This is a genomic window from Phytopseudomonas daroniae (genome assembly GCF_004327285.1).
GTDB lineage: Bacteria > Pseudomonadota > Gammaproteobacteria > Pseudomonadales > Pseudomonadaceae > Aquipseudomonas > Aquipseudomonas daroniae.
Map to the genome: position 1 here is coordinate 168,578 of NZ_QJUI01000007.1, position 56,996 is coordinate 225,573.

Annotated in this window: 52 protein-coding genes (2 of these 52 running past the window's edge); 32 read left to right on the plus strand and 20 right to left on the minus strand. The window is 62.2% G+C overall.

What is annotated here, in order from left to right; translation table 11 throughout:
- The 5 genes from DNK06_RS09800 to DNK06_RS09820 form a co-directional block, all read left to right on the plus strand.
- Positions 1–350 carry the 3' portion of a LysR family transcriptional regulator gene (locus tag DNK06_RS09800; protein WP_131179842.1) on the plus strand. Its footprint begins 595 nt before the window's first position, so the window shows 350 of its 945 coding nt (coding positions 596–945); the start codon falls outside the window, past its left edge; it ends in the stop codon at positions 348–350.
- 75 nt (positions 351–425) lie between these two features.
- On the plus strand, positions 426–911 hold the full coding sequence (locus DNK06_RS09805) for a nuclear transport factor 2 family protein (protein ID WP_131179843.1): 486 nt from the start codon (positions 426–428) through the stop codon (positions 909–911).
- A 126-nt stretch (positions 912–1,037) separates the two neighbouring features.
- Positions 1,038–1,748 carry a phosphatidylcholine synthase gene (pcsA, locus tag DNK06_RS09810; protein ID WP_131179844.1) on the plus strand — a complete coding sequence of 237 codons (711 nt, stop codon included), beginning with the start codon at positions 1,038–1,040 and terminating at the stop codon, positions 1,746–1,748.
- An 18-nt stretch (positions 1,749–1,766) separates the two neighbouring features.
- On the plus strand, positions 1,767–2,072 hold the full coding sequence (locus DNK06_RS09815) for a GIY-YIG nuclease family protein (RefSeq protein ID WP_131179845.1): 306 nt from the start codon (positions 1,767–1,769) through the stop codon (positions 2,070–2,072).
- A 65-nt stretch (positions 2,073–2,137) separates the two neighbouring features.
- Positions 2,138–3,073, plus strand: a complete 936-nt coding sequence (locus tag DNK06_RS09820; protein WP_131179846.1) for a glutathione S-transferase family protein — start codon at positions 2,138–2,140, stop codon at positions 3,071–3,073.
- An 8-nt stretch (positions 3,074–3,081) separates the two neighbouring features.
- On the opposite strand, the gene eutC is transcribed toward DNK06_RS09820, so the two are convergent.
- The 4 genes from eutC to exaC all read right to left on the minus strand — a co-directional run bounded on the left by eutC (position 3,082) and on the right by exaC (position 8,544).
- Positions 3,082–3,891: an ethanolamine ammonia-lyase subunit EutC gene (gene eutC, locus DNK06_RS09825; protein WP_131179847.1), complete on the minus strand. Its 810-nt coding sequence runs from the start codon at positions 3,889–3,891 to the stop codon at positions 3,082–3,084.
- A 9-nt stretch (positions 3,892–3,900) separates the two neighbouring features.
- Positions 3,901–5,295, minus strand: coding sequence for an ethanolamine ammonia-lyase subunit EutB (locus DNK06_RS09830; RefSeq protein ID WP_131179848.1), 1,395 nt, complete (start codon positions 5,293–5,295; stop codon positions 3,901–3,903).
- 207 nt (positions 5,296–5,502) lie between these two features.
- The gene (eat, locus tag DNK06_RS09835; protein ID WP_131179849.1) at positions 5,503–6,948 is read right to left on the minus strand and encodes an ethanolamine permease; all 1,446 of its coding nucleotides are present in this window, start codon (positions 6,946–6,948) and stop codon (positions 5,503–5,505) included.
- Positions 6,949–7,023: 75 nt separating this feature from the next.
- Positions 7,024–8,544 (minus strand): acetaldehyde dehydrogenase ExaC, encoded by a 1,521-nt coding sequence (exaC, locus tag DNK06_RS09840; RefSeq protein ID WP_131179850.1) that lies wholly within the window; start codon positions 8,542–8,544, stop codon positions 7,024–7,026.
- 346 nt (positions 8,545–8,890) lie between these two features.
- On the opposite strand from exaC, the gene qhpR reads away from it, so the two are divergent.
- The gene (gene qhpR / locus DNK06_RS09845) at positions 8,891–9,976 is read left to right on the plus strand and encodes an AraC-like transcriptional regulator QhpR (RefSeq protein WP_131179851.1); all 1,086 of its coding nucleotides are present in this window, start codon (positions 8,891–8,893) and stop codon (positions 9,974–9,976) included.
- Between the two features lie 165 nt (positions 9,977–10,141).
- On the opposite strand, the gene DNK06_RS09850 is transcribed toward qhpR, so the two are convergent.
- The 4 genes from DNK06_RS09850 to yjeH form a co-directional block, all read right to left on the minus strand.
- Positions 10,142–10,465, minus strand: a complete 324-nt coding sequence (locus DNK06_RS09850) for a glutaredoxin family protein (protein ID WP_131179852.1) — start codon at positions 10,463–10,465, stop codon at positions 10,142–10,144.
- A gap of 26 nt (positions 10,466–10,491) precedes the next feature.
- Positions 10,492–11,499: a nucleoid-associated protein YejK gene (gene yejK, locus DNK06_RS09855; protein WP_131179853.1), complete on the minus strand. Its 1,008-nt coding sequence runs from the start codon at positions 11,497–11,499 to the stop codon at positions 10,492–10,494.
- Positions 11,500–11,561: 62 nt separating this feature from the next.
- On the minus strand, positions 11,562–12,899 hold the full coding sequence (locus DNK06_RS09860; RefSeq protein WP_131179854.1) for a TAXI family TRAP transporter solute-binding subunit: 1,338 nt from the start codon (positions 12,897–12,899) through the stop codon (positions 11,562–11,564).
- A 53-nt stretch (positions 12,900–12,952) separates the two neighbouring features.
- On the minus strand, positions 12,953–14,233 hold the full coding sequence (yjeH, locus tag DNK06_RS09865) for an L-methionine/branched-chain amino acid transporter (RefSeq protein WP_131179855.1): 1,281 nt from the start codon (positions 14,231–14,233) through the stop codon (positions 12,953–12,955).
- 179 nt (positions 14,234–14,412) lie between these two features.
- On the opposite strand from yjeH, the gene DNK06_RS09870 reads away from it, so the two are divergent.
- From DNK06_RS09870 to DNK06_RS09885, 4 genes are all read left to right on the plus strand, one after another.
- A complete protein-coding gene (locus DNK06_RS09870) occupies positions 14,413–14,832 on the plus strand; it encodes an Lrp/AsnC family transcriptional regulator (protein WP_131179856.1) in 420 nt (139 codons plus the stop codon).
- Positions 14,833–15,118: 286 nt separating this feature from the next.
- On the plus strand, positions 15,119–16,309 hold the full coding sequence (locus DNK06_RS09875) for an S-type pyocin domain-containing protein (protein ID WP_131179857.1): 1,191 nt from the start codon (positions 15,119–15,121) through the stop codon (positions 16,307–16,309).
- Positions 16,306–16,650, plus strand: coding sequence for a hypothetical protein (locus DNK06_RS09880; protein ID WP_131179858.1), 345 nt, complete (start codon positions 16,306–16,308; stop codon positions 16,648–16,650). Before DNK06_RS09875 ends, DNK06_RS09880 begins: the two co-directional genes overlap by 4 nt.
- Before the next feature lie 135 nt (positions 16,651–16,785).
- Entirely contained in the window at positions 16,786–17,202 is a 417-nt protein-coding gene (locus DNK06_RS09885) for a VOC family protein (RefSeq protein WP_131179859.1), read from the plus strand.
- A gap of 106 nt (positions 17,203–17,308) precedes the next feature.
- Here DNK06_RS09885 and DNK06_RS09890 read toward each other — a convergent pair whose 3' ends face one another.
- Entirely contained in the window at positions 17,309–18,580 is a 1,272-nt protein-coding gene (locus tag DNK06_RS09890) for a sensor histidine kinase (protein ID WP_131179860.1), read from the minus strand.
- Positions 18,570–19,253, minus strand: a complete 684-nt coding sequence (locus DNK06_RS09895; protein ID WP_131179861.1) for a response regulator transcription factor — start codon at positions 19,251–19,253, stop codon at positions 18,570–18,572. Before DNK06_RS09895 ends, DNK06_RS09890 begins: the two co-directional genes overlap by 11 nt.
- 340 nt (positions 19,254–19,593) lie before the next feature.
- Between DNK06_RS09895 and chrA the strand changes: the two genes are divergently transcribed.
- The gene (gene chrA / locus DNK06_RS09900; RefSeq protein ID WP_131179862.1) at positions 19,594–20,790 is read left to right on the plus strand and encodes a chromate efflux transporter; all 1,197 of its coding nucleotides are present in this window, start codon (positions 19,594–19,596) and stop codon (positions 20,788–20,790) included.
- Between the two features lie 5 nt (positions 20,791–20,795).
- Here the strand turns inward: chrA and DNK06_RS09905 are convergent, their stop codons facing one another.
- The 3 genes from DNK06_RS09905 to DNK06_RS09915 are packed head-to-tail and all read right to left on the minus strand — an operon-like array spanning position 20,796 to position 23,692.
- Positions 20,796–21,494, minus strand: coding sequence for an HAD family hydrolase (locus DNK06_RS09905; RefSeq protein ID WP_131179863.1), 699 nt, complete (start codon positions 21,492–21,494; stop codon positions 20,796–20,798).
- A 50-nt stretch (positions 21,495–21,544) separates the two neighbouring features.
- Complete coding sequence (locus tag DNK06_RS09910) at positions 21,545–22,894, minus strand: APC family permease (RefSeq protein WP_131179864.1); 1,350 nt, start codon at positions 22,892–22,894, stop codon at positions 21,545–21,547.
- A gap of 3 nt (positions 22,895–22,897) precedes the next feature.
- Positions 22,898–23,692, minus strand: coding sequence for an SAM-dependent methyltransferase (locus tag DNK06_RS09915; protein ID WP_131179865.1), 795 nt, complete (start codon positions 23,690–23,692; stop codon positions 22,898–22,900).
- A gap of 244 nt (positions 23,693–23,936) precedes the next feature.
- On the opposite strand from DNK06_RS09915, the gene sbcD reads away from it, so the two are divergent.
- Positions 23,937–25,151 (plus strand): exonuclease subunit SbcD, encoded by a 1,215-nt coding sequence (gene sbcD, locus DNK06_RS09920; RefSeq protein ID WP_131179866.1) that lies wholly within the window; start codon positions 23,937–23,939, stop codon positions 25,149–25,151.
- Between the two features lie 256 nt (positions 25,152–25,407).
- On the opposite strand, the gene DNK06_RS09925 is transcribed toward sbcD, so the two are convergent.
- Positions 25,408–26,145, minus strand: coding sequence for a GntR family transcriptional regulator (locus DNK06_RS09925; RefSeq protein ID WP_131179867.1), 738 nt, complete (start codon positions 26,143–26,145; stop codon positions 25,408–25,410).
- 176 nt (positions 26,146–26,321) lie between these two features.
- On the opposite strand from DNK06_RS09925, the gene DNK06_RS09930 reads away from it, so the two are divergent.
- Together DNK06_RS09930 and DNK06_RS09935 are read left to right on the plus strand one after the other, a co-directional pair.
- On the plus strand, positions 26,322–27,155 hold the full coding sequence (locus tag DNK06_RS09930) for an amidohydrolase family protein (RefSeq protein WP_131179868.1): 834 nt from the start codon (positions 26,322–26,324) through the stop codon (positions 27,153–27,155).
- Between the two features lie 32 nt (positions 27,156–27,187).
- A complete protein-coding gene (locus DNK06_RS09935; protein WP_131179869.1) occupies positions 27,188–28,489 on the plus strand; it encodes an SLC13 family permease in 1,302 nt (433 codons plus the stop codon).
- Between the two features lie 136 nt (positions 28,490–28,625).
- Here the strand turns inward: DNK06_RS09935 and DNK06_RS09940 are convergent, their stop codons facing one another.
- Positions 28,626–29,753, minus strand: coding sequence for a PQQ-dependent sugar dehydrogenase (locus DNK06_RS09940; RefSeq protein WP_131179870.1), 1,128 nt, complete (start codon positions 29,751–29,753; stop codon positions 28,626–28,628).
- Positions 29,754–29,925: 172 nt separating this feature from the next.
- On the opposite strand from DNK06_RS09940, the gene DNK06_RS09945 reads away from it, so the two are divergent.
- The 12 genes from DNK06_RS09945 (at position 29,926) to DNK06_RS10000 (ending at position 45,531) form a co-directional block, all read left to right on the plus strand.
- Complete coding sequence (locus DNK06_RS09945; RefSeq protein WP_131179871.1) at positions 29,926–33,339, plus strand: AAA family ATPase; 3,414 nt, start codon at positions 29,926–29,928, stop codon at positions 33,337–33,339.
- The gene (locus tag DNK06_RS09950) at positions 33,329–33,790 is read left to right on the plus strand and encodes a hypothetical protein (protein ID WP_131179872.1); all 462 of its coding nucleotides are present in this window, start codon (positions 33,329–33,331) and stop codon (positions 33,788–33,790) included. The genes DNK06_RS09945 and DNK06_RS09950 overlap by 11 nt, the downstream gene beginning before the upstream one ends.
- A 430-nt stretch (positions 33,791–34,220) precedes the next feature.
- Positions 34,221–35,858: a glucan biosynthesis protein D gene (locus tag DNK06_RS09955; RefSeq protein WP_131179873.1), complete on the plus strand. Its 1,638-nt coding sequence runs from the start codon at positions 34,221–34,223 to the stop codon at positions 35,856–35,858.
- A 119-nt stretch (positions 35,859–35,977) separates the two neighbouring features.
- The gene (locus DNK06_RS09960) at positions 35,978–36,529 is read left to right on the plus strand and encodes a YaeQ family protein (RefSeq protein ID WP_131179874.1); all 552 of its coding nucleotides are present in this window, start codon (positions 35,978–35,980) and stop codon (positions 36,527–36,529) included.
- Positions 36,530–36,590: 61 nt separating this feature from the next.
- On the plus strand, positions 36,591–38,303 hold the full coding sequence (recJ, locus tag DNK06_RS09965; RefSeq protein ID WP_131179875.1) for a single-stranded-DNA-specific exonuclease RecJ: 1,713 nt from the start codon (positions 36,591–36,593) through the stop codon (positions 38,301–38,303).
- Positions 38,304–38,751: 448 nt separating this feature from the next.
- The gene (locus DNK06_RS09970; RefSeq protein WP_131179876.1) at positions 38,752–39,480 is read left to right on the plus strand and encodes a tellurite resistance TerB family protein; all 729 of its coding nucleotides are present in this window, start codon (positions 38,752–38,754) and stop codon (positions 39,478–39,480) included.
- 164 nt (positions 39,481–39,644) lie between these two features.
- Positions 39,645–40,740 (plus strand): peptide chain release factor 2 gene (gene prfB, locus DNK06_RS09975; protein ID WP_131179877.1). Its coding sequence is split into 2 segments (ribosomal slippage): positions 39,645–39,716 and positions 39,718–40,740, totalling 1,095 coding nucleotides; the frame shifts between segments, so codons are not numbered across the junction.
- Between the two features lie 59 nt (positions 40,741–40,799).
- On the plus strand, positions 40,800–42,302 hold the full coding sequence (gene lysS, locus DNK06_RS09980; protein WP_131179878.1) for a lysine--tRNA ligase: 1,503 nt from the start codon (positions 40,800–40,802) through the stop codon (positions 42,300–42,302).
- 151 nt (positions 42,303–42,453) lie between these two features.
- Positions 42,454–43,005 (plus strand): hypothetical protein, encoded by a 552-nt coding sequence (locus tag DNK06_RS09985; protein WP_131179879.1) that lies wholly within the window; start codon positions 42,454–42,456, stop codon positions 43,003–43,005.
- 199 nt (positions 43,006–43,204) lie between these two features.
- On the plus strand, positions 43,205–44,500 hold the full coding sequence (locus tag DNK06_RS09990) for a flavohemoglobin expression-modulating QEGLA motif protein (protein ID WP_131179880.1): 1,296 nt from the start codon (positions 43,205–43,207) through the stop codon (positions 44,498–44,500).
- Positions 44,501–44,696: 196 nt separating this feature from the next.
- On the plus strand, positions 44,697–45,131 hold the full coding sequence (locus tag DNK06_RS09995) for a GNAT family N-acetyltransferase (RefSeq protein ID WP_131179881.1): 435 nt from the start codon (positions 44,697–44,699) through the stop codon (positions 45,129–45,131).
- Positions 45,132–45,228: 97 nt separating this feature from the next.
- Positions 45,229–45,531, plus strand: coding sequence for a PA3694 family proteiin (locus tag DNK06_RS10000; protein WP_131179882.1), 303 nt, complete (start codon positions 45,229–45,231; stop codon positions 45,529–45,531).
- A gap of 99 nt (positions 45,532–45,630) precedes the next feature.
- Here DNK06_RS10000 and lptF read toward each other — a convergent pair whose 3' ends face one another.
- From lptF to DNK06_RS10015, 3 genes are all read right to left on the minus strand, one after another.
- Positions 45,631–46,416 carry a lipotoxin F family OmpA-related lipoprotein LptF gene (gene lptF / locus DNK06_RS10005; RefSeq protein ID WP_131179883.1) on the minus strand — a complete coding sequence of 262 codons (786 nt, stop codon included), beginning with the start codon at positions 46,414–46,416 and terminating at the stop codon, positions 45,631–45,633.
- A gap of 43 nt (positions 46,417–46,459) precedes the next feature.
- On the minus strand, positions 46,460–46,894 hold the full coding sequence (locus tag DNK06_RS10010) for a DUF4398 domain-containing protein (protein ID WP_131179884.1): 435 nt from the start codon (positions 46,892–46,894) through the stop codon (positions 46,460–46,462).
- Positions 46,895–47,141: 247 nt separating this feature from the next.
- Complete coding sequence (locus tag DNK06_RS10015; protein ID WP_131179885.1) at positions 47,142–47,489, minus strand: pilin assembly protein; 348 nt, start codon at positions 47,487–47,489, stop codon at positions 47,142–47,144.
- Between the two features lie 166 nt (positions 47,490–47,655).
- Between DNK06_RS10015 and ppc the strand changes: the two genes are divergently transcribed.
- The 6 genes from ppc (at position 47,656) to DNK06_RS10045 (ending at position 54,604) form a co-directional block, all read left to right on the plus strand.
- On the plus strand, positions 47,656–50,292 hold the full coding sequence (gene ppc, locus DNK06_RS10020; protein WP_131179886.1) for a phosphoenolpyruvate carboxylase: 2,637 nt from the start codon (positions 47,656–47,658) through the stop codon (positions 50,290–50,292).
- A 344-nt stretch (positions 50,293–50,636) separates the two neighbouring features.
- Positions 50,637–51,284, plus strand: a complete 648-nt coding sequence (adk, locus tag DNK06_RS10025; protein WP_131179887.1) for an adenylate kinase — start codon at positions 50,637–50,639, stop codon at positions 51,282–51,284.
- A 251-nt stretch (positions 51,285–51,535) separates the two neighbouring features.
- The gene (locus DNK06_RS10030) at positions 51,536–52,321 is read left to right on the plus strand and encodes a 5'-nucleotidase, lipoprotein e(P4) family (RefSeq protein WP_131179888.1); all 786 of its coding nucleotides are present in this window, start codon (positions 51,536–51,538) and stop codon (positions 52,319–52,321) included.
- Positions 52,322–52,507: 186 nt separating this feature from the next.
- Entirely contained in the window at positions 52,508–53,200 is a 693-nt protein-coding gene (gene tsaB, locus DNK06_RS10035) for a tRNA (adenosine(37)-N6)-threonylcarbamoyltransferase complex dimerization subunit type 1 TsaB (protein ID WP_131179889.1), read from the plus strand.
- Between the two features lie 127 nt (positions 53,201–53,327).
- Positions 53,328–53,669 (plus strand): hypothetical protein, encoded by a 342-nt coding sequence (locus DNK06_RS10040; protein ID WP_131179890.1) that lies wholly within the window; start codon positions 53,328–53,330, stop codon positions 53,667–53,669.
- A gap of 71 nt (positions 53,670–53,740) precedes the next feature.
- Positions 53,741–54,604 (plus strand): DUF72 domain-containing protein, encoded by an 864-nt coding sequence (locus DNK06_RS10045; protein WP_131179891.1) that lies wholly within the window; start codon positions 53,741–53,743, stop codon positions 54,602–54,604.
- 296 nt (positions 54,605–54,900) lie between these two features.
- Here the strand turns inward: DNK06_RS10045 and DNK06_RS10050 are convergent, their stop codons facing one another.
- Complete coding sequence (locus tag DNK06_RS10050; RefSeq protein WP_131179915.1) at positions 54,901–55,995, minus strand: DUF1513 domain-containing protein; 1,095 nt, start codon at positions 55,993–55,995, stop codon at positions 54,901–54,903.
- A gap of 9 nt (positions 55,996–56,004) precedes the next feature.
- On the minus strand, positions 56,005–56,996 hold the 3' portion of the coding sequence (locus tag DNK06_RS10055; RefSeq protein WP_131179892.1) for an imelysin family protein. It continues 70 nt past the right edge of the window; the window shows 992 of its 1,062 coding nt (coding positions 71–1,062); its start codon lies off the right edge, out of view; the stop codon is at positions 56,005–56,007.

Below are 56,996 nucleotides of genomic sequence, written 5' to 3' on the forward strand. Positions count from 1 at the left end.
TCATCACCTACGTCGATGACCTGGCCTTCAGCCCGGAACTGCTCTATCTCGAGAGCATCGTGCCGAATGCCAGTAGCACGCTACGCAGCACCAGTGTAGTCGCCCAGTACCTGGCGGCCCTGCAAGGTCGGGCGTTGGCCATTCTGCCATGCTTCCTGGCCGCTCCAGATGATCGCCTGGTCGAGGTGTTACCGGGTCAGGTCACGGTAACCCGGCAGTTCTGGCTCTACTACCGGGAGGATCTGCGCAAGCTCAAGCGCATCACCCTGGTCGCTGATTACCTACGTGGGTGTGCAGAGCGCAATCGCGCATTTCTGCTTGGGGATAGTTCGCATATGGTGATCGCGTGACCCTAATGAGTAGCAGAAAATGGTAGTTCTACCCTTCGCCAGCGATACTGCAGGACGTTTTCCGGAGCCCATGCCATGTCCGTTGCCAATGCCCAACTGATCACCCGTTTCTATCAGGCTTTCCAGCGGCTCGATGCCGAGCAGATGGTGAGCTGCTATGCGCCGGATGTGTGTTTCAGCGATCCGGCCTTCGGCACCTTGCGGGGTCACGATGCTGGCGATATGTGGCGCATGCTGACCAGCCGTGCGCAGGACTTCTCGCTGACGTTCAGCGATATAGAGGCCACCGAGCACGGCGGCAGCGCGACCTGGGTCGCCACCTACCTGTTCAGCCAGACGGGGCGCACTGTGGTCAATCACATTCGTGCCCGCTTCGTGATTCGTGATGGGCTGATCGTCGAGCATCATGATCACTTCGATCTATGGCGCTGGGCCGCTCAAGCGCTGGGCTTTCAGGGGCTGTTGATCGGCTGGACGCCAATGCTGAAGAAGACCGTGCGCAAACAGGCGAGCAATGGTTTGCGCCGGTTCCAGGCTGACCGAGCGACGGGCGGGCAGTAAGGTGTGGAAGCGCGCAGGTGAACGGAATGGTAGGCTTTCCGGTCTGAACCTTCATCCACGGTGGGCAGATTGTGCGCAATTGGTCTATTCGTTGAATGTAAGCCCGTCCGCCAGAGAATTTCGATCATGAGTGTTATGTCGCTATCACCCAGTAAAGCCAAGGCATGGAGCGTGCACGCGGTAACCGCCAGCGGGGTGATCCTTGGCATGCTGGCCTTGCTTGCCCTGATCGAGGGGCGTGCGGAAAACTGCCTGCTGTGGCTGGGGTTGGCACTGCTGGTCGATGGTCTGGACGGTACCCTGGCGCGCAAGTACGACGTCAAGGTGGTGCTGCCGCATTTCGACGGCTCGACCCTCGACCTGGTGATCGATTACCTCACCTACGTATTCATCCCGGCGATCTTCGTCTATCGCTTCATCCCGCTGCCTGAATACACGTTGCTGTTGTCCGTCGGCATCATCCTGCTGTCGTCGCTGTTCTGCTTCTGCAATGTCAACATGAAGAGCAAGGACAACTACTTCGTCGGCTTCCCGGCGGCATGGAACGTGGTGGTGGTGTACCTCTACCTGCTCGACTTCGAGCCGTGGGTGACCTTCCTCGTCATCATGGTGCTGGCCGCGCTGACGCTGACCCGCATGAAGTTCCTGCACCCGTTCCGGGTCAAGCAGTTCATGCCGCTGAACATCGCCGTGACCATGGTCTGGATGTTCGCCTGTGCCTTGCTGATCCTGCAGTTTCCGGCACAACCGCTATGGCTGCTGGTGCTGTGGGGCCTGTCTTCGGCCTATTTCGTCGGCATGTGCGTGTGGCGCTCTGCCCGCGAATGGCTCGCCTGACGCCGTTCGGTACGCGCAATGAGCATCAGCCAGGATAAAGCCTGGTTCGTCTACCTGGTGCGCGCCGCCAATGGCGCGCTCTACTGCGGCATCAGCGACGATCCGCAGCGCCGCTTCGCCCAGCACCAGAGTGGCAAAGGCGCACGCTTCTTCTTTTCCAGCCCGGCGGTGGCCTTGGTCTACAGCGAAAGCTGTGCCGGCAAGGGCGATGCCCTGCGCCGCGAGCGAGCGATCAAGCGGCTGGGCAAAGGGGCCAAGGAGGCGCTGGTTGCCACCGGTAGCCTGATGCACCTCCCTGATGAGCAGCCATCACCAATAGCCTGAGTAGCTGGGCCTCGATTTGTCTTCAGCGTAAGCTGCAGGCCTGATTCCGTTACTGGAGGCCTGCCATGCCTGAGCTGATCCTGCACCATTACCCCACATCGCCCTTCGCCGAGAAGGCGCGTCTGTTGCTGGGCTTCAAAGACCTTGCCTGGCGTTCGGTGCAGATTCCGCCGGTGATGCCCAAGCCGGATCTCACTGCCCTGACTGGCGGCTACCGCAAGACGCCAGTGCTGCAGATCGGCGCCGACATCTACTGCGACACCGCATTGATCGCCCGCCGCCTGGAAGCGCACCAGGCACAGCCGGCGCTACTGCCGGATACCCAGGCGTTCGCCATCGCCGCCTTCGCCCAATGGGCCGATTCCGTGGTGTTCCAGCATGCGGTCAGCCTGGTGTTCCAGCCGGAGTCCATTGCCGTGCGGTTCGCCAAGGCTCCCCCGGAGTTCATCCAGGCCTTCATCGCCGACCGCGCCAAGCTGTTCACCGGTGGCCAGGCCAGCCGTTTGCCGGCCGAGCAGGCCAAGCACCAGTGGCCGGCATTCATGGCACGCCTGCAGGCCCAGTTGGACGCTGGCGGCGGTGACTTCCTGTTTGGCGAGGCGAGCCTGGCCGATATCGCCATGGCTCACCCGCTGTGGTTCCTGCGCGCAACGCCGGTGACCTCGCCGCTGGTCGATGGCTACCCGGCCGTCGCGGCCTGGCTGGATCGGGTGCTCGCACGTGGGCACGGCAAGCCTGAGCCGTTGAGCAGCGAGGACGCCATCACGGTGGCACGTGAGGCCGCTCCGGCGCCCTTGCCGGAGGAGGCGTTCAGTGACCCCAATGGCTTCGTCAGCGGTCAGGCCGTGGCGATTTCCGCCATCGACTACGGTGTGGATGCCGTGGAAGGCGAACTGCTGTTCGCCGGCGTGGAAGAGCTGATTCTGCGCCGCGAGGATCCCCGCGCCGGGGTCGTGCACGTGCACTTCCCGCGGCTGGGGTTTCGTATCGAAGCGTGCTGAAGATCGACTCAGCTGTTGTCCGGTAGCAGGAAGTTGCCCGGCCCGGCGTTTTCCAGGGTCGGCACTTCGGCTTCGTCCTTCAGGTCGACGCCCGATAGCTGACGCCGACAGGCTTCACGCATCAGGTACATGAGTCGGAAGGTCGCCATGCCGTAGCTCAGGCCTTCCAGACGCACGTTGGAGATGCAGTTGCGGTAGGCATCGTTGAGGCCGACCCGCGGCGCGAAAGTGAAGTACAGGCCCAGGCTGTCGGGGGAACTGAGGCCAGGGCGTTCGCCGATCAGGATCACCGTCATCTTCGCCCCCAGGCGTTCGCCCACTTCGTCCGCCACTGCGACCCGGCCCTGTTCGACCAGGGTGATGGGCGCCAGTGTCCAGCCTTCCTCGCCGATCTGATCGAGCAACCGTTCCAGAAACGGCAGGCTGTGGCGGCGCACGGCCAGTGACGACAGGCCATCGGCGATGACGATGGCCAGGTCGTAACCACGGCCCTTTTCTGCTGCATATTCATCCAGCGCGCCTGCGGACGCCTCGTTGAGGCGTCGGCCCAGATCCGGGCGCTGCAGGTAGATATGTCGATCCGCCGCAGCGCTCTGCACCAGCAAGGTATCGAGCCCGCGGCCCTGCAGCTCCTCGCGCAGACCTTGGTGGTCGAACGGCAGGTGCACGGCATCGCGGGCCTGAGCGTGGGCGAACTGGAAGTCCAACTGCGCGGCGGTCGGCAAACTGGTGCCCGCCCGGCCCAGGGCGATACGGGCGGGGGTCAGTTGCCGCAATTGCTGCCAGGGGTTTTCGGTAGCGGGGGATTTGTCTGCCATGACGACCTCTCAAGCCAGTTGCGCCAGGGCCTGGCGGAATGCTGGCGGCAACTCGTCGCCCATGCGTAATTGACCACCCTGCTGCTGGAAGATGCCCATGCGCGCCAGCCACTGCTCGAATTCTGGAGCGACGTGCAGGCCAAGTACCTTGCGCGCGTAGAGGGCATCGTGGAACGAGGTGGTCTGGTAGTTGAGCATCACGTCGTCGGAGCCGGGAATGCCCATGATGAAGTTGATGCCGGCGGTGCCGAGCAGGGTCAGCAGCATGTCCATGTCGTCCTGATCGGCTTCGGCATGGTTGGTGTAGCAGATGTCGCAGCCCATGGGCACGCCGAGCAGCTTGCCGCAGAAGTGATCCTCCAGGCCGGCGCGGATGATCTGCTTGCCGTTGTACAGGTACTCGGGGCCGATGAAACCGACCACTGTGTTGACCAGGAACGGGTTGAAGTGCCGGGCCACGGCGTAGGCGCGGGTTTCGCAGGTCTGCTGATCGACGTCGTGGTGGGCGTTGGCCGACAGGGCACTGCCCTGGCCGGTTTCGAAGTACATCAGGTTGTTGCCCAGGGTGCCGCGTTTCAGGCTCAGGCCGGCGTCGTAACCTTCCTGCAGTACCTTGAGGCTGACCCCGAAACTGGCATTGGCCGCCTCGGTGCCGGCGATCGACTGGAACACCAGATCCAGCGGCGCGCCGCGCTCGATGGCGGCGATGGAGCTGGTGACGTGGGTCAGCACGCAGGACTGGGTGGGAATTTCATAGCGCTGGATGATCGCGTCGAGCATATCCAGCAGGGCGCGGATCGAACTTGCGCTGTCGGTGGCCGGGTTGATGCCGATCATCGCATCGCCGTTACCATAGAGCAGGCCATCGAGGATGCTGGCGGCGATGCCGGCCGGATCATCGGTGGGATGGTTGGGCTGCAGCCGTGTGGACATGCGCCCGCGTAGGCCCATGGTGTTGCGAAAACGAGTGACCACCCGGGTCTTCTGGGCCACCAGCACCAGATCCTGCACGCGCATGATCTTCGAGACGGCGGCAACCATCTCCGGGGTCAGCCCCGGCGCCAGGGCGCTCAGGCTGGCTTCGTCGGCATCGTCGCCGAGCAGCCAGTCGCGCAGGCCGCCGACCGTGAGGTGGCTGACCGGAGCGAAGGCGGTGGCATCAAAGGTGTCGATGATCAGCCGGGTGACTTCGTCCTTTTCGTAAGGAATCAACGCTTCCTGCAGGAAATGCTTGAGCGGCACGTTGGCCAGGGCCATCTGCGCTGCGGCGCGTTCGGCATCGCTTTGCGCGGCGACCTCCGCCAGGTAGTCGCCGGAGCGCGCCGGGCTGGCCTTGGCCATCAGCTCGCGCAGGCTATCGAAACTCCAGGTCATGTTGGCGATGGTATGGGTGAAGCGAGCCATATCAGTTCTCCCGGGCACCTCTAAAAACTACCTGCGTTGTCATCGCTGCGTTGAAAACAGGCTCGTGCGCGAGTCCGATCAGAATGCTCATGTACAAAAGTACACTCCGCTTCCTCGCCTGTTTTCGCCTTACGCTGACTGCCTCGCCTACGTTTTTAAAGGTGCCCTCATTGTCGAGTGGCTGCCGAGGCGGCCACTCGGGGTCAATCAACGCAGGGAGCGTTCGGCAGCCTGAATGGCGGCGAACTCTTCCTCCGGCGTGCCGGACACCAGATGGTGACGGCTGTACAAGGCGAAGTAGGCGATGAACAGAGCGTAGATGACTGCCGCGCCGATCACGACCCTCGGGTCGACCAGGAAGCCGGCGATCAGCGCTACCGCTGCCAGCACCAGAGCCACCGACGACGTCAGTGCGCCGCCGGGCGTGCGGTAGGGACGTGGCATGTCCGGGCGGCGTACGCGCAGGGTGACGTGTGCGGCCATCATCAGTACATAGGAAAGCGTCGCACCGAATACCGCCACCAGAATCAGCAGGTCGCCCTGGCCGCTCAGTGACAGGCCGAAGCCGATGATGCCAGGCACGATCAGTGCCATGACCGGCGCCTTGTTGCGGTTGGTCAGCGACAGGCCGCGTGGCAGGTAGCCAGCGCGCGACAGGGCGAAAATCTGCCGCGAATAGGCATAGATGATCGAGAAGAAGCTGGCGATCAGGCCAGCCAGGCCGACCAGGTTGACGAACTGGCTCATCCAGGTGGAGCCGCCGTAGACCTTGACCAGCGATTCCACCAGCGGGTTACCGGAGGCGATCAGAGATTGAGCGCCGGCCGCACCCGGGCCGACCAGCAGGATCAGTCCGGCGAAGGTCAGCAGCACCAGCATCGCGCCAATCAGGCCGCGGGGCAGGTCGCGTTTCGGATCCTTGGTTTCTTCGGCAGCCAGTGGCACGCCTTCGACCGCCAGGAAGAACCAGATCGCGTAAGGCAGCGCGGCCCAGATGCCCAGGTAGCCGAACGGCAGGAAGGCGCTGGCGCCAGTCGCCTCGGTAGCGGGGATGTCGAACAGGTTGGCGACCTGGAAGTGCGGCACCATGGCGACGATGTATACGCCCAGGGCAATGGCCGCGACCGCGGTGATCACGAACATCAGTTTCAGTGCCTCACCGGCTCCGAGGATGTGAATGCCGATGAACACCACGTAGAACACCAGGTAGATGATCCAGCCGCCGATGCCGAACAGTGACTCGCAGTAGGCGCCGATAAAACAGGCGATGGCCGCAGGGGCAATGGCGTATTCGATGAGGATCGCCGTGCCGGTGAGGAAGCCGCCCCAGGGGCCGAAGGCGGTGCGGGTGAAACCATAGCCGCCACCTGCGGTAGGAATCATCGAGGACAGTTCGGCCAGCGAGAAGCACATGCACAGGTACATGGTCGCCATCAGCAGTGTGGCGATGAACATGCCGCCCCAGCCGCCCTGGGCCAGGCCGAAGTTCCAGCCGGCGTAATCGCCGGAAATCACGTAGGCAACGCCGAGGCCGATCAACAGGATCCAGCCTGCAGCGCCTTGCTTCAATTGCCGGTTGGCAAAGTACTCGGCGCTGACGACTTCGGTTTCCACACCACCCTGAGAGGGTGTGGTCAGTGTCTCTTTGGACATTTCAAGACTCCTTCACGCCCCGTGGCAGTGCAGCATCGGGGGCATTGTTTTTATGGGGTGGCTGTCTATGGAAGATCAGAAGAAGCCCAAAGGATTGATGTCGTAGCTGATCAACAGGTTCTTGGTCTGCTGATAGTGGTCGAGCATCATCTTGTGGGTTTCGCGCCCGACCCCGGACTTCTTGTAGCCGCCAAAGGCCGCGTGCGCCGGATACAGGTGATAGCAGTTGGTCCATACGCGGCCGGCCTTGATGCCGCGGCCCATGCGGTAGGCGCGGTTGATGTCGCGCGTCCACACGCCGGCGCCCAGGCCGAACTCGGTGTCGTTGGCGATGGCCAGGGCTTCGGCTTCGTCCTTGAAGGTGGTCACGCCGACCACCGGGCCGAAGATCTCCTCCTGGAACACGCGCATCTTGTTGCTGCCCTTGAGCAGGGTCGGCTGGATGTAATAACCGCTGGCCAGGTCGCCCTCGAGTTTTTCCGTGGCGCCGCCGGTGAGCAGCTCGGCCCCTTCCTGCTGAGCGATCTCCAGGTAGCTGAGGATCTTGTCGTACTGCTGCTGCGAGGCCTGGGCGCCGACCATGGTCTCGGTGTCCAGCGGGTTGCCGCGCTTGATGGCCTTGATCTTCTTCATCACCTCGACCATGAACGGCTCGAAGATCGACTCCTGCACCAGCGCCCGGGACGGGCAGGTACACACCTCGCCCTGGTTGAAGAAGGCCAGCACCAGGCCTTCGGCAGCCTTTTCGATAAAGGCCGGTTCGGCCTGCATGATGTCTTCGAAGAACACGTTCGGTGACTTGCCGCCCAGCTCCACGGTGCTCGGAATGATGTTGGCGGCCGCGCACTTCATGATGTGCGAGCCGACCGGGGTGGAACCGGTAAAGGCGATCTTGGCGATACGCGTGCTGGTGGCCAGTGCCTCGCCGGCTTCACGGCCGTAGCCCTGGACGATGTTGAGCACGCCCGGCGGCAGCAGATCGCCGACCACTTCGGCGAACAGAGTGATCGACAGCGGCGTCTGCTCGGCGGGCTTGAGCACCACGCAGTTGCCGGCCGCCAGGGCCGGCGCCAGCTTCCAGGCGGCCATCAGCAGCGGGAAGTTCCAGGGAATGATCTGCCCGACCACACCCAGCGGTTCGTGGAAGTGATAGGAGGCGGTGTGTTCGTTGATCTCCGCAGCACTGCCTTCTTGAGCGCGGATGCAGCCGGCGAAATAACGGAAGTGGTCGGCGGCCAGCGGCACGTCGGCATTGAGCGTCTCGCGCACGGCCTTGCCGTTGTCCCAGGTTTCCGCCACGGCGAGCAGTTCGAGGTTGGCTTCGATGCGGTCGGCGATCTTCAGCAGGATCAGCGCGCGATCCTGTACCGACGTCTTGCCCCAGGCATCGGCGGCGGCATGGGCAGCGTCCAGGGCCTTGTCGATGTCCTTGGCGTCGGAACGGGGGAATTCGCCGATCACCGAGGCATCCACCGGACTGGTGTTGGTGAAGTACTGGCCGCCTACCGGCGCGACGAACTCGCCACCGATGTAGTTGCCGTAGTGCGGCTTGAGGGTGACGACGGCGCCTGCGGTACCTGGTTTGGCATAGATCATGAAAATTCTCCCAACGACTGTTTTTTGTAGTTCTAAGGGTGAGCGGGCTGCATGCCCGCACTCGCCTGAACTATGAGACGAATTCATGTGGCCGACTTGACGCTGGATGAGAGTGGCTGTTCTGCAAAGTCAAATTTCCACAACAGCTTGGGCCGTGTCGCGGTGAGTCAAATGGTGCGCCCTGTTTCGGTGCGAGTGTTTCCGAATGACTCGTTTTGGGGCTTCGGCTGCCAGGCGCGTTTTCACTGGCTACCCGCAGAACTCTATGCTGGGCGCATCCCGGCGATCCGGTGAGGGACGGCGTGCTTCTTGCTTCCAGACATAAATTGTCACGAAGGAGGCACCGATGAGCTCCGTTCTTGCCCAGCCCGATCAGTCTGCCGGTTTTTCGTTGCTACCCGGCGGGCAAACCAACAGCGGTGTCCTGGCGGCTGCAGCCAGTGGCCTGTGCGGCTTTATCGAAAAGCACGGTGGCGATGCGGATCGCATCCTCGGGGTCTCCGGTATCGATCCGGAATCCCTGCGTCACCCGACACTGAGCCTGGCGTTACCCAATTATTGCCAGGTGCTGGAAGAGGCCTCGCGCCAATCCGGTTGCGACAACTTCGGTTTGTACTACGGGCAACAGTTCAAGCCCCAGGCGCTGGGGTTGCTCGGCTATATCGGGCTGTGTTCGGCGACTGTCGAGCAGGCACTGATCAACTTCGCCCGTGCCTTTCCCCTGCACCAGCGCAACAGCCTGATTCGTCTGGTGGATGAGGGAGAGTGCTACCGCTTCGACTACCAGGTGCGCCACGGCGCCATTCTCTGCCGTCGTCAGGACGCGGAGTTGACCCTGGGCATGGCGCTCAATCTGATTCGCCACGTGCTCGGCAACCAGTGGGCGCCACGGGCGGTGCATTTCGAACATCCGCGCCCGGAGCAATGGCATGAGCACTGCAAAGTCTTCGATGCGCCGGTGTATTTCGAGCAGCCGTTCAACTCGTTGATCATTCCCAAGCGCGGTCTGGATCGCAGCATGCCGCAGAGCGACCCGGTGTTGTTGCTGGTGATGCAGGATTCCCTCAGCCAGCTCAGCAACCTGAGCGGTCGCGGCGAACGGGATATCGCCGATGACGTTCGCGAGCAGATTCGGCAGCAGTTGCTGATTGGCGAGCCGGTGCTGGAGCAGGCTGCCGAACAGTTGGGCATGAGCAGTTGGTCACTGCAGCGGCGGTTGCGCGATCAGGGCCTGAACTTCTCCACGATGGTGGACAAGCTGCGCTGCGAGCTGGCGACCCACTACCTGCGCCAGCACCAGTTGCCCATCTCCAACCTGGCGCCGTTGCTCGGTTACTCGGAGGTCAGCGCCTTCTCGCGCGCCTTCCGACGCTGGTTCGGAGTCAGCCCACGGCAGTGGCGGCATGATAGCGATGGCGTGCGCACGCATTGAAGTGACCATCCGCTGCAAGGCGTAAGCGGCCGCTCACCCCGTAGGGTGGATGACGCTCTTTTCATCCACCATTGCGGTTGCAGAGCGGTGGACGGGTGAAGCGTCGTCCACCCTACGAACGGCCGCTCCCGCCTTATAGCGACCTGTCCGTCTCGATCCTGAAACTCAGTACGCCGCCAGAATCCCCTGCGGGTTATAGCCGTGGATCACCGTGCCGTTAACGTTGAGAACTGGAACGCCACGGCCACCGAGGGCGTCGTAGGCACGGCGCGCTTCGCTGGACTTCTCGATGTCCAGTTCGGTGTAGGCGATACCGCGTTCGCCGAGAAACTCCCGGGTCTTGGCACAGTAACCACACCAGCTTGTGGCGTAGAGGATGACCTCACCCTGGCCGGCGACCCGCTCGCTGTTACCGAACAGCAGCGGTTCGATGCGATCCCAGTGTTGCCAGGTCGCCAGTACCGCAAGAATCAGCAAAATCCTTTTCATGGTGCAGTCCTCTGCCTACAAGTCGCTCAGTCCTTGCGGCGTTTCAACTGGTCGGTCAGTTGGGTCGGCAGGTTGCGGATGATCAGCGTGCCTTGCGTTTCGTCGTATTCGATCTTCGAGCCGAGCAGATGGGCCTCGAAGCTGATCGACAGACCTTCGGCGCGACCGGTGAAGCGACGGAACTGGCTCAGGGTGCGCTTATCGGCAGGAATTTCTGGCGACAGACCGTAATCCTTGTTGCGGATATGGTCGTAGAACGCCTTGGGGCGCTCTTCGTCGATCAGCCCGGAGAGCTCCTCCAGCGTCATCGGCTCGCCCATCTTGCTCTGGCTGGTGGCGTAGTCGACCAGGGTGTCGGTCTTCGCGCGCGCCTGTTCCTCGGGCAGATCCTCGCTCTCGACGAAATCGCTGAAGGCCTTGAGCAGGGTGCGTGTCTCGCTGGGCGAGTCGACGCCTTCCTGGCAACCGATGAAATCGCGGAAGTATTCCGAGACCTTCTTGCCGTTCTTGCCCTTGATGAAGGAGATGTACTGCTTGGAATTGGCGTTGTTGCGCCATTCGGAAATATTGATCCGCGCGGCCAGATGCAGCTGACCAAGATCCAGGTGCTTGGCCGGGGTTACGTCCAGTGCATCGTTCACCGCTACGCCTTCGCTGTGGTGCAGCAGGGCGATGGCCAGGTAGTCGGTCATGCCTTGCTGGTAGTGAGCGAACAGCACGTGGCCGCCGGTGGACAGGTTGGATTCTTCCATCAGCTTCTGCAGATGTTCCACGGCCTGACGGCTGAACGCGGCGAAATCCTGGCCATCTTCCAGGTGATTTTTCAGCCAGCCGCTGAAAGGGTAGGCGCCGGACTCGCTGTGGAAAAAGCCCCAGGCTTTGCCCTGCTTGGCGTTATAGCTTTCGTTGAGGTCGGCCAGCATGTTCTCGATGGCCTGGGAGGTGCCCAGCTCAGTGTCGCGGGCGTGCAATACGGCAGGGCTGCCGTCGGGCTTCTTGTCGATCAGGTGGACGATACAGTGACGGATCGGCATGGGAGTCTCTTCAGGCGTTAACGCAATGGGGCCGCTGCAAGGCGGCCGAAGTTGTGCAAAGTTTACCCGACTGTTGCCGCCGTGGTCGCCCGTGACTGCCGTAATGCCTGCAGCCGCTCGATGACATAACGCAGGTGCATGTGCAGTTCGTACAGTTCGCTGGAGTAGGACAGGGGCACATCGATCTTGTCCATTTCCGCCTCCAGGCTCTCCAGGCGCTGGATTTCCTCGTCCAACTGGGCAGGCAGGGTGCCGTCGTGCAACTGCCGGTCGATTTCACGCAGGTGTTTGTACCAGCGGTAGATGCGGGCACGGATGCGCCAGCGGTACAGCGGGCCGATGGCCTTGATCAGTGGGAACAGCAACACCAGCAGCGGAATGGCCAGGATGATGTATCGGTCGGCCAGGGAGGCGATGCGAAACGGCAGGTAGCGCTGCAGGATCGGCAGGCCGTTCTTATAGAAATACTCGGCTTCGCCGAGGGTTTTCAGGGTGCGTGGTGGCGCGGCCGGGTACTGATCGGCGGCGTCGAGCAGATTGCCATCCTTCAGCACTTCGCGGGCGGCGGCGAGAATCAGTGGGGTTAGCGAGGCGTGGAACTCGCCATTGGCCAGCAGGGTGGCGGAAGGGCCCAGGGTGACGATATCGCGATCCGGCGTATTGCTGGCCAGGTCGAGCAGGCCTTCGCCCACTTCCAGACGGTTCAGGTAAGGCAGGCGGGCCATATAAGCGGCGCTGCGGCCGAGGCCGATCAGGTGCAGGTTGGGGGCGCTCGCCAGGCGCTGGATCAGTGCGTTTTCCGCCGGACCGAGAAAGAAGCCGGCATCCAGTTCTCCAGCGATCAGTGCATCGGCAGCGCGCTTGCCGCCGATGGCCTGCCAGCTCTCGGGATACTGATCGGGTGTGATGCGATTGGCCTCCAGCAGCGCGTAGATGACTGCGCCGGAGCCACTGCCGGGCGTGCCGATGGCGACTCGCTGGTCGAGCAGATCCTGAAAATGGGCGCTTGCCTGTGCGCTACGCACGAACAGCCACAAGGGTTCCTGGTACATCACGCCAAGGCCGAGCAGCTCGTCACGCTCAGGCGTGGGCAGGGTCAGCTCTTGACCGCTCTGCACCAGCGCCAGTTGCGCCTCGTTGCTACGCAGTTTGTCGAGATTGTCTCGCGAGCCTTCACTGTTGATCAGCGTGAGGGTAAATCCCTCCCTGGCCAGCTCGTCACGCAGCTTCTCGCCGAAGGCGTGGTAGCCACCGCTGGCGCTGCCCGTCGCCAGGCTGGCGTGCATGGGCGGCGGCGGCGCCACGAAGTAGAAGAGTGCCGCGACCAGGGCTGCGAGTACCGGAACCAGCCAGAAATTGGCCAGCAGCATAATTTTCAGGTCTTTGAGTACACGTGGCATGGCGCTTCCTTTCGATGAATCCGTTCAAGGATAGAGCCATGCAGCGCTACCAGTCACCCCCGAGAGCCACTTTCGCCCAGCGGCATGCCGGTACGGCGCGCCTGGCGCCTGCGGTCGAGCAGCATCAGTACGCCCAGCAGGCCAATGGCATACAGCGCATCGCCGCCGAGCATCAGCAGAATGCCGACGCAGAGCAGGGCGCTGATGCCGGCCAGCCAACGCCAAAGTCCCTTGAGCAGCACCCAGCCGGCGGCCATGCTGAACAGGTAGATGACGATGAAGTTGCCGTTGGCATAGCGGATCAGTTGATCCAGCGACAGCGACAGGCTCCAGATCACTGTCGTGCTCAGCGCGCAACTGAGCACCACCAGCAGCAGTGCCCTGGCCGGCACGCCATTGGCGTTGCGGCTGGCCAGCAGGCGCGGCAGCTTGCCTTCGTCGGCCAGGCTCCAGATCAGCCGTGCGAAGCCCTGGATGTATACGTTCATGGAGGCGAAGCAGGCCAGATAGCCGATGCCCGCGCTGAGCCAGCGCGCCTGATCGCCGAGCAGCAGATCGAGCATGCGCGGCAGGGAAGCGGCGTCGGTACGTGTATCGCCGTAGGCATGAAAGCTCAGCACTGCCACCGAGCAGGCCCAGTACACCAGGCCGGCGAGCAATACGCCGAGCAACAGCGCCAGGGGAAAGTCACGTTGCGGGTTCCTGAACTCCTCGCCCAGGTGAGTGAAGGCCTCGATGCCGACGAAGCACCAGAACATCACGCCCAGGGCCACCGGCAACAACTGCCAATTGCCCGCCAGTGGCGGCAGCAGCGGTTGTTCGGCGTGCGGAAGGTCGCCTTTCCACCAGATCAGCGCGATGGTGGCGACGATGACCAGGGCGATGGCGATCTGCACGCTCCCGGAGGTGCGTGCCGGGCGCTGGCCGAGCAGCAGGATGATGCCCAGGGTGACCAGTTGAATGGCCAGAACCGCCAGGTCGCTCAGCTCGAACAGGGCATGCCAGAAACCGCTGGCGATATTCAGTGCGGCTGGCAATCCTACTGGCAGAACCGCCAGGAACAGAAAGGCGCTCAGGCGCTCCATGCGCCCGCCGAACGCGCGGCCGATCAGATGCGGCGCGCCGCCGGCATGGGGGTAGTGGCGACCGAGCTGGGCGAAGGTGAACGCTATCGGCAGAATCAGCACGATCAGCAGCAGCCAGGCCCACAGCGATATCTCGCCGGCTGCCGTGGCGGCCAGCGCCGGGATCACGAAAATTCCGGTGCCCAGCAGCGACGTGGACAACAGACCGACCCCTTGCAGCAGCCCCAATTCCTTGTTCAACCGACTCATGTTGTATGCTCTCGCTCGTTCTGACGTGACGGCTGCGACCAGGTGTGGTGCGCTGATCCGCCAAGCTTCCATGGTAAGGCCGCGCCGCTTCGGAGGCTGCTGGCAAAGCGTCGGCGACGACCGGCGAAACGGCGGGAATGCCCGTCATCTTGTTTGTGCAGATGGGTGCAGAGAGCCAAGTGGATAAGTTCGATCAACGCATCATCGCTTTGCTGCGCGCAGACGCGCGACTGACCGTCACCGAGGTCGCCCGACAGGTCAACCTGTCACGCTCCGCGGTGAGCGAGCGCATCCGCCAACTGGAAACGTCCGGGGTCATTCAGGGCTATCACGCCCGTATCGCCGAGCCCACCACCATTGCGGTGCGTGCCTATCTGGAACTGTTCTATACGGGCGGGCGCTGTGAGCAGTACGTCGAGCGCATGCGCGCGTTCCCGGAAGTCCGTCGCTGCTCCGGCATCAGCGGGGAAACCGACATGCTGATCTACCTCGAGGCATCCTCCATGGAGCGGCTGGCTGAGGTACGTGGCGAGATCGAGAACTTCCCTGGGGTGCACAAAATAAAAACCCATATGGTCGTCAAAGACTGGCTGATGTGAGGCTGCGTTGGTGTGAATAGGTGCCGCCATGATCACGAGAAGACGGAACAACCGTCGTAGATGGATCGGAGGGCCTAGCCTAGCGAAGCGTAATCTGTGGCTTCTCGCGAATTGTTGATTAAGTCGGCGGATTACGCCTTCGGCTAATACGCCCTACGGGCCTTCAAATTCGCAAAATTCCCATGGGATACAGAAAAATTAAGCATGACCAGTAAAGCGTGACAATGCGCATGGACTGACCACTACCACGGCGTATCATTTCGCCTTTTTCAAGGAAGATTTACAGATGAGTGGCTACGTCCCGAATAACAGAGATGAGCGAAAGGAGCCACCTGCCCCTCCCTACAACGGAGATTTCGATAAACAACCGCCACGTCCACTTATTCTCGATGTGAAAGAACCCGAGAAAGCAGCACCGTTGGCGCCACCTGCCGGCTGTGTCTTTGCAAAGCCCTGCACCTTGCCCGACGGTCAAATCGACTATCCACGCACGGCTCCCGCTGAACTCATTAGCCGCTATGGCAAAACAGCTGTGCTGGCTGCCAGCAGTGCTAATGCCAATGGTGACTACCCTCTGAGTCGCCTATCTGGCGAGTCTATTGCCGGACTGAGCGGTTTATCGCTTCGCGGCCTAGCCGTGGCGGGATCAGCAGGCGGGGGGAGTGTTGCGGGTGGGGCAGCCTCTTCTGGGGCGGTTATTACAGGCGGTGTCATAGCAAGCACTCTAGTTGGGCTGGTTGCCTTGATGTGGCCCAGCCCAATGGGAAACTCGGATCTCTACACACCTGAACAGCTCCGCAGAACGACGAGCGCACGCACGAGAGTGCGGTTTCGTATCGAACAAGCAGCTGACGGCACCCTCAAAGCCTACGGCTTTCATACAGCCGCCAAGACCGGCTGGGAAATGATCGACGTGGTGCAGTTCACGCCCCAGGGCGAGGAGCAGATAGCCGATTTCGGCGGTGGAATCACATTGGTCTGGACGCCTGCAGTTGATTCCGTAGATGCGTTAGGCATCCCACCCCTGAAAGCAGGGCCGCAAGTCCCCCCTATCTGGATTTACCCCGCAACGGATACGGCTGCGAAAGCGCTGGAAAATCCCATTTATCCGCCCGAGTACAAAGACTTTATCTTGGTCTTCCCGGCTGAATCGGGAATACAACCGCTGTATGTGGTGGTGAGCTTAGCCTTTGAACCTGCGGCTTATCATGGAAAAACAGACAACGCCGTCAAAAGTAAGGGGCCAGAGAATGGTCAAGAGGCCCTTGATAATTCTGTTCAAGTAAAACCAACATCGCCCAGACGCATTGGTGTTGACCCTCAAACAAAAGAAATAGTGGTCTTTGACAGAACAGGCGGTGATGTCTACCACGGGCACGTACGCCCTTGGGAAAAACTGCATCAAGACATGAAAAATGCACTTATTAAATCAGGCAAAACAGATGCCAAGGGCAACATTCTAGGAGCTTCGCAATGAGCTTATCTTATCAAGACCCGTCGATGTCTCATGACCAAGCCGTCCAATTCCTTTCAACAGCTGATCCGAAATTAATTATTTCAGCACTAATCTCTATAGGGCTCAACGAAACTGACTGGGTGTGGGCACAAAACATCTGCATTGAGCATTTAAATAATTTCAATGAAAATATTGTCTCCGCTGCTATAGCCGCTCTTGGCCACATCGCAAGAAGGCATGAAAAATTAGAACTAGAGATAACAAGGAAGGCACTTAAAGAAGCTCAATTGAAATACCCGTCATTAGCAGGAAATATCGCTGACACCTTAGATGATATTGAGATGTTCACCACTGATAATTAAATTACCACTTTGCGTCAGGAGCCAGACACCGGGCATGCTGACTTATAACAACTGGTTCAAATCGTTCGCTTCGCTCACCGGGACGTGCTAAAGCCGCCCCTTAACCAAATGTTATGCCGCAAGGGAGTTAGTCGCATGCAACCACGAATAACAGTCATCACGATTGGCGTTGATGACCTTGAGGCTTCGTTGCGTTTCTATCGTGATGGCTTGGGTTTTCCCACCGAAGGCATCGTGGGCGAAGAGTTCGAGTATGGGGCGGTTGTATTCATTGAGTTGCAGCCCGGTCTTCGTTTGGCTCTCTGGCCTCGCAAGAGCATCGCTCATGACACGGGGGTTGTCGTTGGCCCCTCCAGCGCTACTGAAATGACACTCGGACACAACGTTTATTCAAAGGCTGAGGTCGATGCGGTCATGGCAAGAGCAACCTCGGCAGGCGCTGTTATTGTCAAGGCGGCGCATGACACGTTCTGGGGAGGCTATTCGGGCTACTTTCAAGACCCCGATGGACATCTCTGGGAAATTGTCTGGAATCCGCAATGGTCGGAATAGGCGAGATCGATGGATCGGGGATGGACATGACGAGGCACCATGGTGGTAGTGCCCCGATCTTGTGAAGCGGTTTCTGGTGAAGCCGTTAAGCGAACGTGAAAAAGTGTCAGGACGGCGCCTCGAACGACACCTGAAAACAGCTGCCGGTAACGGGCAGGCTGTGCACCGATATCTGCCAGCCCTGGTGGGCGCAGATGCGTTTGACCAGCGACAGCCCCAGGCCGAGGCCCTCGCCACGGGCCTGCTCGCCGCGTACGAACGGGTCGAAAATCTGTTCGTGATGCTGTTCCGGGATGCCGACGCCGCTGTCCTCGACGCGAAACCCACTAGGCAGCAGGGTGAGTTTCACGAAGCCGGTTTCGGTGTAATGCAACGCGTTGCGCAGTAGGTTGGCCATCACCGTACGCAGCAAGGTGGGGTTGTAGATACCATCGTTCTGCGCTTCCACTTCCAGGCGGAAATCCAGACCTTTCTCGCGCATCGGCGGTGACCAGATATCGACCTGCTCATCGGCGATCTGGCGCAGGCTGGCACTGCCCGGGAACGTGCTTTCGTTACCCTTGACGCGGGCCAGTTGCAGGAAGGTCTGCACCAGATCCTGCATCTCGGTGCTGGCTCTTTCGATGCGTTCCACCTGCTTGCGTTGCACTGGCTCCAGGGCGACCTGGGAGAGCAGCTCGCACGAGCTGGCGATGACCATCAACGGCGTGCGCAGCTCATGGCTGACGTCACTGGTGAACAGGCGTTCACGCTCCAGGGACTGACGCAGGCGCCCCAGGGTGCTATCGAATGCGGCGGCAAGCTGGCCGACTTCATCGTCCGGGTATTCCGGTGCCAGGGCCGGCGCCAACGGCAGGAGCTGGTCGCGGTGACGCACCTGATTGGCCAGCTTGCTCACTGGCCTCATCACCCGTTCGGACATGAACCAGCCCAGGCCCAGGGCACCGAGCACGGACAGCAGAAAGCCCGCCAGCACGACGTTGAACAGCACCTGCTCGCGCTTTTCGAACTCACTCTGTTCCTTCACCAGCAGGTAGCGGTCACCGTCGATGGTCTGGCTAAAGATATAGAACGCTCGCTCGCCCTCTAGCTGCTCGCTGAAGCCCTCCGGTGATTCGGCATAACGGCTGGGGATCGCGTATTGCGGATAGCCCGAGGCATAAAAGCGGGTTTTCGCATCCAGACGCGGAGCCTGGTCGTTCTTCAAATCCTGCTCCATGACCGCCCCCAGTTCCAGGGCGAGCTCTTCGGAAACCAGGTGTTCCTCGATCAGGTGAACGATGGCCACGATGCTCAGGGAAAAGACCCCGCTGACCAGAACGGTCATGGTCACGAAGGCGATGAGGATGCGCCGTCGGAACGGCTGCTTAGTTTCCATCGCGATTCGCTGCCAGACGGTAGCCCACGCCATGCAAGGTATGCAGCAATGCCGTGGTGAAGGGTTTGTCGATGGCCTGGCGCAATTGATGGATGTGGCTGCGCAAGCTGTCGCTGTCAGGGCAGTCGTCGCCCCACAAGGCTTCTTCCAGGGCCTCGCGGCGCACCACGGCGGGCGAGCGCTGCATCAGCACCGCCAGCAGTTTCATGCCCAGCGGGTTGAGTTTGATGGGCGTGCCGGAGCGGGTCACGGTCAGGGTATCGAGGTCGTATGTGAGCTCGGCGACTTCCAGCAGCCGTCGGCGATTGCCCTGCGAGCGACGCAGAATGGCTTCGATGCGCGCGACCAGCTCGGACAGCGCAAAGGGTTTGATCAGGTAATCGTCGGCGCCGGCACTCAGGCCTTGCAGGCGGTCTTCCAGGGCGTCGCGCGCGGTGAGCATCAGGATCGGTATGCTGCTGCGCGCTTCTTCGCGCAATCGACGGCACAACTGATAGCCATCCAGGCCGGGCAGCATGATGTCCAGTACGATCAGGTCGTAATGGCCCTGAGTGGCAAGGTGCAGGCCGGACAGACCATCCTGGGCGCAATCCGCCGTGTAACCCTTGAGCTGCAGGTAATCCAGGATATTGGCCAGGATGTCGCGGTTGTCTTCGATCACCAAAATGCGCATGCAACGTTCTCTTCACAGGGGTTGACGCTTTTTTCACGAAGCATTGACGAAGCCTTCATAGGGTAATCGCACGATTGTCGCTCGTTCATCCAGCCAGGCTCATACGATGCCACAGCTCCGATATGCCTCACCACGCTCCTTGCCGTTTGCCTGCCGCTCTGCACGCCAGGAGCGCCGCTCAATGAAAAAGGGCTGAATGCCCATGTCGCCTTTAAAAAGTCATGCGAACAAGGCACATTCATGCGCTTGTATGCAGGGCGACCGAAGCGCGCAAGGCCCCTTGCGTATTCACCTGCAGATGCGTCGATCATGACGCCACGTGACCTTTCGAGATGCCTGCATGCCCGATGCCTCAAGTGACGATCGCAGCCCGTGGTTGATCTTTTTGGTCTTCCTGCGCCTGGGGCTTACTTCCTTCGGTGGCCCGGTCGCTCATCTCGGCTACTTTCGCGAGGAGTTCGTCAGCCGCCGACGCTGGTTGAGCGAGGCCAGTTATGTGGAGCTCATCGCGCTCTGTCAGTTCCTGCCGGGCGCCGCCAGCAGCCAGGTCGGCATGGTGATCGGCTTGTCGCAGGCGGGCTACCGCGGTGCACTGGCGGCCTGGGTCGGCTTCACTTTGCCTTCGGCCGTGCTCCTGATGCTGTTCGCCCAGGGCATCTCAGGCCATGGAGATGCCCTGGCGTCCGGTGCCTTGCACGGTTTGAAGATCGTCGCGGCCGCCGTCGTCGCCCAGGCGGTGTGGGGCATGGCGAACACGCTCTGTCCGGACATGCCACGCCGGTTATTGATGGTGATCGCCGCCTGTGCGGCATTCCTGTTACCTGGCGCCTGGGGGCAGCTTGCGGTGATCCTGGGCGCCGGGCTCGCTGGTTGTGCGCTACTCAAACCCGTGGAAAAAGCCGCGCAGGATGCGCTGCCCATCGACATCAGTCCGCAAGCTGGAGCCCTCTGGCTGGCTCTGTTCGTTGCCTTGCTGCTTGGCTTGCCGGTGTTGGCCCACTTGCTGGAAAACCAGATACTGGGCCTGTTGGATGCCTTCTACCGAACGGGCTCGCTGGTGTTCGGCGGCGGGCACGTGATGCTGCCGCTGCTGCAGGCCGAAGTGGTCGCGAACGGCTGGGTCAGCAGCGACCTGTTCCTCGCCGGTTATGGTGCTACTCAGGCCGTACCTGGCCCCTTGTTCACCTTCGCGGCGTTTCTCGGCAGCACCATGCAGGCGCCGCTATCGGGTTGGATCGGCGGTCTGCTTTGTCTGTTGGCGATTTTCGCGCCGTCGTTCCTGCTGCTGGTCGGTGTGCTGCCGTTCTGGGCTCGGCTGCGTACCCGCCCGCGGGTGCAGGCGGCGATGCTCGGGGTCAACGCTGGCGTGGTCGGTCTGCTATTGGCCACGCTGTACCAGCCAGTGGGTACCAGCGCCATCCTGAGTCTCTGGGATTTTGCCCTGGCGGTGGTCGCCCTGATCGCACTGATGGCCTGCAAGTTTCCGCCCTGGCTGGTGGTGCTGGCTGGCGCCGCTGTCGGCTGGCTGGTGCTCTGAAGGGCCTATTGCCCGGCGCTACCTGCTTCGGCGCGCAGTTGCTCGACCAGTCCCGGCAGTTCACTCATGCGCCCGATCAGGTGCTCCACGCCCAGTTGGCGCAGGGTTTCGCCGTGTTCCGGGGGGATGTGGCTGGCGCCGAGAAAACCGACTACCTGCATGCCTGCCGTCAATGCGGCGGTCACGCCGGTAACGCTGTCTTCGACGACCAGGCAGTTACGTGGGTCGACGCCAGCGCTCTTCGCGGCCAGCAGATAGAGATCCGGCGCCGGTTTTGGCCGCTCGACCTGATCGGCGCTGAACGCGCCGCGGTTGACGCGTTCGACCAGCTCGCAGCGTTGCAGGGCGAAGGCCACTGCGTCCGCATAGCTGTTGGAGGCCACGGCCAGCGGCAGGTCGATCTTCAGCAGGGCATCGCGCACGCCTTCGATCGGCTGCACTTCACTGCGGATCAGCGCCTTGATGATGGTGCGGTGTTCTTCGAGAAACCCCTCGGGCAGGGGGGTACCGAAATGCGCCTCGACCCGGGCCAGGATGTCGCGGCTCTGCAGCCCGAAAGTGCCGGCCAGCACCACGTCCAGCTCATGAACCGGGTAATGTTCGGCCAGCGCCGCGTGCAGGTGACGCTCGGCGATGATCTCGCTGTCGATCAGCACGCCGTCGCAGTCGCAGATCAGCAGTTCGATGGGCGGTTTCGGCTGCATGGCGGCAATCTCCTAAAGGGCGGGAGGGCTTGTTTAACACAGAACCCGCCTCAGTTCGAACCGGAAGCCACCGGCTCGGCCGACCGTTGCAGCAACAGAAGTGGTAACCCCGCGCCCAGTACCACCAGGCCAAGCAGCGCTCCAATGCCCGCATACAGTGCGCTCGACCAGAACAGTGCCAGGCAACTGGCGGCGAACAGCAAGGGTATCAGCGGGTACAGAGGCACGCTGAAGGGCCGTGCGCGATTCGGGTGCAGGCGGCGCAGGCGCAGCAGGGAAAGGGCGGTCAGGCACATGAACAGCCAGAACACCGGTGCGGTGTAGGCGACCATGCTCTGTACACCGTTCTCGCTCAAGGCACCGAACAGGATCAGCGGCAGAGTGATCAGGCATTGCACCAGCAGCGCCCGCACCGGCGTTGCGGCGCGATCGTTCCAGGCGCCGAGCATCGACAGTTGCGGCACGTCGCGGCCCAGCGCGTAGTACACCCGCGAGCCGGTGAGAATGGTGGCGTTCAGGGTGCTGATGGCGGTGATGCAGATCAGTACGCTGAGCAGCACGCCACCCCAGGGGCCGGCGACGATGGTCATCAGGTCGGCACCGATGGCGCTGGACTGGCGCAGACCTTCGAGGCCGAAGATGTTGATGAACACCAGGTTGGCCAGCAGGTACACGGCCGTCACCACCAGGGTGCCGAGCAGCAACACGCGGCTCATGTTGCGCCCCGGGTTGCGCAACTCGCCGGAGAGATAAGCCACTTCATTCCAGCCGCCGTAGGTGAGCAGCACGAAGACCATGCCCATGCCGAGCATGCCTGCCAGGTTGCCCTCGGTTGGTGGGGCCGCCTGCGCTGTGAGCGTAACCGGTTCGGCCAGCAGCAGGCCGGCGAGAACCACCGTGACCAGCGCTACCAGCGTGATTCCGGTGAACACCACCTGCAGACGTTTCGACTCATAGGTGCCGAGGATATTCAGCGCGGTCAGCACCAGCACCACCAGGGCGGCGTGCCAGGCGCTGCCATGGTCGCCCAGCGGCAGCAGGCGCTGGGCGTAATCGCCATAGATGAAGGCCACCACGGCGATAGCGCCGGTCTGGATCACCGTGCCCCTGGCCCAGGCGAACAGCAGGCTGACCTGCCGGCCCCAAGCCAGGTTGAGGTAGTGGTATTCACCGCCGCGATCCGGATAGCTGGCGCCGAGTTCGGCATAGCACAGCGCGCCGACCAGCATCACCAAGCCCCCGGCCAGCCACAGGCCGATGTACAGCACGGCGCTGTCGACGTGCTGGGCAACCAACGGCGGGAAGCCGAAGATGCCTACGCCGATCACCACGCCGACCAGCATGGCGACGCCGTCGATGACCGATAGGCCGGGTTGTCGTGTCGCTGTGCGTGCGTTCATGACTTAGCTCCGTCGTGCGCTCCAGCCGGTCACCGCGCCTTCGGCGGAAATCGGTTCGATGCGATCACCCTCGACCTGGCCGACGTACAGCTTGCCGTCGACCTCGAAGCGCAACTCGGTGCCGTTCAGGCGCCCGCGCAGGTTTTCCTGATGCTGGGTGGTGCCGCTGATTTCCTGGAAATGCTGCTGCAGGTCGACCTGGAAGGTTTTGCCCTCGCTCTCGATCTGCCAGTTGCCCGCCACCTTGGCCGGCACGATCCACAGGTAGATGCTCGCGCCTTCGACGATATCGCTGCGATCCGGCTCCCAGTCCTCCATGCTGAAGGCGTGGGACACCACGCGCGTGCCGGGCTCCAGGGTGTCGAGGATTACCGGGCGCAAGCGCATGTTGACGGTCGACAGCAGGTACATGGTCAGCACGTCGGCATCGGAGATGTCCTTCTTGAACAGGTCACCCTGCTCGAACACCACCTTGTCCGCGACACCAGCCTGTTGGGCGTTGGCTTCGGCTTCCTCGATGCGCTGCGGGTTCAGGTCGATGCCATAGGCGGCCTTGGCACCGCGGTCTTTTACCGCCGAAATGGCGATGCGGCCGTCACCCGAACCGAGGTCGACCACGTAATCATCCGGGCCGACATTGGCCATTTCCAGCATGCGCGCCACCACCGGTTCGGGCGTAGGTACGAAGGGCACGTCGAGGGCAATCGTCTGGGCATGAGCGGACGCGCTGTGCAGTAGGCCAAACAGAGCCAACGCAGTAGCGCAGAAGGAGAAGGGACGGGCGGATGCGGTTCTCATCGGCGGATACTCCTCAGCGGAATCGGTAAGGGTAAGGGAACGATTTTCCGACCGAGGATTTTGCGCCATGGTTCGACCCGTGAAACGCTCCGCCCCCGGCGACTTGCCCTTAATTGGCCGTCAGCGCAGTTAATACGGCGCCTGCAAGTGTGTTACCTGATGTGAGCGCGCGCTCAAACCATTGCCTTGCCAGTGCCGAAAAGGCATGGTGGCCGGGTTTTTCAGTCACGGGATCGGGCCATTCATGCGCCTTCTGCACACCTCCGACTGGCATCTGGGCCAGCACTTCATGGGCAAGACGCGCCAGGCCGAGCACCAGGCGTTCTGCGCCTGGCTGATCGAGCAGGTGCGCGAACACGGGGTGCAGGCGGTGCTGGTCGCCGGGGATATTTTCGACACCGGTTCGCCGCCCAGTTATGCCCGCGAGCAGTACAACCATTTCGTCGTGGCCCTGCGCGACACCGGCTGCCAACTGGTGGTACTCGGTGGTAACCACGATTCGGTGGCGATGCTGGGCGAGAGCCGTACCTTGCTGGCCCAACTCGGCACCCGGGTGATTCCTGGCGTCGGCATTCACTTGCCGGATCAGTTGCTGGTGCTCGATGGCGCCGATGGCCAGCCCGCGGCACTGCTCTGCGCCATTCCCTTTATCCGCCCGCGCGATGTGCTACGCAGCGAGGCGGGGCAGAGCGCCGCGGACAAGCAACTGTCGCTGCAACAGGCCATCCATGCGCATTACCAGGCCCTCTTTGAGCTGGCCCTGGCACGTCGCGCTGAACTGGGCACGGCCTTGCCGATCATCGCCACCGGCCACCTGACCACCGTTGGCGCCAGTGCCAGCGAGTCGGTGCGGGAAATTTACGTCGGCGCGCTGGAAGCCTTTCCAACCTCGTCCTTCCCGGCTGTTGATTACATCGCCCTGGGGCATATTCATCGACCACAGAAGGTCGGCGGCCTGGAGCACATCCGCTACAGCGGCTCGCCGATTCCCCTGAGCTTCGATGAGGCTAATCAGCAGAAAGAAGTGCTGCTGGTGGACGTGGACGAGGGTGGCTTGCGTGACGTGCGTGCCTTGCCGGTGCCGAATTTCCAACCCCTGCTGTCACTGCGCGGTTCGCTGAAGACCCTGCCGACGGCGCTGGCCGAGGCTGCTCTGCTGGGCACCGCCGAGCGTCCGGTATGGCTGGAGGTACAGGTCGACGGCGACGACTACCTGAGCGATCTGCAGGTGCGCATCGCCGCTCTCTGCGAAGGGTTGCCGCTGGAAGTGCTGCGTATCCGCCGGGCACGTGGCAACGGCGGTGCTGCGTTGCACAGTGAACAGCGCGAGACTCTCGACGAACTCACTCCGCAGCAGGTATTCGAGCAGCGCCTGGCTGCCGAGACGCTGGAACCCCAGCAGGTGCAGCGGCTGGAAACCCTGTACCGACAGGTGTTGAACGAGTTGAGCGAAGGCTAGGGGCTTTTTGGCAAGTAGGTTGGGGGGGGCTGGTTCAAGGCGATAGCGGCCTGTCGGTGACCCGCGTTGAACCATGGATCATGGCCTTCGGCCCCGGATTACGTTCTACGATCTTAAAGGCGCAAACGGCCATTCGTAGGGTGGACGACGCTTCATCCGTCCACCACTTTGCGATCGCAATGGTGGATGAAAAGAGCGTCATCCACCCTACGGGGTGAGCGTCCACTTCCGCCATACTGCTGCCTGCCATGGTTCGCTAGGAAATCTCGATCTGGTAGCGGAAACCCTCGGCCGCCGCCCGTGATAGCCGATATTCCAGCGGGCTGCGGTCGTAGCCCAGGGCGATGCGCTCGATCATCACGATGGGTGTTCCCGGTTCGACCGCCAGGGTATCGGCGATGGTGTCATCGGCCGTGCCGACCGTGAGTGTCTCGCGAGCCGAGGCGATGCACTGGCCGCACTGTTTCTCGTAGAAGGGGTAGAGCAGGTCGCCGAAGGTGGCCGAGTCGATATCCAGCAACACGATGAAGCGTGATGCCGGCAGCCAGATTTCCTCATGGAACAGGGTGCGATCCTCGATCACCCGCAGGCGCTCCATGCGCAGCACCTGTTCGCCGCTGCCCAGAGCAAGGGCAGCAGCAACGTCCCTGGACGGCTTTTGCAAGGCTTTCGACAGTATCCGGCTGCTCGGAACTTCCCGCCCGCCGCTGGCATTGACCTGGCGAAAGAAGCGGAACAGCGAGGCATCGAAGTTCGGCCGACGTACGAAGGTGCCTCGGCCCTGGCTGCGCAGCAGCAGGCCCTCACTGACCAGGGTATCCACCGCCTTGCGCACCGTACCGATGGCCACGCCGTACAGGCGGGTCAGTTCCGCTTCGGTGGGAATGGGCTCGCCGGGCGACCATTCTCCCGCCGCGATCTTGGCCAACATCTCCTCGCGCAGCCGCTGGTAGAGCGGCAGGCGTTCGTCGTACCCCAAGGTGGATGCGTTCATGCACTGATTCCGATTTTCAGACCGGCTGCCACTTTAACACCGGCATGTCGATTGACAGGCATCGTTCGCCAGATATATGGTCAACTATTCATATATATGACTGAATGTCTGCATAAATAAAGCGGCTACCTGTGCGGTCGCCCGCTCTACAACAATCGACTGAGGTAGCTTCTACGATGGCCAGTACCATCCTGCCCGCTGTCAGCGGTATCGACACCCATGCCCATATCTTCCGCCAGGATCTGCCGATGCTGCCCAACCGGCGCTACAGCCCGGATTACGACGCGCTGGTGGAACAGTATCTCGAGCATCTGGAGCGCCACGGCCTGTCCCATGGCGTCTTGATCCAGCCGAGTTTTCTCGGCACCGACAACAGCTTCATGGTCGAGGCGCTGCGCCGTTATCCGCAGCGTTTGCGCGCGGTGGCGGTGGTCGATGTGGCGGTCAGCGAGGCGCAACTCGATGAATTGGCCGCAGTCGGTGTGGTGGGCATTCGCCTGAACCTGATCGGCAAGGCACTGGAGGATTACACCGGGCCGCAGTGGACGGCGCTGTTCGAGCGTCTGGCCAGACGCGGCTGGCAGGTGGAGATTCAGCGTGGCGTCGATGATCTGGCGCTGATCGTGCCGGCCATTCTCGGTTGCGGTGTGGATGTGGTCATCGACCATTTCGGCTTGCCGACCGGCGGCATCGATGTGCAGAAAGCCAATCATCGAACCTTCCTGTACCTGCTGGCCGAGCCCAGAGTGTGGCTCAAGCTGTCTGCCACCTATCGCAGCGAATCCGACCTGGCTCAGGTGCAAACCGTGCTGGCACAGGTGCGCCAGGCAGCGGGTGGCATCGAGCGCTTCCTCTGGGGCAGCGACTGGCCCAACACCCAGTTCGAAGATCGGACAAACTATGCCGAGCAGTTCGCGTTGATCGAGACGCTGTTGCCGGATGCGGCCGAACGCAAGCAGGTGCTGGTGGATAACCCCGCCCGGCTTTTCGGCTTTACCAGCACTCGCTGATCAATTTCGAACAACAACAGGAAGCCTTCATCATGATGAGCATGCTCGTCGTCGCGGCCCTCGTCGTCGCTGTCGCCCTCGGCTACAAAACCAAGATCAATATCGGTCTGTTCGCCATTGCCTTCGCCTACCTGATCGGCTGTTTCGGCATGGGCCTGAGCCCGTCCGAAATCATCGACATGTGGCCGTTGAAGATCTTCTTCATCATCTTCTCGGTCTGCCTGTTCTACAGCTTCGCAACGGTCAACGGCACCCTGGAAAAACTCGCTGAGCAGCTGATCTATCGTTGCCGTAGCGTGCCGCAGTTGCTGCCGTTCGCCGTATTCTTCACGGCGACGGTGATCGCTGCGATGGGTGCGGGCTATTACACGGTGCTGGCGTTCATGGCACCGATCACCCTGCTGCTCTGCCAGCGTACCGGCATGAGCCTGATCGTCGGCGGTATGGCGGTGAACTATGGCGCGTTGAGCGGTGCCAACTTCGTCTCCAGCCAGAGCGGCATCATCTTCCGCGGGCTGATGAGCAATGCCGGTATCAGTGAGAGCGATGCCTTCATCAATGCCTTCGGTATCTTCGTCAGCACCCTGATCATTCCGCTGCTGGTGATTGCCTTCTTCGTCTTCCTCACCGGCCATGGCCGGGCGATGAAGGCTTCGGTGTTCGATGCCAGCGAACCGACGCCCCTCAATCGCGAGCAAAAGACCACGCTGTGGCTGACCCTGGCGATGATGGTCATCGTACTGGCCGCGCCGATCGCTCATATCGCTCTGCCAGACAACGGCACCGTCGCCTTCATCAACTCGAAGATGGACATCGGCCTGATCGCCAGCATCTTCTCGGTCATCGCCCTGCTGCTGAAGCTGGGCGACGAGCGCAAGGCCATGGCCTCGGTGCCCTGGGCCACGCTGATCATGATCTGCGGCGTCGGCATGCTGATCTCGGTGGCGATCAAGGCCGGTACCATCGATGTACTGGCGTCCTGGATCGGCAGTAGCATTCCGCCGATTCTGGTGCCCGTGGTCTTCGGTGTGGTGGCCGCGTTCATGTCGCTGTTCTCCAGCACCCTGGGTGTGGTCACACCGGCGCTGTTCCCCATGGTGCTACCCATCGCCCAGGCTCTGGGGCTGGAACCGATGATCCTGTTCATTGCCATCGTAGTGGGCGCTCAGGCGACCTCGATCTCGCCGTTCTCCTCCGGCGGCAGCCTGATCCTCGGCTCCTGCACCTCGGAGCAGAGCCGCACCTCGCTGTTCCCGCAGTTGTTGTTCAAGGCCGCGCCGATCGGCTTCGTCGCGGCGCTGGTGTTCAACCTGCTGCTGACGTTCGTCTATTAACCGCGCACCAGAGCCATAAAAAACCGGAGCCTGGCTCCGGTTTTTTATGGCCTGCCGTCCCTGGCGGCCACCCTGCGGGCTGTCGCGAGGCGACGTTAAAAATTGCTCCCGGCAATTTTTTATTGCCGTTGGCGCATCACTTCGGCAGCAGTTCCAGCAGACGGCCACCGCTGCCATCTTCCAGCAGCCAGATGCTGCCGTCCGGGCCTTGCTCCACTTCACGGATGCGTGCGCCCATGTCGTAACGCTCGGCCTCGTGGGCGTTTTCGCCGTCGAAGGCGACCCGCACCAGCGCTTGCGAGGACAGCCCGCCGATCAGGCCCGCGCCATCCCAGCCAGGGAAACGCTGGCCCTGGTAGATAACGAAGCCCGCCGGGGAAATCACCGGGTTCCAGGTGACCTTCGGCGCTTCGAACTCGGGGCGGGTGTCGTGATCCGGGATCGGCTGGCCGCCGTAGTGGTTGCCGTTGGAAACCTCGGGATAGCCGTAGTTCTCGCCACGCTTGATCAGGTTCAACTCGTCGCCGCCGGCCGGGCCCATCTCGTGTACCCACAGTTTGTCCTGGGCGTCGAAGGCGATGCCGAGCATGTTGCGATGACCCAGCGACCAGACCTGAGCGGCCACTTCGCCCTGATCGGCGAACGGGTTGTCGCCGGGCAGGCTGCCGTCGTCGTTCAAGCGCACGAGCTTGCCCAGGTTGGCTTGCATGTCCTGGGCGGGAGTGAATTTCTGCCGTTCGCTGGAGGTGATCCACAGCTTGCCATCCGGGCCGAAGGCCAGGCGATGGCCATAGTGGCCGCCGCCGCTGACTTTCGGTGTTTGCTGCCAGATCACGCTCAGCTCGGTCAGAGCGCCGCTGCCATCGTCGTTGAGCTGCAGCTTGGCGCGGGCCACCGCGGCGCCACGGGTATCGCCATCACCGGCTTCGGCGTAACTGATGTAGACCCAGCCATTGTTGGCGAAATCCGGATGCAGGATCACGTCGCCGAAACCACCCTGGCCACCGTAGGCGACTTCCGGTACGCCGGCGATGTCGCGGGTCGTGCCGCTCTTCGGGTCGACATGCTTGAGCGCGCCACGTTTTTCGGTCACCAGTACTGTGCCGTCAGGCAGGAAGGTCATCGCCCAAGGCTCATCGAGGGTGGCGCGCGGTTCGGCGGTGAACGGCCACTGCGCCTGGGGCAGGGCGTCGGCGGCCTGGGCGCTGAGGGTGGCGAGACTGAGTGCGATACCACCGAGCAGGTGGTGGACGGGACGGGCCATGGCGAATCTCTCTCCTTGTAGGCGGACGATCACGTTACCTGCCGCTCTGCCAGTGGGGCAGGGCGTTTTTGTTACGACGCACGTCGAGGTCGTTGGTTCGAGTTCCATGATGGCGGGCGGTAACAGTGCCACAATAAGGGCCTGTCACTGACTCGAGCCCCACATCCCGTTCATGAAAATCCTCAGCCTGCGCCTGAAGAACCTCAACTCGCTCAAGGGCGAGTGGAAGATCGATTTCACCGCCGAGCCTTTCGCCAGCAATGGCTTGTTCGCCATCACCGGGCCGACGGGGGCGGGCAAGACCACCTTGCTCGATGCCATCTGCCTGGCGTTGTATCACCGTACGCCGCGCATGGAGCGGGTTGGCGGCGAGAACGAACTGATGACCCGGCATACGGCCGAATGCCTGGCCGAAGTCGAGTTCGAGGTGAAAGGGCAGGGCTACCGTGCGTTCTGGAGTCAGCGACGAGCGCGGGACAGGGCCGACGGCGCGTTGCAGGGCGCCAAGGCCGAACTGGCGCGGCTGGATGGGCAGATCATCACCGACAAGCTCAGTGAAAAGCCCCGCGAAGTGGAGCGTCTGACCGGTCTGGATTTCGGTCGCTTCACCAAGTCGATGCTGCTGGCCCAGGGTGGTTTCGCCGCCTTTCTCGAGGCCTCGGCCAACCAGCGCGCCGAGTTGCTGGAAGAACTCACCGGTACGGAGATCTACGGCCTGATCTCGCAGCGGGTGTTCGAGCGAACCCGTGAAGTCAAGGCCAACCTGGATCAGCTGCGAGCACGGGCCGAGGGCGTCGAATTGCTCAGCGCCGAGCAGCGCCAGGAGCTCGCTGACGAAGCACAGCAGTTGGCTGGCGAGGAAAGCGTGGCGCAGGCGCAACTCGCCGAGGCCGGCCGGCAACGCCAGTGGCTGATCGATCTTGGGCGTGCCGAGCAGCAGGTGACCGGCGCTGCAACGCAGATCGAGGCGGCCGCACAGGCCGAGCGTGAGGCGGCAGACGATCTGGCACGCTTGCAGCACAGCGAGCCGGCGCAGCGTCTGCAGCCCGTGTACCAGGCACGGCATGATGCCGCGCAAGTACTGGCCGCCAGTGAAGAAGAACGGATGATGTACCAGGGGGAACTGGCAGCGGTCGATACGCAATTGCACGCCAGTCTGAAGCAGGCGGCTCATTGCTCCGCAGCCATCGCCCTGAACCGACGCGAAGCCTTGCAGCGTCTGGACGATGAGTGCCAGGCCCTGAACGTCCAGTTGCAGGCCAGCGCAGAACATGAACGACTGGCGGTGCAACTCAGCGGCTGGCAACACGCCTTCGACGTTCGCCAGCAGGTGCGTCAGGCCATCGTCGCCCTACAGCAACGCCAGCAAGCAGGTGCCGCACAGCTGCAGCAGTTGCAGCTCGGCCTGGACGTGCTCGGGCCGGCGCTACACGGCACCCTGCAGGCCAGGACGGCTGCCGAGCAGTATGGCGCAGAGGTTGAGGGGCGTTGGCAGGCGGCTCTTGGCGATCGTCGCGAGGTGGAGTGGCGCAGCCACTGGCAGACCGTGCACGCGCAGGGCAGTGCGCTCGAGCAACTGGCGCAACTGGCCGAACGGCGCAGCCAGCTCACGCAGCAACAGCAGCGCGTTGCCGCCGGTCTGGCCCGCCAGCAGCGAGACCTGAGTGAACGGGAAACCGAGCGCTCGGCACTGCGCGAACGTTATCGAGAACTGAAGCAGCGCTTGGCTGATCAGGACAAGCTGCTCGAGCAGGAGCAGCGTATCCAGGCGCTGGAGGCGTATCGCACGCAACTACAGGCCGGTGAGGCCTGCCCGTTGTGCGGTTCCCACGAGCATCCGGCCATCGCGGCCTACCAGGCACTGGATGTATCAGCGACCCAACGCGAGCGCGACGAGGCGCGGCAGACACTCGAAGCGCTGACCGAGCAGGGCCAGAATTTAGGAAATCAGGTCGCCACGCTGCAGACCCAGGTGGCTCAGAGTAAAGAGCAGGAACAGGAACTGCAGCGCCAGCTCGACGCGATAAGCGCTGCCTGGCAACGCCAGGGCGAAATCCTCAAGCCGTTGCCCGAGGACGAGCAGGCATTGGCTGCCGCGCAGACCCGACAGATCGCCGAGCGCGTCGAGGTCGACCGCACCCTGAGCCAGCTCGATAGCCTCAAGCAGGATCTGGAGCGTGCTCGCCAGGACACCAGTATCGCGACCCAGAAACACGCGGCCGCGCTGCAGCAGCAGGGCGCCGTGGAGCGCGACCGCGATCTTGCCCAGGCCGCGCAACAGGCCCTGGACGAACAGCTCGGCGCCCAGCGTGAACACCTGCAGCAGGTCGAGGCCGAGCTGGCCGCGGAACTGGCTGCTTTCGGTCACTCCTTGCCTGATGACGGCATTGCCTGGCTGGTTGCACGCCGGGCCGATGCGCAGCGCTGGCATGAGGCGCAGCAGCGTCGTCAGACGTTGGCGCAACAACTGCCAGGCCTGCAGCACCAGGCCAGCGAGGCTGAGAAGCAGGCGCAGCAGTGGCTGTCGCGTTGGCAGGAGGCGGGTGGAGAGCCATTCGGCGCAGTGCGCGAAGATCAGGCTGACGTCCGCTTCGATTCGGCTCAGGCCGCCTGGCAAGCTGCCGAGCGCCGCGGCCTCGAGCTGCGCATCACCCTGGATGGCCTCGTGCAGCGCCAGGCCGGCTTGCGCGAGGCTGAGCAGGCCACTGCCGGAAAATGGCAGGAGGTTCTGGCGGACAGCCCCTTCAGTGATGAAAGCGGATTTCTCGCTGCCTTGCTCGACGATACCCAGCGCGAGCAGTTGCAGGCGCTCAAACAGCGTCTGGACAAGGCCCGAACCGAAGCCCAGGCGCTGCATGCCGCGGCGCAGGTTCAACTGGCCGCACTGCGTGCCGAACCGCAGACCGAGCACAGCATCGAGTACCTGGACGAGCATCTGCAGGCCTTGCAATCGACCTTGAAACAGCTCGGCCAGCGGCAGGGCGAGATTCGCGGACAGTTGCAGGGCGATGACCAGCGCCGGCTCAATCAGCAGGCACTGTTCGAGACCATCGCCACGCAGCAGGGCGAGTACGACGGCTGGCAGCAGCTCAATAGCCTGGTCGGCTCGGCCGACGGCGCCAAATACCGGCGCTTCGCCCAGGGCCTGACCCTTGGACACCTGGTGCATTTGGCCAACCAGCAGTTGCAGCGCCTGCACGGTCGTTACCAATTGGCGCGCAAGGCACTTGGCGAGCTGGAGCTGGAAGTGATCGACACCTGGCAGGGCGATGTGGCCCGCGACACGCGCACGCTGTCCGGCGGGGAAAGTTTCCTGGTCAGTCTGGCTCTGGCCCTGGCGCTGTCCGATCTGGTCAGCCACAAGACCCGTATCGACTCGCTGTTTCTAGACGAAGGTTTCGGCACCCTGGATGGCGAGACGCTGGAAGTCGCTCTGGATGCTCTGGACAACCTCAATGCCAGCGGCAAGATGATTGGCGTGATCAGCCACGTCGAAGCGCTCAAGGAGCGCGTCGCGGTGCAGCTCAAGGTGAACAAGGGTGTGGGCATGGGCTATAGCAGCCTGGATAAACGCTATGCGCTATAAAGCACTGCTGCTGTGCATGCTGGCGGGGATCGCCCAGGCAGAAGATCTGCACCGTGACTTTGGTCTGCAGGCCATGGACGAGCGTGGTTGCGTGCTTGGCAACGCGGCCGTGCAGGCGCCGACCTTGACCTTGATGGCGGCTGCCTATGGCGAGTCCGAAGAGCGTAAGGAAATGGCGCTGGCGCAGATGAAAAAAGCGCTCGAGGCTGGCTGCCCGGTCGATGAACCCGACCAGGTGGGCCTGTCCGCCCTCAACGGCGCCATCCTTTATGGCGAGCCCGAGTTGGTGGCCATGCTGCTGGAACACGACGCCGATCCACGGCGCAAGATCGTCAGCCCGAAGACCACCATCAACGGCCTCGACTCCTTCGCCTTTCTCGATATGCTCGAGGCGCGTGATAGCAAGCGTGATCGCTCGGCCATTCGGGCGTTGCTCGAGGGCGAGCGTTAAGGATGTCTTGGCGCTCCCGCCTGGCGGCTAGGTGGCGGAAGCGGACGGTCGGTGACCCGCGTTGAACCATGGATCACGGCCTTCGGCCCCGGATTACGCCTGCGGCTAATCCAGGCTACATTCTAGGTGGCGGAAGCGGACGGTCACCACCCCGTAGGGTGGATGGCGCTCTTTTCATCCACCATTGCGATTGCAGAGCGGTGGACGGATCGGGCCGCGCAGGTGAAGCGTCGTCCACCCTACGAAGGGCTGTTTCCGCCTTTTGTGTAGCCCTCTATGGATGAGCCGTCGCGGTCAACGCGTTTTCCTGTGCACACCCCGTTGCAAATTCCGAGCGGAACCATCTGGGCGCCTGGGTCATCTGTTGTAGGTATTTTTTCATCGCCCTTGGCGGGCGGCGTGCAGATTCCTTCAAATTTCAGGGACGCCCATGCATAGACGTAACCTTCTGAAAGCCTCCATGATGATGGCCGCTTGTGCCGGTCTTCCTGCCGGGCTGTTCAGCCTGCGCAGCTTCGCTGAAACTGCCGATGGTGAGGCCGAAGCATTCGATTTCAAACAGTTGCAGGCTCGCGCCAAGCGCATGGCCGGTAGTGCCTACAAGAGCACCGCCGAGGTGTTGCCCAAGACCCTCGCCGAGCTGACCCCACAGCAGTTCAACGCCATCCAGTACGACCCGGCGCATTCGCTGTGGAACGAGCTGGGCGGTCAATTGGATGTGCAGTTCTTTCATGTCGGCATGGGTTTTCGTCAGCCGGTGCGCATGCATGCCGTCGACGCCAAGAGCCGGGTTGCCCGGGAAGTGCATTTCCGCCCGGAACTGTTCGAGTACGGCAAGAGCGGAGTGGATGTGGCGCAGCTCAAGGGTGACCTGGGCTTCGCCGGACTCAAGGTGTTCAAGCAGCCGAATATCGCCAAGTACGACATCCTGTCCTTCCTGGGGGCCAGTTACTTTCGCGCGGTGGACAACACCGGCCAGTATGGTTTGTCGGCCCGTGGCCTGGCGATCGATACCTTCACCGATACGCCGGAAGAGTTTCCCGATTTCACCGAGTTCTGGTTCGAGACGCCGGACAAGGACGCCACCCGTTTCGTCCTGTATGCGCTGCTCGATTCGCCGAGTGCCACCGGTGCCTTCCGCTTCGATATCGACTGCCAGGAAACCCAGGTGGTGATGGATATCGATGCTCACATCAACGCGCGCAAGGCGATCAAGCAGCTCGGTATCACGCCGATGACCAGCATGTTCGCCTGCGGCGGCCACGAGCGACGCATGTGCGATTTCATCGCCACCGCCATCCACGACAGTGATCGCCTGTCCATGTGGCGCGGTAATGGCGAGTGGGTCTGCCGGCCACTGAACAACCCGGAAAAGCTGCAGTTCAACGCGTTTGCCGATACCAACCCGAAAGGCTTCGGCCTGGTGCAGAGCGATCACGACTTCAAGTCCTATCAGGACACCGTGGTCTGGTACAGCCGTCGGCCGAGCCTGTGGGTCGAGCCGACCACCCAGTGGGGAGAGGGCAGCATCGACCTGATGGAAATCCCCACCACCGGCGAGACCATGGACAACATCGTCTGCTTCTGGAACCCCAAGCAGGCCATCGAGCCCGGCACCTCGCTGAACTTCGGCTACAAGCTCTACTGGGCCGCACTGCCGCCGGTCAAACCGACCCTGGCGCAGGTGCTCGCCACCCGTTCCGGCATGGGTGGTTTCACCCTCGGCTGGGCGCCCGGCGAACACTGGCCAACGGTCTGGGCACGGCGTTTCGCCATCGATTTCACCGGTGGCCCGCTGGAGAAAATGGACTGGAAAGAGCGCATCGAAGTGGTGGTCGAGGCCTCCCACGGCGAAGCCAAGGATTTCAATATCCTCGCTTTGCATCCGGAGCTCACCGGTTTCCGCGCCCAGTTCGACTGGTTCCCGACCAGCGACAGCGTCGAGCCGGTGAACATGCGCGCCTACCTGCGCCGGGTCGACAACAAGGAAGTGCTCAGCGAAACCTGGCTGTACCAGTACTTCCCGCCAGCGCCGGCAGAGCGTCGCTACCCGGATACGCCAAGCTGAGGCCGAACGCCCTCACGTGAAGCGAGGCGTGGCAGACGCTCCCTTTGGGCGGCGCTCTGCCCACGCTTCCGGTCGGCCTGATAGACTGGTGCACTTTCCCGAATTCCAAGAAGTGCGCCATGGCCCAGCCGTCCACGACCTACAAGATCGATCTGAACCTCACTGATATCGATCGCAGTATCTACGAGAGTCTGCGTTTCACCGTGGCCCGCCATCCCTCGGAAACCGAGGAGCGTCTGGCGGCGCGGTTGATCGCGTATGCCCTGTTCTATCAGGAGCATCTGGCTTTCGGTCGCGGCCTGTCGGACGTCGACGAGCCGTCATTGTGGGAAAAGAGCCTGGACGGTCGCGTGCTGCACTGGATCGAGGTCGGTCAGCCGGACAGCGAGCGCATCACCTGGTGCTCGCGGCGTACCGAGAAGTTCAGCCTGGTGGCCTACGGTAACCTGCGCGTGTGGCAGACCAAGTGCCTCGACCCGGTGCGTACTCTGAAGAACATCAATGTGGTCGCCCTGGATCAGGAAGCGTTGGCCGATCTCTCCCTGGATCTGCCCCGTTCGCTGAGCTGGAGCGTGATGATCAGTGATGGCGAACTGTTCGTGACCGATGAGCGCGGCCAGCACGAAATCCCCATGGAGTGGCTGGCCGGCGAGCGAACGCTGAGTAACTGACCTGAGCCGCGCCGAAGGCGCGCGCCCTCCGTTTCAACCGCAAGAGTAGAATCCGACGTCCATGCGTATCGAGTCCCGCCCGCTTCCCGCTTCTCTGCCCGATCTGGGTAATCTGCCGCCTTTGTTGACCCGTCTTTACGCGGCCCGTGGGGTACTCTCGGCAGTGGAACTGGAAAAGGGCCTGGCACGGCTGATTCCGTTCACCCAGCTCAAGGGTATCGATGCGGCGGTGGCGCTGCTGGTCGAGGGGCTGCGCCAGCGGCAGCGCCTGCTGATCGTTGGTGATTTCGACGCCGATGGCGCCACCGCGAGCACCGTCGGCATGCTCGGTCTGCGCATGCTCGGTGCCGCCCATGTCGATTACCTGGTGCCGAACCGCTTCGAGTACGGCTACGGCCTGACCCCGGAAATCGTCGCGGTGGCGCTGACCCGCGAGCCGCAGTTGCTGATCACCGTGGACAACGGCATTTCCAGTATCGAAGGGGTGGCCGCTGCCAAGGCTGCCGGCCTGAAAGTGCTGGTCACCGACCATCACCTGCCGGGTAACGAACTGCCTGACGCCGATGCCATCGTCAATCCCAATCAGCCCGGCTGTACCTTCCCGAGCAAGTCGCTGGCCGGGGTCGGAGTGATTTTCTATGTGCTGCTGGCGCTGCGTGCGCGGCTGCGCGAGCTGGGCTGGTTCACCGCCGAACGTCCCGAGCCCAACCTGGGCGAACTGCTCGATCTGGTCGCCCTGGGCAGCGTGGCCGACGTGGTGCCGCTGGACGCCAATAACCGCATTCTGGTGCACCAGGGCCTCGCGCGCATTCGTGCCGGCCGGGCGCGGCCGGGGTTGCGGGCGCTGCTGGAAGTCGCCGGAAAACAACATGGGCGTATTACCTCGACCGATCTGGGCTTCATTCTCGGCCCCCGCCTGAATGCCGCCGGACGCCTCGACGACATGAGCCTGGGTATCGAGTGCCTGCTCTGCGAGGACGAAGCACTGGCCCGCGACATGGCCGTGCAGCTCGATCAGTTCAATCAGGATCGCAAGGCCATCGAGCAGGGCATGCAGCGTGAGGCGCTGGCTCAGCTCAAGGATCTGCCGCTGGAAAACCTGCCCTTCGGGCTGTGCCTGTTCGAGGCCGATTGGCACCAGGGCGTGATCGGTATCCTCGCCTCGCGCCTGAAGGAACGCTATCACCGCCCGACCATCGCTTTCGCCGATGCCGGGGAGGGCATATACAAGGGATCCGCACGCTCGGTGCCGGGCTTCCATATCCGCGATGCACTGGATGCCGTGGCGTCTCGCCACCCGGGCCTGATCAGCAAGTTCGGCGGCCATGCCATGGCCGCCGGTCTGTCGCTGCCGGCAGAGCACTTCGAGACCTTCGCCGCGGCGTTCGACGAAGAAGTTCGTCGTCAGCTCTGCGAGGACGACCTGACCGGGCGGCTGTTGTCCGACGGCGTGCTGAGCATCGACGAATTCAATCTGCCGCTGGCCCGGGAACTGCGTAATGCCGGGCCCTGGGGCCAGCACTTTCCCGAGCCGCTGTTCCACGGCGCCTTCCAACTGGTGCAGCAGCGTATCGTCGGTGAACGCCACCTCAAGGTGGTGCTGAAGAGCGAGTGCGGCAGCCTGCAGTTGGACGGCATCGCCTTTGGCGTCGACCGTGAGGTGTGGCCCAATCCGACCGTGCGCTGGGTCGAGCTGGCGTACAAACTGGACGTCAACGAATTCCGCGGTCAGGAATCGGTGCAGTTGCTGATCTCCCACCTGGCGCCGCGCTGACAGGCCGTCGATCTCCCGCACCACCCATCTTGAACGTTGCCCACAGGTCGAGTGTCTATCGGCCTGTGCGTTGCGGCCGTTTGCGCAATATTCTGACGCAATCTGTAACCGACGGCACAGGGTCTGTTGCCATTTCAGCACGACCGCGCCGGAGCCCGTTTTGCCGCGAGGAAAGGCACGAGCCGCGAAGTTTGGCTGGCCAAATGAGTCGGCGAGAAACGCAGCATCGCGGCAAAACGGGCCCGGCCCTGTGGGTTGCGCGGGAAATCTCGCCATGCGTTGTTGGAGGACTTGGCAAGGGGGCAACCATTCCCTGCGTCCTCCGCCTAGCGGATCGCCGCCCGGCCTGGCGTGATTTCTCGCGGCAACGCGGCTTGCGCTGAAATGGCAACAGACCCTTAGGCTTCGCAGTAGATTCGCCCATTACCCTGAACGTTTGGAGATATCCATGAATACGCGCGGCTTGCTCGACCAACTGCTGAAGTCCGGGCAGGAGTTGCTGCAACAGAATACCGGCGGCAAGTCCTCTTCGGGGCTGGGTGGCGCGCTGGGCGGATTGCTTGGCGGCAGCAGTGGCGGCGTCGGCAAGCGTGACAACGGTGGTATCGGCTCGATGCTCAAGGGCGCTGGTGGCGGCGCGGCACTGGCCATGCTGCTGGGCAACAAGAGCGCCCGCAAGCTCGGCGGCAAGGTCATCACCTATGGCGGCCTGGCCGCGCTCGGTGTGATCGCCTACAAGGCCTACGGCAATTGGCAGGCCAAGCAGGCCGGTGCGCCACAGGGCGAGCCACAGACCCTCGACCGTCTGCCGGCTCCCCAGGTGGAACTGCACAGCCAGGGCATTCTCAAGGCGCTGGTAGCCGCGGCCAAGGCCGACGGCCACGTCGACGAGCGTGAGCGCGAGTTGATCGAGGGCGAGTTCAGCAAACTGGCCAGCGACAGCGAAACCCAGCGCTGGCTGCAGGCCGAACTGAACAAGCCCTTGGATCCCGCCGATGTGGCGCGCTCGGCCAGCACGCCGGAAATGGCCGCGGAAATGTACGTGGCCAGCGTACTGATGGTCGATGAAGAGCACTTCATGGAACGCGCCTACCTGGAAGAACTGGCCCGCCAGCTGAAGCTCGACCCGGCGCTCAAGGCCGAGCTGGAAGCCCAGGTTCGTCAGGATCTGCAATAACCCCCCTTCACTGTGCTGCCGACGGTTCCACGCCGTTCGGCAGCCATATCTTCCTTTTCCCTGACATGCGGCCCGATTGATGCGCTCCATCGTGCTGCCAGAGAATTCTGAGTCAGGTATACTCCTCGGCTTTTCCGAAGTTTTACCTGCGAGTGCCTCCAGCCATGGAAATCAACCCGATCCTTAACAGCATCAAGGACCTGTCCGAGCGCACCCAGACTATTCGGGGGTATCTTTGACTACGATCACAAGCATGATCGTCTCGTCGAAGTAAACCGCGAACTCGAAGACCCGAACGTCTGGAACAAACCGGAATACGCCCAGAACCTGGGTCGTGAGCGTGCCACGCTGGCGCAGATCGTCGAGACCATCGACGACCTGACGGGTAGCCTGGCCGATTCGCGCGACCTGCTCGACATGGCCGTCGAAGAAGACGACCAGGGCGCGGTCGACGACGTCGCCGCGGAAATCGAGCGTCTGCGCGAAATCCTTGAGAAGCTGGAATTCCGCCGCATGTTCAGCGGTGAGATGGACCCGAACAACGCTTATCTGGACATCCAGGCCGGCTCCGGCGGTACCGAAGCGCAGGATTGGGCCAACATCCTGCTGCGCATGTACCTGCGCTGGGCCGACAAGCGAGGCTTCAGTGCCGAGATCGTCGAGCTGTCCGAAGGCGAAGTCGCCGGTATCAAGGGCGCCACCGTGCACATCAAGGGCGAGTACGCCTTTGGCTGGCTGCGCACCGAGATCGGCGTGCACCGCCTGGTACGCAAGAGCCCGTTCGACTCTGGCGCCCGTCGCCACACCTCGTTCTCGGCGGTGTTCGTGTCGCCCGAGATCGACGACAAGGTCGAGATCGAGATCAATCCGGCCGACCTGCGCATCGACACCTACCGCTCCTCCGGTGCCGGTGGCCAGCACGTCAACACCACAGACTCGGCGGTACGTATCACCCACGTGCCGACCAATACCGTGGTGGCGTGTCAGAACGAACGTTCCCAGCACGCCAACAAGGACACCGCCATGAAAATGCTGCGGGCCCGGTTGTACGAACAGGAAATGCAGAAGCGCAACGCTGCTTCCCAGGCGCTGGAAGACACCAAGTCCGATATTGGCTGGGGTCATCAGATCCGCTCCTACGTGCTCGATGACTCGCGCATCAAGGATCTGCGTACCGGCATCGAGCGTAGCGACTGCCAGAAGGTTCTGGATGGCGACCTCGATCAGTACCTCGAAGCCAGCTTGAAACAAGGCCTGTAATACCTTTTGGTTCCGCCCCGGTGGGGCGGCGACTACCCCGTGATGGAATCCCGACGAACATGAGCGACCAACAACCCGACCAGCAGCAACTGCAACAGGAAGAAAACAAGCTGATTGCCCAGCGCAAGGACAAGCTTGCTGTCATCCGTGAGCAGGGCAATGCCTTCCCCAACGACTTCCGTCGCGACAACCTCTGCGCCGACCTGCAGAAACAGTACGTCGACAAGACCAAGGAAGAGCTCGAAGCCGCTGCCATTCCAGTCAAGGTTGCCGGTCGCATCATGCTCAACCGTGGCTCTTTCATGGTCATCCAGGACATGAGTGGGCGCATCCAGGTCTACGTCAACCGCAAGACGCTGCCCGAGGAAACCCTGGCAGCGGTCAAGACCTGGGACATGGGCGACATCATCGCCGCCGTTGGCACCCTGGCCCGTAGTGGCAAGGGCGACCTGTACGTCGAGATGACCGACGTGCGCCTGCTGACCAAGTCGCTGCGTCCGCTGCCGGACAAGCACCACGGCCTGACCGACACCGAACAGCGCTATCGCCAGCGCTATGTCGACCTGATCGTCAACGAAGAGGTTCGTGAAACCTTCCGCGTACGTTCCCAGGTGATCGCTCACATCCGTCGTTTCCTCGCCGAGCGCAACTTCCTCGAAGTGGAAACGCCGATGCTGCAGACCATCCCTGGCGGTGCCGCGGCCAAGCCGTTCGAAACCCACCACAACGCGCTGGACATGGCCATGTTCCTGCGCATCGCGCCTGAGTTGTACCTCAAGCGCCTGGTGGTTGGTGGCTTCGAGAAGGTCTTCGAGATCAACCGCAACTTCCGTAACGAAGGCGTTTCGACCCGGCACAACCCCGAGTTCACCATGCTCGAGTTCTACCAGGCCTATGCCGATTACGAAGACAACATGGATCTGACCGAGGAACTGTTCCGCGAGCTGGCCCAGAGCGTGCTCGGTACCACCGATGTGCCATACGGCGACAAGGTGTTCCACTTCGGTGAGCCGTTCGTGCGCCTGTCGGTGTTCGACTCGATCCTCAAGTACAACCCGGAAATCACCGCCGCCGACCTGCAGGATGTAGACAAGGCGCGTGAGATCGCCAAGAAAGCCGGTGCCAAGGTGCTTGGCTTCGAAGGCCTGGGCAAACTGCAGGTGATGATTTTCGAAGAGCTGGTCGAGCACAAGCTGGAGCAGCCGCATTTCATCACCCGCTATCCGTTCGAAGTGTCGCCGCTGGCCCGTCGCAGCGACGATGATCCGAGCGTCACCGACCGCTTCGAGCTGTTCATCGGTGGCCGCGAGATCGCCAACGCCTACTCCGAGTTGAACGACGCGGAAGATCAGGCCGAGCGCTTCCAGCAACAGGTGGCCGACAAGGACGCCGGCGACGATGAAGCCATGCACTTCGACGCCGACTTCGTCCGTGCGCTCGAATATGGCATGCCGCCGACCGCAGGTGAGGGCATCGGCATCGATCGTCTGGTGATGCTGCTGACCAATTCGCCGTCGATTCGCGACGTGATTCTGTTCCCGCACATGCGTCCGGAACTCTGAAGTTCAAACAAGCCGCCCTCGGGCGGCTTTTTGTTGTCCGTGATTCAGCGCCTATCCTGTGAGTGGGCGCCCGGTCGGTGTGCTTGACGCGTTGCGTCAAGGGAACGGACTATGCTCGTGGCGGCCTCACGATCGTCTCAAGGAGAGCATGATGAAAGCCTGGCGTGCACTGGTGATGCTGTCGTTTCTATTGTTGGGTGGCTGCCTGGTGACCTTCAAGGAGCCGATTCCGGCCAATGAAGTGGCACCGATCCCGCTGCTCGGCGTCTGGTCGCGTACCGATGAATGGGGCGAACTGCGCTACCTGGATATCAGCCGCTCGGGCTCCAATCTGTACAAGGCCGATACCTATATCGACAGCACCGACAATGTCGCCAGCCTGCAGAGCTACAGCTTTACCGTCGCTCACCATGGGCGACGCTGGTACCTGTCGGCCGGGGTGCCCAAGCGCATGGGCGCGAATTTCGCCATCGGCGGTTTCGAACTGACCCACGACAATGAGCTGGTACTGTTCAACCTCGATGTCGAACGCATTCTTCAGGCCATCGATAACGGTGAGCTGAAAGGCAGCAGCGTGGAGATGCCGCAGGGCGACGGCGTATTGGTCACCAGCGGGCTGGAGCAGGTGTTCGCCTACCTCAATGACCCGGCCAACTCCGATGTGTTTGTCGAGGTGGCGCGCTATCAGCGAACCGGCCCGTAAGAGCCTTTTTACGATCTGCTGCGCGTCGGCCCTGCGGCGTTAAAAACAAGGTCGGAATGCTCATTTACAGCTAGTAAACTCGAATGCGAGCCCAGTCCGCTTCCTTGCTTGTTTTTGCCTTGCATGGCTCTAGCTCGCGAGTTCGGAAACAGGCTCTGAGCGCCGGTTCGGCAACTTCAGTAATCCAGCGGAGATTTCCATGAACAGCCACACAGGACTCGACGGTTACCAACTGGTCGTGCGCGCGCTGTCCGATCGTATCGTCGAGGCGCAGACGCCGATCCGCGTGCTCGACGCGGTGAAGTGGGACGACTCCATTCGCCAGACCTTTCTCAAGCACAAGGGCAGGGAACTGCCCGCCATCGACCGCGCCTACTACGATAGCCGCCCGCTGGCATTCGACCCGGCGGCGAAGAAGCTGGAGTTCCAGAACATCGAGCGCGACGTCACCCGCCAACTCGGCCAGTTCAACCCGGTAGGGCAGATCATGCGGCGCATGTGCCGCGAATACCGAATGGTCATTCGCATGCTGGAGGCCCGTGGTACCTCCGATTTCGGGCTGATTTCCCAGGAACTGTACGGTGCCGCGTCCGACGCCTTCCACGCCGGCGACCCGACCCTGGCGGATCTGGGGCTGATGTTTTCCGGTTACCTGAACAACATCGACAGCCGCGGCGATCTCAAGGACGAGCCCAAGACCCTCAGCGCCAAGGACACTGTCGCGCTGCTGCAGAGCCGGCTGAACCTGGTGTTCGGCGAGAGTGACAGCACCATTCGCGTGTTCGAGTCCGACGGCATTCTTGCCGATGCCGCCGCGGGCGCCGATTACATCAAAATTCGCGCTGACGCCATGTTCAACGAGCGTGACGTCAAGGCGCTTGAGGTGCACGAAGGCCTGGTGCACGTGGCGACCACGCTCAACGGCCAGAACCAGCCGATCTGCACCTTTCTGGCCAAGGGCCCGCCCTCGTCGACGGTCACCCAGGAGGGCCTGGCCATTCTGATGGAAGTGATCGCCTTCGCGTCCTATCCCAGCCGCCTGCGCAAACTCACCAACCGCACCCGCGCGATCCATATGGCCGAGCAGGGCGCGGATTTCCTGCAGGTCTGCGATTTCTACCGGGAGCAGGGCTTCAGCCTGGAAGACAGCTACAGCAACGCCAGTCGCGCCTTCCGCGGATCGGCTCCGAACGGGCTGCCCTTCACCAAGGATCTGTCCTACCTGAAGGGTTTCATCATGATCTACAACTACATCCAGCTCGCCGTGCGCAAAGGCAAGCTGGAACAGATCCCTTTATTGTTCTGCGGCAAGACCACGCTCGAAGATATGCGTACGCTACGTCAACTGGTCGATGAGGGGCTGGTGAGTCCGCCCAAATACCTGCCGCAGCAGTTCCGTGATCTCAACTCGCTGTCGGCCTGGATGTGCTTCTCCAACTTCCTCAACCACCTGAGCCTGGATCGGATCGAAGCCGATTACGCCAATATCCTGTAGCAGCCACGAGCTGCAAGCGATAAGCGGGAAGCGAAGGGTGACGTACCGGGATGTTTATTCCTATTGCCTTATCAGGTTCGAACTGGCCGGCTATTGCCGGCGCCGGATTCAGGGTAGTCGCCTTCGTCCTGGGCTCTAAGCGTCGCGGCGTTGAGCACTGATAAGGCGGTTGTTTTATCTTTACAGGTGCTTTGCAATGATCAATATCCGGGTCATGACGATGAGCGATTACGATGCGGTTCTCGCGTTGATGAGCATCACCCCCGGCATCTCCTTGCGCGACGCCGACTCTCGCGAATCAACCGCCCGATACCTCGAGCGCAATCCGGGCATGAGCTTCGTCGCAGAAACCGACTCGGGTCTGTGCGGCTGCGTGATGTGTGGCCACGACGGTCGTCGCGGATATCTGCAGCATCTGCTGGTATTGCCCGAATACCGGCGCCAGGGCATCGCCAATATGCTGGTGCAACGCTGCCTGTCCAGCCTTGCAGCGCTGGGTATCGGCAAGTGCCATCTCGATGTGATCAAAACCAACGATGCCGCCGCCCGTTACTGGAAGAGTCAGGGCTGGCAGTTGCGTCAGGACATCGACCGCTATTCGTTCACCCGACCGGGCAACGAGAACGCGTAATGCAATCGCGGGTCATGACGCCATTTCGACGAGCCACTGCCTAAACCACGCTGCCGGGCCTGAGTCCACGCTTTATGCAGCTCAATCGAGAGACCCCATGAGTGACGTTCGCAACCCCATCCCCCTGATCCTTACCGCTATCGGCAGCATCTGTGCGACGGTGGCCGTGCTCGGCTACTACGGCTACCTGCATTTCGCCAAACCGGAGGATGCCTTGCTGCTGTCCGAATTCACCATGCTCAAGACCGTTCCTGGCGAGGACTACAAGGTGAGCCTGAAACCGGCCGATCAGGTTGCCCAATGCATCGACGGCGTCTTGGTGCTGTTCGACCTTCAGCAGAAGGGGCTCAGCGGTGTACTGGTGGACGACCGTAAACGGGCAGTGCGCTGTAACGATTGACGAGCCCAGAAGCAACAAGCCCCGTAAAACGGGGCTTGTTGGGTGGCGCATCTGCGTTCCCCGAGAGGAACGCAAATACGCCTGGGCAGGCCGGGGCCTTTAGTTGTTAGCGGATGAACGCGGAGCAACCGGCTTGTTGTCGTTGGAAATGGTCACTTCCACACGACGGTTCTGAGCGCGGCCGGCAGAGTCGGCGTTGCTGGCAACCGGGTATTCCTTGCCGTAACCCTGGGCAACGATGCGCTCCGGGCCTACGCCCTGACGTACCAGTGCGGCACGTACGGAGTTGGCGCGACGCTCGGACAGGCCCTGGTTGTACTCGGCGGAACCGGTGCTGTCGGTATAGCCTTCGACGATCACCTTGCGATCCGGGTTTTCCTGCAGGAACTGGGCGAGCTTGGTGATGTTGTGCATGCCACCAGGCTTGAGCTCGGAGCGGTTCAGATCGAACAGCACATCACCGAAGGTGACCAGTGTGCCGCGTTCGGTCTGCTTGGCGTTGAGGCTGTCCTGCAACTGCTTGATCTGCGCGTCACGCGCTTCCAGGCGAGCCTGGGCACGCTGGGCGCCAGTCTTTTCCAGGTTCTGCTCGGTAGTGCGCAGAGCGATGGTCTGGCGTGCGACTTCGATACGCTGGTTGGCCAGGTAGGAGAGTTGGTCGACTTTCTTCTCGTTTTCCTTCTCGCGGTAAGCGCGCTCGGCTTTCTCCAGGGCTTCACCAGCATCCTTGGTTTCCAGCGCTGCGACTTTCACCGATTGCGGGTCGGTCTGCAGAGAGGAGTAGCTGCTGCGTGCCTGTTCCAGGTTCACGTTAGGCTGGGTCGAGCAGGCAGCCAGGCCAACGCTCAGAGCCAGCAGGGCGGGAATCATCACTTGATTACGCATGGTCGTTCATCCTTTATTCAATTGGCGAAGTCTGTCGAGGCTGTTACTGACCCTGGGTCGGAGCCGTCTGGGTTCCACGCAGACCTTCCTGACGCAGCTCCTCGATACCTTGTTGAGCATCCTGCAGCGCCTTCTCGGCCTTGGCCGCCTGGGTTTTACGAACGGCAACGCGTGCGTCCCACTCGGCTTGTTCGGCCAGACGCTTGGCTTCTTCGTAGTTCTTCTCGACGACTTCCAACTCGGCCTGCTTCAACTTGTCCTGAGCCGATTTGGTTTCGACTGCGGCGAACTCGGTACCGCCGGAACTCACGGCTTCATTGACCGCAGACTTGGTCACAGCCAGTTGCTCACTGGGCGGGTTGCCTGCGCAACCGACGAGTAGCAAGCTGCTGCCGATGGCCAATGCCGCGACTTTCCAGCCGGCCAGTTGAGTACGAGCGTTTGAAGCGGTTTTAGTGGACATGGTGTGCAACTCCATTGGTAAATTCCTGGCAAACAGTCGGTTCCCACAATGGTCACCTGCCGTCCGGATACTCATGAGCGGTAGCTGCTGAGTAAGTTGTTCTCCGGCGACCAGCGGTCATCACGGCATAACCCTGTGAGTTGGCTGAGACAGGAAACGTTCAGCAAAAAAATGCGTCTTGCCAGGATCGCGTCGCCAGAAAAACGTCGAAAGCCACGCCGTCCGGTGCTTTGGCGGTATCTGAGTGGTTAGCGTGAACAGGCTATTGATTGCCAGGTTCATCCTTGTCGGGGCTCGTCTCCTGCAGGTAATGGCGTGCCAGTTCCAGAAAACGCGGGGTCGGGCCGATGTCCTCGTAGACCGGATTGCCTTCCTCGTCGGTGGCCACCACATGTGTGCCCTGCACGTACGGCAGGCTGGCTTCGAGGTCTTCCAGGGCTGCACCCAGCAGTTCGGCCAGCAACTCTTCCGGTCGCCGTTTGGGGTACATGTGGCTGAGCGCGGCCAGGCGCGCAGCCGACTCCACATCCAGGTACACCTGATAGGGCGTACTGACCAGGCGGCCGGTAGCGTTCTGTTCCCATTGCTGGACGAGTTCGCGGATCTTCATAGGTACCTCGAGGTGGGGCGGTTCTCTGTTACAGACCTGAGCCCTCTGTCTGCGTTCCAGTTGGTACGCGAAGGCGTCGTTCTGCAGCTTTGCTCGCAGACCTGCTTGTCAGGCGCTGCCAGGCTGGGCAATCTGAACGCTCACGCAGCGGCGCAAGGGCACTGGTATGACGCAAATCGACGCACGTCTACGCGAGGACGTTCACCAGCTTGGTGAGTTACTCGGCACCACTATCCGCGAGCAGTACGGCGATGCCTTCCTCGACAAGATCGAGCGCATCCGCAAGGGCGCCAAGGCGGCGCGCCAGGGCTCGGCGGACGGCGCCCGGCAGCTCAGCGATACCCTTGACCAACTGAACGACGACGAACTGCTGCCGGTGGCTCGTGCGTTCAACCAATTCCTCAATCTGGCTAATATCGCCGAGCAGTACCATCGCGTGCGTCGGCGAGAGGTGGGCGAGGAGCAGCCCTTCGAGAACCGCATACTGGATGAGTTGCTGCAGCGTCTGCGCGCTGGTGGCCATGACCGCGAAGCCTTGGCACGCCAGGTTGGTCGGCTGGATATCGAGCTGGTACTCACCGCTCACCCGACCGAAGTCGCGCGACGCACCCTGATTCAAAAATACGACGCCATTGCCGCGCAACTGGCGGAGCAGGATCACCGCGATCTCTCCGACGCCGAGCGCGAAGCTATCGCTATCCGCCTGCAGCGGCTGATCGCCGAGGCTTGGCATACCGAGGAAATCCGTCGCGTGCGGCCAACCCCGGTGGACGAGGCCAAGTGGGGCTTCGCGGTCATTGAAAACTCGCTGTGGTATGCGCTGCCGACGGTGCTACGCAAGGCCGACCAGGCGCTGCAGCGGGAAACCGGACTGCGTCTGCCGTTGGAAGCGGCACCGATCCGTTTTGCGTCGTGGATGGGCGGCGATCGTGACGGCAACCCCAACGTGACCGCCAAGGTGACCCGCGAAGTGCTGTTGTTGGCGCGCTGGATGGCAGCCGATCTGTATCTGCGCGACATCGACAGCCTGGCTGCCGAGCTGTCCATGCAGCAGGCCAGTGACGAATTGCGTTCGCGTGCCGGCGACAGCGCCGAGCCGTACCGCGCACTGCTCAAGCAGGTACGCGAGCGCCTGCGGGCGACACGCGCCTGGGCTCATGAATCGCTCGCCGGTTCGGTCAGCCCGCCGGCCGCCGTATTGCAGGACAACGCCGAACTCTATGAGCCGCTGCACCTTTGCTATCGCTCGCTGCACGAATGCGGCATGGGGGTTATCGCCGACGGGCCGTTGCTCGACTTTCTGCGCCGGGTCAGCACCTTTGGCTTGTTCCTGGTGCGTCTCGACGTGCGCCAGGATGCAGCTCGCCACGCTGCGGCGCTCGGTGAAATCACCGATTACCTGGGCCTTGGCCGTTACGAAGAGTGGGATGAAGAGCAGCGTCTGCACTTTCTGCAGAGCGAACTGAGCAGCCGTCGGCCACTGCTGCCTACCGACTTCCATCCCGCAGGCGAGACTGCCGAGGTGCTGGCGACCTGCCGTGAAGTGGCGGCTGCACCAGCGGCGTCCCTCGGCTCCTACGTCATTTCCATGGCCGGTGCCGCCTCCGATGTGCTCGCGGTGCAACTGCTGCTCAAGGAATCCGGGCTGCGCCGGCCGATGCGCGTGGTGCCATTGTTCGAGACCCTGGCGGATCTGGACAACGCGGCAATCGTCATCGAACGGCTGCTTGGGCTGCCGGGTTATCGTGCCAACCTGCATGGCCCTCAGGAAGTGATGATCGGCTACTCCGATTCCGCCAAGGACGCTGGCACCACGGCCGCAGCCTGGGCGCAGTACCGCGCTCAGGAAAGCCTGGTGGATATCTGCCGACAGCATCAGGTCGAGCTGCTGCTGTTCCATGGCCGCGGCGGCACCGTAGGGCGCGGCGGCGGCCCTGCTCACGAGGCGATTCTGTCGCAACCGCCGGGTTCGGTGAACGGGCGCTTCCGCACCACCGAGCAGGGCGAGATGATCCGCTTCAAATTCGGCATGCCGGACATCGCCGAGCAGAACCTCAACCTCTATCTCGCCGCCGTGCTGGAAGCCACCCTGCTGCCGCCACCCGCGCCAGAGCCGGCCTGGCGCGCGCAGATGGATCGGCTGTCGGCCGATGGCGTGGTGGCCTACCGGGGCGTGGTGCGCGAGCATCCGCAATTCGTCGAGTACTTCCGCCAGGCGACACCGGAGCAGGAGCTTGGTCGTCTGCCGCTGGGCAGTCGACCGGCCAAGCGGCGTGAGGGCGGTGTGGAAAGCCTGCGGGCGATCCCGTGGATTTTCGCCTGGACGCAGACGCGCCTGATGTTGCCGGCGTGGCTGGGCTGGGAAGCCGCCTTGAGCGGCGCTCTGGAGCGTGGTGAAGGTGAGCTGTTGCGAGATATGCGCGAGCACTGGCCGTTTTTCCGCACCCGCATCGACATGCTGGAAATGGTGCTGGCCAAGGCGGATGAGTCGATCGCCAGGCTGTACGACGAGCGCTTGGTCGACTCCGAACTGCATCCGTTGGGGGCGCACTTGCGCGACCTATTGTCGCAGGCTGGCGCTGTGGTTCTGGGTTTGACCGGGCAATCGCAGTTGCTTGTCCACAGCCCGGAGACCCTGGCGTTCATCACTGTGCGCAACACCTACCTGGATCCGTTGCATCTGCTGCAGGCCGAACTGCTGGCCCGCTTCCGGCAGCGTGAGCAGGAGGCGGGAAGTGCTCTGGAACAGGCGTTGCTGGTCAGCGTAGCCGGTATTGCGGCGGGTTTGCGCAATACGGGCTGAGGTGTTTGCGGGCTGTTCAGATGTATGGGGTAAGTATGCAGAAAATGTCGCAAACGGCAGCAAAAAAGCATACAAAAGCGGTGTTTTGAGAGGATATTGCTGATTTTGACATCGGCTGTCTGGCGGCTCCCTGAAACGATGGCAGCAAGCTGCGGGGCGTTGCCTGGAAATGAGGCCTTGGTCGCATTTGTCTGCGACTTTCGATGGCTTGTGCGGCATAGGGGTGCTGTGTATCTTGATCGACCTTCTGGCAGTTCGGCCTCTGGCTGGCCTGTCGAATTTTTTCGAGATTGGCCCCACGAGGCGAGTCCACCATCACTACCAAGAACTTGAGGAGCACATCGATGCGCGTGATTCTGTTGGGGGCGCCCGGTGCCGGCAAAGGTACTCAGGCTGGTTTCATCACCAAGAAATTCTCGATTCCACAGATCTCCACGGGTGACATGCTGCGTGCAGCGGTCAAGGCCGGCACCGAACTGGGCCTGGCCGCAAAAAGCGTGATGGATGCTGGCGGTCTGGTCTCCGATGAGCTGATCATCAATCTGGTCAAAGAGCGCATCGCTCAGCCCGATTGTGCCAATGGCTTTCTGTTCGACGGCTTCCCGCGCACCATTCCTCAGGCTCAGGCTCTCAAGGACGCCGGCGTACAAATCGACCACGTGGTCGAAATCGCCGTCGATGACGAAGAAATCGTCGGTCGCATCGCCGGTCGCCGTGTGCATCCGGGCTCTGGCCGCGTGTACCACACCGAGCACAATCCACCGAAGGTCGCCGGCAAGGACGACGAAACCGGTGAAGAGTTGATCCAGCGCGACGACGACAAGGAAGCTACCGTGCGTCATCGTCTGTCGGTCTACCATTCGCAGACCAAGCCGCTGGTGGATTTCTACCAGAAGCTTTCGGCCGCCGAAGGCACGCCGAAGTACAGCGCCGTCGCTGGTGTTGGCTCGGTCGAGCAGATCACCTCCAAGGTACTGGCGGCGCTCAGCTGAGCCATGCTTACCTGACATCAACGGCCCGCTTGCGGGCCGTTGTCGTTTTTGGGCATGTCGATGGCTTGGCGGGTTAAGCCAATGTCGTTCCTGGCCAGAGCCTTTCGAACATCAGGCCGCCACCTTTGGCATGCATCACTGTTCCAGGGTAAGCAGCGTAGGGCATCCGAGCTGCTCTCCTGGTTTCATCGACCGTCACTTACAGTTGAGGAAGGCGGCTTTACATCAACCACCCCCACAGAGTGCACTCCATGACCAAGAACAGAAGATTTGCCTGCTTGCCTATCGCCTTCGTGGCTTCGGCATTGAGCGCATCTGTCGCATTCGCCGACGGCGCCCCGGAAAAGAAGGGCGAGTGCTCGGTTGACCAATTCACCATGGCGCTGCGTTATCAGCAGCAATCAGCGGAAGTTCGGGCCTTGCAGATGCAGGCTTACAACATCGCCACCGAAAAGCTGGATGCAGCTGTGGCCGCGGCAGACGATCCTTCGAAACTGGCCATCGTCACCGACGTGGATGAAACGGTCATCGACAACTCCGCGCTGTTGGCACGTGACCTTGCCAATTGCCACACCTACGACGGCTGGGATACCTGGCTACCCTGGGAGCGTGATGGCAATCCCGTGCTGATTCCGGGCGCCAAGAAATTCCTCGAGCACGCCGACAGACTTGGCGTCACCATCCGCTATGTGTCGGATCGTTCGGAAGAGCAGAAGGACTACACTTTGAAAGCTCTGGAGAAGCTCGAGCTGCCTCAGGTCAGCGCAGAAAGCGTACTGCTGCTCGGGCCACCCAAGGTCGAGCGCCGGGCAATCGTCGCCAAGGATTACCGGATCGTGATGCTGCTGGGCGATACCCTGCACGATTTCGATGGGCGTTTCCGCAAGACACCGGTGGCGCAGCAGCGTGCGGGTGTCGAGGCAGAGGCCGAGAAGTGGGGCACCGAGTGGATCGTGTTCCCGAACGCCGGTTATGGCTCCTGGTCGGAAGAATCCCTGCAAGCCTGGGGCGCAAAGCCCGTGATCGAGAAATGGTGAGTTAGAAGTAGCGACAAGCTTCAGCTTCAAGCGGCAGGCGTATCGCGAAACGCGGATTACGCCTGCGGCTGGCTCAGGCTACGGAGCCCACACGGGGGTAATGCTGAACCAGGTTGCCGCCGTGCTGGAAAAAAGCGCCTCAAACCGTTTTAATGCCCGCCCGCTCAGCCACCTCTACAGATCGCCATGACCACTCTGCTGGCCCTCGATACCGCCACCGAAGCCTGTTCCGTCGCCCTGTTGCACGACGGCCGGGTGACGAGTCACTACGAGGTGATCCCGCGCCTGCACGCGCAGCGGCTGTTACCCATGATCAAGGCGCTGCTCGACGGGCAGGGCGTCGCGTTATCGGCGCTGGACGCCATCGCCTTCGGTCGTGGTCCCGGCGCCTTCACCGGCGTGCGCATCGCCATTGGCGTGGTGCAGGGCCTGGCGTTCGCCCTGGATCGCCCGGTGCTGCCGGTATCCAACCTGGCGGTGCTGGCGCAACGCTCCCTGCGTGAGCATGGCGCCAGTCAGGTCGCTGCGGCGATCGACGCGCGAATGGACGAGGTTTACTGGGGTTGTTACCGCGCCGAGCAGGGCGAGATGCGTCTTGTTGGTCGTGAGGCCGTGCTGGCACCCGAGCAAGCGCAACTGCCGACCGATGCCGCAGGCGAGTGGTTCGGTGCCGGCACCGGCTGGGGAACCTTCGCGCCGCGTATCGCCGCGCAGGTTTCTGCTCGGGATGACGGCCTGCTGCCCCACGCCGAAGACCTGCTCAGCCTCGCTCGTTTCGCCTGGGCGCGTGGTGAGGCGGTGGTTGCCGATCAGGCGCAGCCGATCTACTTGCGCGATCAGGTCGCTACGCCAAAGATGCCGCCGCCGGCCGGATTTTGAGACGCCGACAGGCGGCAGTATTTCGAGCCGTCCTTTTGTCGTCAACTTCTCGACATGCATTGCCAAGGGCGTGTGGTGCAGCTAAATTGCCAGCATTTCCGCACGCCTTTCTGCCGAGCCTCTCTTGATGCGTATCGACGGTAACATCGCGCCTTACTCACCGGATCGTGGCCCCCGCTCGGGGACTGCGGTCACGCCCTATCGTGAGGCGAACCGGGAAGAGGAAGTAAAGCGCGAGCAACCGGCATCTACGGCCGCTACTCAAGGCTTCGAGCAGACCCCGCAGATTCGTCGCGTGCAGCAGACCAATGCCAGCACCGACAACTTCCCCGTGCGCTCGCTGGATAGCACTTACCAGCCAGCCATGAGCAACCGTGCTGCCCAGGCCATTGCCAGTTACAGCAGTACCGAGGCCTATGCTCGTGACGTGGACGCCCAGCAGGTGCTGGGACTCGACCTGTACGCCTGATCGACTTCCGGTCTGCACCTCTCGCGCCACACAGGGCACAATAGCGGTCTTTGACTGATCAACGGCCTCTGATGCTTCCCTATTTCCTCGGTTGTCCTTCCTGGAGCGAAACCGCCTGGCGCGGCAGTTTCTACCCTGCGGATCTCAATCTGGCTGACAGCCTGGAGCACTACAGCCGTGTGTTCAGCGCGGTGGAAGGCAACACCACCTTTTATGCCAGGCCTTCGCAAGACACTGTTGCGCGCTGGGCGCAGCGCATGCCCGCGCATTTTCGGTTTTGCGCCAAGGTGCCCAGGGATATCAGCCACGAAGGTGATCTACGGGATCAGCTCGATAACACCCAGGCGTTTCTCGATCTGCTGGCGCCGCTGGGTGAGCGGGTGGCACCCTTGTGGTTGCAGCTTCCGGCGATGTTCGGGCCGTCGCGTTTGAGTGAGCTGGCGGTATGGCTGGATGAGTTCGTACATCGCCGACTGGCCGTGGAGGTGCGTCATCCGGCGTTCTTCGACAAGGGAGACGAGGAGCGCGCGCTCAACCGGCTGCTGCACGAGCGCGGTGTGGAGCGTATCTGCCTCGACTCCCGTGCGCTGTTCAGTTGCCGCTCCAGCGATCCGGCGGTGTTGCATGCGCAATCGAAGAAACCACGCTTGCCGATTCGTCCGGCAGCATTCAGCGATAGCCCCCAGGTACGCTTTATCGGCGGGCCGGATCTCGACGCCAATCAGCCATTTCTCGAGCCCTGGCTGGACAAGGTCGCCGCCTGGATCGAGCAGGGTCTGACGGCCTACGTATTCCTGCACACGCCGGACAACCACCTTGCCGCCGCCCAGGCGCTGCGCTTCCATCAATTGCTGAGCGAGAGGTTGCCGGGCTTGCCGCCGCTGCCTGAGTACACCGACAGCGAGCCCAGGGCCGAGCAGCTCGGCTTGCTCTAAACGGCTAGGCAATCAGGCAGCGACAAGGCGCAAGCAGCCTGTCGTAGGGTGGACGACGCTTGCCTACGCGGCCCGATCCTTCCACCAACCTGGCGATCGCAATGGTGGATGAAAAGAGCGTCAGCTACGCGCCCCGATCCACCCTACGGCGGCTATCGCCACTTTATTGCCTGTCAGGCCAGGCGCAGGTGGTTGTCCCATAGCCTCGTAGGTTGGATTAGCGAAGCGTAATCCGACATTTGGCCGGCACATCCGATACAAATTTCGAACGTCCGCCAACGCCACTTTGTTGCCGGTCAGGCCAAGCGCAGGTGGTTGTCCCATAGCCCTGCCGGGAGTTCCAGCGGCTGCATGGCGATGCGCTCGCTGCGGCAGTCATACAGGCGGCAGCGGCCAATGCCGGCGCTGACCACGAAGCCGTTTTCCACGGCGCCGACGCCGGCACAGTCGGGTAGGGCGGCGTCCAGGCGTACGGCGCCACTGTCCAGATCCCAGATGAACAGGCGATTGCCTCGAGGTGCGGTCATCGCCAGCAGGCGCAGGTCGCTGTGCACCGCCACGCTGGCGGTGTACTGGTTCATCATCTGGCGTTGCGCATCGGCCATCGGGAAGTGCTGGAATGGCTGACCGGGGCGCTTGATCGCCACCAGTGGCACCGCATCCATGGCGTCGCCCATGTACTGCTGGCCGCTGACGATGGTGCCGTCACTGGCCACGGCCAGGTGGCGCACGCTATTCATCTGTTCGGGCAACTGCTCCTTGCTGTGCAGGGTGCCGTCGCGGGCCATCAGTACCAGGCTGGCTTGCATGGCATTCAGGTTCATCTCCACCCGGCTTTCCGCCTCGGTGCGGATGCCGCCGTTGGCGACCACCAGGGTCTCGCCATCGGGCATCCACAGCACCTGATGGGGGCCGAGGCCATGGGTGGACAGCTCGTCGCGACGCAGCAGGCGCTCGCCTTCCAATCGATAGGCGCCGAGTACACCGCGACCTGGATCACGGGTGTCGTTCTCGGTGGCGTACAGCCACTCGCCATCCTTGTGGAACACCGCGTGGCCGTAGAAATGCCGATCTTTTTCGCTGCGCAGCGTCTGCAGCAGGCGGCCGTCACGGGTGTCGATCAGGTAGCTCTCGGTGCTCGGCCGGCGACCGACGAACAGCGCCATGGGCAAGCTGGGATGGGGCACCACATCATGGCAGCGCTCCGTGACTTGAGTGGCGAAGGCGCGCTCGCCATCCAGTCGGTAACCGACGGCGTAGTGTTTGCCGCCCTGGTCGTTACGAGCCGACAGCAACAGCGGCTGGCCGCCGGTGTGGCTCAACTTCCAGCTGCCCAGCGCGCCGGCCGCCAGAACCGCTGCACTCAGGCCGAGAAAGGCTCTGCGTTTGATGCTCATCGGTCAGTCCCCGTCGTTGGCATTGAAGCCCAGCTGGATGCCCAGTGCACGGGCCAGTTCGCCATCATGCAGGCGGTGCAATACGTTGAGGCTGTCGTAGAATTCGTTGAGGGCCTTGCTCCCGGCTTCATCGCCGAGCAGTTCGCCCAACGGGCGCTGCAGGCCGGTGAGCTTCTGCCGGGTATCGGCATAGGCTGCATCGATACGTTGCTTGAGGGTGTCCTGGTCGCTGCCGAGCAGGGCCTGGATGCCGTCCTTGTTCGCGCCCCGCCAGATTCGCTCGGCTCCGGCCAGGCTGGCACCGATGTTGGCCAGACTGGCCTGGCTGCGCCAGGCTTCGGCCTGATAGGGCTGCGGTAGCCCCTTGCTCTGTCGGCCCATCGGTGCGCCGAGCTTCTTCTTCAGGCTGTCGATGGCGGTGATCTGGGTACGCAGGATGTCGGAGATCGCCTCTCCGGCCTCGGCATAGCGCTCGTTGGGGAAGGTCTTGAACTGGCTGAGCGCGCCATCCTTGGCCTGCCACTGCTCCAGTACCGTATTGGCCAGAGCCTGCTGATGTTCGCCGATGGCGACCAGCAGTGGGCAGTAGCGAGCTTTCTGCTCACTATCCTGCAGGTCGATCTCCGGGTCGTAGATCAGGTATTCGTAAGCGGTGAGCCCCTGGACGACGACGCTGGATTTCTCCAGGTCGGCAGGGCTGAGCTGTGGCTTGCTTTTGACCAGTGCCTGCACCTGACGCGCCACCAGGTTTTTCTTGTCCGGCCAGAACTGCACCTGCCAGGTGCGATTGCCCTCGGCCAGTGGCCCGACCACCAGGGGTTGCAGACCTGCCCAGGCGCTCTGGGTGGTGAGAAAGGCCTGGCGCGCCGCCGATAGATCCTGGTCGCCGGCGCAGAACGCCTTGGAACTGGTGGCCAGGCCTGCATTGGCCTCCCTCCAGGTGCTGTGGGCCGGCAGCAGCACACCTTCGGCCAGCGCAGCGCTGACCGTGGCCT

Coding starts and splice junctions, on each gene's coding strand:
- DNK06_RS10010 (WP_131179884.1), bottom strand. CDS start 46,894: ATGGAGTTGCACACCATGTCCACTAAAACCGCTTCAAACGCTCGTACT.
- DNK06_RS09955 (WP_131179873.1), top strand. CDS start 34,221: ATGCATAGACGTAACCTTCTGAAAGCCTCCATGATGATGGCCGCTTGT.
- DNK06_RS10000 (WP_131179882.1), top strand. CDS start 45,229: ATGAGTGACGTTCGCAACCCCATCCCCCTGATCCTTACCGCTATCGGC.
- DNK06_RS09960 (WP_131179874.1), top strand. CDS start 35,978: ATGGCCCAGCCGTCCACGACCTACAAGATCGATCTGAACCTCACTGAT.
- DNK06_RS09895 (WP_131179861.1), bottom strand. CDS start 19,253: ATGCGCATTTTGGTGATCGAAGACAACCGCGACATCCTGGCCAATATC.
- yejK (WP_131179853.1), bottom strand. CDS start 11,499: ATGCCGATCCGTCACTGTATCGTCCACCTGATCGACAAGAAGCCCGAC.
- DNK06_RS09995 (WP_131179881.1), top strand. CDS start 44,697: ATGATCAATATCCGGGTCATGACGATGAGCGATTACGATGCGGTTCTC.
- DNK06_RS09885 (WP_131179859.1), top strand. CDS start 16,786: ATGCAACCACGAATAACAGTCATCACGATTGGCGTTGATGACCTTGAG.
- DNK06_RS09905 (WP_131179863.1), bottom strand. CDS start 21,494: ATGCAGCCGAAACCGCCCATCGAACTGCTGATCTGCGACTGCGACGGC.
- DNK06_RS09915 (WP_131179865.1), bottom strand. CDS start 23,692: ATGAGAACCGCATCCGCCCGTCCCTTCTCCTTCTGCGCTACTGCGTTG.
- DNK06_RS09830 (WP_131179848.1), bottom strand. CDS start 5,295: ATGGCTCGCTTCACCCATACCATCGCCAACATGACCTGGAGTTTCGAT.
- pcsA (WP_131179844.1), top strand. CDS start 1,038: ATGAGTGTTATGTCGCTATCACCCAGTAAAGCCAAGGCATGGAGCGTG.
- DNK06_RS09890 (WP_131179860.1), bottom strand. CDS start 18,580: ATGGAAACTAAGCAGCCGTTCCGACGGCGCATCCTCATCGCCTTCGTG.
- DNK06_RS09930 (WP_131179868.1), top strand. CDS start 26,322: ATGGCCAGTACCATCCTGCCCGCTGTCAGCGGTATCGACACCCATGCC.
- lysS (WP_131179878.1), top strand. CDS start 40,800: ATGAGCGACCAACAACCCGACCAGCAGCAACTGCAACAGGAAGAAAAC.
- ppc (WP_131179886.1), top strand. CDS start 47,656: ATGACGCAAATCGACGCACGTCTACGCGAGGACGTTCACCAGCTTGGT.
- DNK06_RS09970 (WP_131179876.1), top strand. CDS start 38,752: ATGAATACGCGCGGCTTGCTCGACCAACTGCTGAAGTCCGGGCAGGAG.
- yjeH (WP_131179855.1), bottom strand. CDS start 14,233: ATGAGTCGGTTGAACAAGGAATTGGGGCTGCTGCAAGGGGTCGGTCTG.
- DNK06_RS09940 (WP_131179870.1), bottom strand. CDS start 29,753: ATGGCCCGTCCCGTCCACCACCTGCTCGGTGGTATCGCACTCAGTCTC.
- DNK06_RS09860 (WP_131179854.1), bottom strand. CDS start 12,899: ATGCCACGTGTACTCAAAGACCTGAAAATTATGCTGCTGGCCAATTTC.
- eutC (WP_131179847.1), bottom strand. CDS start 3,891: ATGGCAGACAAATCCCCCGCTACCGAAAACCCCTGGCAGCAATTGCGG.
- chrA (WP_131179862.1), top strand. CDS start 19,594: ATGCCCGATGCCTCAAGTGACGATCGCAGCCCGTGGTTGATCTTTTTG.
- DNK06_RS09985 (WP_131179879.1), top strand. CDS start 42,454: ATGAAAGCCTGGCGTGCACTGGTGATGCTGTCGTTTCTATTGTTGGGT.
- recJ (WP_131179875.1), top strand. CDS start 36,591: ATGCGTATCGAGTCCCGCCCGCTTCCCGCTTCTCTGCCCGATCTGGGT.
- DNK06_RS10015 (WP_131179885.1), bottom strand. CDS start 47,489: ATGAAGATCCGCGAACTCGTCCAGCAATGGGAACAGAACGCTACCGGC.
- DNK06_RS09875 (WP_131179857.1), top strand. CDS start 15,119: ATGAGTGGCTACGTCCCGAATAACAGAGATGAGCGAAAGGAGCCACCT.
- DNK06_RS09850 (WP_131179852.1), bottom strand. CDS start 10,465: ATGAAAAGGATTTTGCTGATTCTTGCGGTACTGGCGACCTGGCAACAC.
- exaC (WP_131179850.1), bottom strand. CDS start 8,544: ATGATCTATGCCAAACCAGGTACCGCAGGCGCCGTCGTCACCCTCAAG.
- DNK06_RS10030 (WP_131179888.1), top strand. CDS start 51,536: ATGACCAAGAACAGAAGATTTGCCTGCTTGCCTATCGCCTTCGTGGCT.
- eat (WP_131179849.1), bottom strand. CDS start 6,948: ATGTCCAAAGAGACACTGACCACACCCTCTCAGGGTGGTGTGGAAACC.
- DNK06_RS09910 (WP_131179864.1), bottom strand. CDS start 22,894: ATGAACGCACGCACAGCGACACGACAACCCGGCCTATCGGTCATCGAC.
- DNK06_RS09935 (WP_131179869.1), top strand. CDS start 27,188: ATGATGAGCATGCTCGTCGTCGCGGCCCTCGTCGTCGCTGTCGCCCTC.
- DNK06_RS10045 (WP_131179891.1), top strand. CDS start 53,741: ATGCTTCCCTATTTCCTCGGTTGTCCTTCCTGGAGCGAAACCGCCTGG.
- DNK06_RS10040 (WP_131179890.1), top strand. CDS start 53,328: ATGCGTATCGACGGTAACATCGCGCCTTACTCACCGGATCGTGGCCCC.
- adk (WP_131179887.1), top strand. CDS start 50,637: ATGCGCGTGATTCTGTTGGGGGCGCCCGGTGCCGGCAAAGGTACTCAG.
- DNK06_RS09945 (WP_131179871.1), top strand. CDS start 29,926: ATGAAAATCCTCAGCCTGCGCCTGAAGAACCTCAACTCGCTCAAGGGC.
- DNK06_RS09950 (WP_131179872.1), top strand. CDS start 33,329: ATGCGCTATAAAGCACTGCTGCTGTGCATGCTGGCGGGGATCGCCCAG.
- DNK06_RS09805 (WP_131179843.1), top strand. CDS start 426: ATGTCCGTTGCCAATGCCCAACTGATCACCCGTTTCTATCAGGCTTTC.
- qhpR (WP_131179851.1), top strand. CDS start 8,891: ATGAGCTCCGTTCTTGCCCAGCCCGATCAGTCTGCCGGTTTTTCGTTG.
- DNK06_RS09820 (WP_131179846.1), top strand. CDS start 2,138: ATGCCTGAGCTGATCCTGCACCATTACCCCACATCGCCCTTCGCCGAG.
- lptF (WP_131179883.1), bottom strand. CDS start 46,416: ATGCGTAATCAAGTGATGATTCCCGCCCTGCTGGCTCTGAGCGTTGGC.
- sbcD (WP_131179866.1), top strand. CDS start 23,937: ATGCGCCTTCTGCACACCTCCGACTGGCATCTGGGCCAGCACTTCATG.
- tsaB (WP_131179889.1), top strand. CDS start 52,508: ATGACCACTCTGCTGGCCCTCGATACCGCCACCGAAGCCTGTTCCGTC.
- DNK06_RS09880 (WP_131179858.1), top strand. CDS start 16,306: ATGAGCTTATCTTATCAAGACCCGTCGATGTCTCATGACCAAGCCGTC.
- DNK06_RS09990 (WP_131179880.1), top strand. CDS start 43,205: ATGAACAGCCACACAGGACTCGACGGTTACCAACTGGTCGTGCGCGCG.
- DNK06_RS09815 (WP_131179845.1), top strand. CDS start 1,767: ATGAGCATCAGCCAGGATAAAGCCTGGTTCGTCTACCTGGTGCGCGCC.
- DNK06_RS09925 (WP_131179867.1), bottom strand. CDS start 26,145: ATGAACGCATCCACCTTGGGGTACGACGAACGCCTGCCGCTCTACCAG.